Annotated in this window: 59 protein-coding genes; 36 read left to right on the forward strand and 23 right to left on the reverse strand. The window is 74.3% G+C overall.

What is annotated here, in order from left to right; genetic code table 11:
• The 12 genes from VKZ81_RS12455 to secA form a co-directional block, all read left to right on the forward strand.
• Positions 1 to 141: adenosylhomocysteinase (locus VKZ81_RS12455; protein ID WP_324241720.1), on the forward strand; the 141-nt coding region annotated here is incomplete at its 5' end.
• Positions 142 to 191: 50 nt separating this feature from the next.
• The gene (locus VKZ81_RS12460) at positions 192 to 644 is read left to right on the forward strand and encodes an NUDIX domain-containing protein (protein WP_324241667.1); all 453 of its coding nucleotides are present in this window, start codon (positions 192 to 194) and stop codon (positions 642 to 644) included.
• A 95-nt stretch (positions 645 to 739) separates the two neighbouring features.
• Complete coding sequence (locus VKZ81_RS12465; protein WP_324241668.1) at positions 740 to 1579, forward strand: ABC transporter ATP-binding protein; 840 nt, start codon at positions 740 to 742, stop codon at positions 1577 to 1579.
• A complete protein-coding gene (locus VKZ81_RS12470) occupies positions 1576 to 2565 on the forward strand; it encodes an iron-siderophore ABC transporter substrate-binding protein (protein WP_324241669.1) in 990 nt (329 codons plus the stop codon). The genes VKZ81_RS12465 and VKZ81_RS12470 overlap by 4 nt, the downstream gene beginning before the upstream one ends.
• Before the next feature lie 6 nt (positions 2566 to 2571).
• Complete coding sequence (locus VKZ81_RS12475) at positions 2572 to 4641, forward strand: iron ABC transporter permease (protein ID WP_324241670.1); 2070 nt, start codon at positions 2572 to 2574, stop codon at positions 4639 to 4641.
• 34 nt (positions 4642 to 4675) lie between these two features.
• Positions 4676 to 5317, forward strand: coding sequence for a dTMP kinase (locus tag VKZ81_RS12480; protein ID WP_324241671.1), 642 nt, complete (start codon positions 4676 to 4678; stop codon positions 5315 to 5317).
• A gap of 59 nt (positions 5318 to 5376) precedes the next feature.
• A complete protein-coding gene (gene mtrA / locus VKZ81_RS12485; RefSeq protein WP_324241672.1) occupies positions 5377 to 6054 on the forward strand; it encodes an MtrAB system response regulator MtrA in 678 nt (225 codons plus the stop codon).
• A 22-nt stretch (positions 6055 to 6076) separates the two neighbouring features.
• Positions 6077 to 7753, forward strand: a complete 1677-nt coding sequence (gene mtrB, locus VKZ81_RS12490; protein WP_324241673.1) for an MtrAB system histidine kinase MtrB — start codon at positions 6077 to 6079, stop codon at positions 7751 to 7753.
• Positions 7750 to 9483 (forward strand): LpqB family beta-propeller domain-containing protein, encoded by a 1734-nt coding sequence (locus VKZ81_RS12495; protein ID WP_324241674.1) that lies wholly within the window; start codon positions 7750 to 7752, stop codon positions 9481 to 9483. Before mtrB ends, VKZ81_RS12495 begins: the two co-directional genes overlap by 4 nt.
• A gap of 245 nt (positions 9484 to 9728) precedes the next feature.
• A complete protein-coding gene (locus VKZ81_RS12500) occupies positions 9729 to 10391 on the forward strand; it encodes a ComF family protein (protein WP_324241675.1) in 663 nt (220 codons plus the stop codon).
• Between the two features lie 236 nt (positions 10392 to 10627).
• Positions 10628 to 11281, forward strand: coding sequence for a ribosome hibernation-promoting factor, HPF/YfiA family (gene hpf / locus VKZ81_RS12505; RefSeq protein WP_324241676.1), 654 nt, complete (start codon positions 10628 to 10630; stop codon positions 11279 to 11281).
• Between the two features lie 177 nt (positions 11282 to 11458).
• Positions 11459 to 14425 (forward strand): preprotein translocase subunit SecA, encoded by a 2967-nt coding sequence (gene secA, locus VKZ81_RS12510; protein ID WP_414709365.1) that lies wholly within the window; start codon positions 11459 to 11461, stop codon positions 14423 to 14425.
• Positions 14426 to 14642: 217 nt separating this feature from the next.
• Here secA and VKZ81_RS12515 read toward each other — a convergent pair whose 3' ends face one another.
• A complete protein-coding gene (locus tag VKZ81_RS12515; protein ID WP_324241677.1) occupies positions 14643 to 15146 on the reverse strand; it encodes an Rv3235 family protein in 504 nt (167 codons plus the stop codon).
• 525 nt (positions 15147 to 15671) lie between these two features.
• Here VKZ81_RS12515 and VKZ81_RS12520 point away from each other — a divergent pair.
• On the forward strand, positions 15672 to 16106 hold the full coding sequence (locus VKZ81_RS12520; protein WP_324241678.1) for a MarR family winged helix-turn-helix transcriptional regulator: 435 nt from the start codon (positions 15672 to 15674) through the stop codon (positions 16104 to 16106).
• 19 nt (positions 16107 to 16125) lie between these two features.
• On the forward strand, positions 16126 to 16497 hold the full coding sequence (locus VKZ81_RS12525; RefSeq protein WP_324241679.1) for an HAD-IA family hydrolase: 372 nt from the start codon (positions 16126 to 16128) through the stop codon (positions 16495 to 16497).
• A 65-nt stretch (positions 16498 to 16562) separates the two neighbouring features.
• Here VKZ81_RS12525 and VKZ81_RS12530 read toward each other — a convergent pair whose 3' ends face one another.
• Genes VKZ81_RS12530 through VKZ81_RS12540 form a run of 3 tightly spaced genes read right to left on the reverse strand, consistent with a single transcriptional unit; the run spans position 16563 to position 18829 of the window.
• Positions 16563 to 16790, reverse strand: coding sequence for an antitoxin (locus tag VKZ81_RS12530; RefSeq protein ID WP_324241680.1), 228 nt, complete (start codon positions 16788 to 16790; stop codon positions 16563 to 16565).
• Between the two features lie 41 nt (positions 16791 to 16831).
• Positions 16832 to 18052, reverse strand: coding sequence for an alpha-hydroxy acid oxidase (locus VKZ81_RS12535; protein WP_324241681.1), 1221 nt, complete (start codon positions 18050 to 18052; stop codon positions 16832 to 16834).
• A gap of 9 nt (positions 18053 to 18061) precedes the next feature.
• Positions 18062 to 18829, reverse strand: coding sequence for a TrmH family RNA methyltransferase (locus VKZ81_RS12540; RefSeq protein WP_324241682.1), 768 nt, complete (start codon positions 18827 to 18829; stop codon positions 18062 to 18064).
• A gap of 95 nt (positions 18830 to 18924) precedes the next feature.
• On the opposite strand from VKZ81_RS12540, the gene VKZ81_RS12545 reads away from it, so the two are divergent.
• Entirely contained in the window at positions 18925 to 20334 is a 1410-nt protein-coding gene (locus VKZ81_RS12545; protein ID WP_324241683.1) for a WS/DGAT/MGAT family O-acyltransferase, read from the forward strand.
• Between the two features lie 4 nt (positions 20335 to 20338).
• Positions 20339 to 20848 (forward strand): DUF6912 family protein, encoded by a 510-nt coding sequence (locus VKZ81_RS12550; RefSeq protein WP_324241684.1) that lies wholly within the window; start codon positions 20339 to 20341, stop codon positions 20846 to 20848.
• Between the two features lie 25 nt (positions 20849 to 20873).
• On the opposite strand, the gene VKZ81_RS12555 is transcribed toward VKZ81_RS12550, so the two are convergent.
• The 3 genes from VKZ81_RS12555 to aroA are packed head-to-tail and all read right to left on the reverse strand — an operon-like array spanning position 20874 to position 23595.
• Positions 20874 to 21251, reverse strand: a complete 378-nt coding sequence (locus VKZ81_RS12555) for a DUF1707 SHOCT-like domain-containing protein (RefSeq protein WP_324241685.1) — start codon at positions 21249 to 21251, stop codon at positions 20874 to 20876.
• A 59-nt stretch (positions 21252 to 21310) separates the two neighbouring features.
• Positions 21311 to 22306 (reverse strand): ribosome small subunit-dependent GTPase A, encoded by a 996-nt coding sequence (gene rsgA, locus VKZ81_RS12560; RefSeq protein ID WP_324241686.1) that lies wholly within the window; start codon positions 22304 to 22306, stop codon positions 21311 to 21313.
• Positions 22303 to 23595: a 3-phosphoshikimate 1-carboxyvinyltransferase gene (gene aroA / locus VKZ81_RS12565; protein WP_324241687.1), complete on the reverse strand. Its 1293-nt coding sequence runs from the start codon at positions 23593 to 23595 to the stop codon at positions 22303 to 22305. Before aroA ends, rsgA begins: the two co-directional genes overlap by 4 nt.
• Positions 23596 to 23799: 204 nt before the next feature.
• Between aroA and VKZ81_RS12570 the strand changes: the two genes are divergently transcribed.
• A complete protein-coding gene (locus tag VKZ81_RS12570) occupies positions 23800 to 24390 on the forward strand; it encodes an LLM class flavin-dependent oxidoreductase (RefSeq protein WP_324241688.1) in 591 nt (196 codons plus the stop codon).
• Positions 24391 to 24440: 50 nt separating this feature from the next.
• Entirely contained in the window at positions 24441 to 25235 is a 795-nt protein-coding gene (locus VKZ81_RS12575) for an SOS response-associated peptidase (RefSeq protein WP_324241689.1), read from the forward strand.
• Positions 25236 to 25242: 7 nt separating this feature from the next.
• On the opposite strand, the gene VKZ81_RS12580 is transcribed toward VKZ81_RS12575, so the two are convergent.
• Complete coding sequence (locus VKZ81_RS12580) at positions 25243 to 25380, reverse strand: hypothetical protein (protein WP_324241690.1); 138 nt, start codon at positions 25378 to 25380, stop codon at positions 25243 to 25245.
• Positions 25381 to 25793: 413 nt separating this feature from the next.
• On the opposite strand from VKZ81_RS12580, the gene VKZ81_RS12585 reads away from it, so the two are divergent.
• Positions 25794 to 26414 (forward strand): alpha/beta hydrolase family protein, encoded by a 621-nt coding sequence (locus VKZ81_RS12585; protein WP_324241691.1) that lies wholly within the window; start codon positions 25794 to 25796, stop codon positions 26412 to 26414.
• Between the two features lie 120 nt (positions 26415 to 26534).
• Here the strand turns inward: VKZ81_RS12585 and ybaK are convergent, their stop codons facing one another.
• Positions 26535 to 27011: a Cys-tRNA(Pro) deacylase gene (gene ybaK, locus VKZ81_RS12590; protein WP_324241692.1), complete on the reverse strand. Its 477-nt coding sequence runs from the start codon at positions 27009 to 27011 to the stop codon at positions 26535 to 26537.
• Between the two features lie 221 nt (positions 27012 to 27232).
• Between ybaK and VKZ81_RS12595 the strand changes: the two genes are divergently transcribed.
• The gene (locus tag VKZ81_RS12595; RefSeq protein ID WP_414709366.1) at positions 27233 to 27919 is read left to right on the forward strand and encodes a sigma-70 family RNA polymerase sigma factor; all 687 of its coding nucleotides are present in this window, start codon (positions 27233 to 27235) and stop codon (positions 27917 to 27919) included.
• A complete protein-coding gene (gene rsrA, locus VKZ81_RS12600) occupies positions 27916 to 28251 on the forward strand; it encodes a mycothiol system anti-sigma-R factor (protein ID WP_324241693.1) in 336 nt (111 codons plus the stop codon). The genes VKZ81_RS12595 and rsrA overlap by 4 nt, the downstream gene beginning before the upstream one ends.
• Before the next feature lie 50 nt (positions 28252 to 28301).
• Here the strand turns inward: rsrA and VKZ81_RS35135 are convergent, their stop codons facing one another.
• A complete protein-coding gene (locus tag VKZ81_RS35135) occupies positions 28302 to 28376 on the reverse strand; it encodes a 50S ribosomal protein bL37 (RefSeq protein WP_414709367.1) in 75 nt (24 codons plus the stop codon).
• Between the two features lie 83 nt (positions 28377 to 28459).
• On the opposite strand from VKZ81_RS35135, the gene VKZ81_RS12605 reads away from it, so the two are divergent.
• A complete protein-coding gene (locus tag VKZ81_RS12605) occupies positions 28460 to 29935 on the forward strand; it encodes a sensor histidine kinase (protein ID WP_324241694.1) in 1476 nt (491 codons plus the stop codon).
• Positions 29936 to 30096: 161 nt separating this feature from the next.
• Here VKZ81_RS12605 and VKZ81_RS12610 read toward each other — a convergent pair whose 3' ends face one another.
• Positions 30097 to 30348, reverse strand: coding sequence for a WhiB family transcriptional regulator (locus VKZ81_RS12610; RefSeq protein ID WP_324241695.1), 252 nt, complete (start codon positions 30346 to 30348; stop codon positions 30097 to 30099).
• A gap of 520 nt (positions 30349 to 30868) precedes the next feature.
• Here VKZ81_RS12610 and VKZ81_RS12615 point away from each other — a divergent pair.
• On the forward strand, positions 30869 to 31285 hold the full coding sequence (locus tag VKZ81_RS12615; protein ID WP_324241696.1) for a hypothetical protein: 417 nt from the start codon (positions 30869 to 30871) through the stop codon (positions 31283 to 31285).
• A gap of 4 nt (positions 31286 to 31289) precedes the next feature.
• Here the strand turns inward: VKZ81_RS12615 and VKZ81_RS12620 are convergent, their stop codons facing one another.
• On the reverse strand, positions 31290 to 31769 hold the full coding sequence (locus VKZ81_RS12620; RefSeq protein ID WP_324241697.1) for a GNAT family N-acetyltransferase: 480 nt from the start codon (positions 31767 to 31769) through the stop codon (positions 31290 to 31292).
• Positions 31766 to 32362 carry an acid phosphatase gene (locus VKZ81_RS12625; protein WP_324241698.1) on the reverse strand — a complete coding sequence of 199 codons (597 nt, stop codon included), beginning with the start codon at positions 32360 to 32362 and terminating at the stop codon, positions 31766 to 31768. Before VKZ81_RS12625 ends, VKZ81_RS12620 begins: the two co-directional genes overlap by 4 nt.
• 190 nt (positions 32363 to 32552) lie before the next feature.
• Here VKZ81_RS12625 and VKZ81_RS12630 point away from each other — a divergent pair, with 190 nt between their 5' ends.
• Positions 32553 to 33089 (forward strand): PH domain-containing protein, encoded by a 537-nt coding sequence (locus VKZ81_RS12630; RefSeq protein ID WP_324241699.1) that lies wholly within the window; start codon positions 32553 to 32555, stop codon positions 33087 to 33089.
• A 96-nt stretch (positions 33090 to 33185) separates the two neighbouring features.
• Here the strand turns inward: VKZ81_RS12630 and sodN are convergent, their stop codons facing one another.
• On the reverse strand, positions 33186 to 33602 hold the full coding sequence (sodN, locus tag VKZ81_RS12635; RefSeq protein ID WP_324241700.1) for a superoxide dismutase, Ni: 417 nt from the start codon (positions 33600 to 33602) through the stop codon (positions 33186 to 33188).
• 99 nt (positions 33603 to 33701) lie between these two features.
• Between sodN and VKZ81_RS12640 the strand changes: the two genes are divergently transcribed.
• The 8 genes from VKZ81_RS12640 to VKZ81_RS12675 all read left to right on the forward strand — a co-directional run bounded on the left by VKZ81_RS12640 (position 33702) and on the right by VKZ81_RS12675 (position 42613).
• Positions 33702 to 33992 (forward strand): S26 family signal peptidase, encoded by a 291-nt coding sequence (locus tag VKZ81_RS12640; protein ID WP_324241701.1) that lies wholly within the window; start codon positions 33702 to 33704, stop codon positions 33990 to 33992.
• 229 nt (positions 33993 to 34221) lie between these two features.
• Positions 34222 to 35394: an NAD(P)-dependent malic enzyme gene (locus VKZ81_RS12645; RefSeq protein ID WP_324241702.1), complete on the forward strand. Its 1173-nt coding sequence runs from the start codon at positions 34222 to 34224 to the stop codon at positions 35392 to 35394.
• A gap of 175 nt (positions 35395 to 35569) precedes the next feature.
• On the forward strand, positions 35570 to 38140 hold the full coding sequence (locus VKZ81_RS12650; protein ID WP_324241703.1) for a putative bifunctional diguanylate cyclase/phosphodiesterase: 2571 nt from the start codon (positions 35570 to 35572) through the stop codon (positions 38138 to 38140).
• Positions 38141 to 38243: 103 nt separating this feature from the next.
• Complete coding sequence (locus tag VKZ81_RS12655) at positions 38244 to 39341, forward strand: ABC transporter ATP-binding protein (RefSeq protein ID WP_324241704.1); 1098 nt, start codon at positions 38244 to 38246, stop codon at positions 39339 to 39341.
• 79 nt (positions 39342 to 39420) lie between these two features.
• A complete protein-coding gene (locus tag VKZ81_RS12660) occupies positions 39421 to 40023 on the forward strand; it encodes an ABC transporter permease (protein ID WP_324241723.1) in 603 nt (200 codons plus the stop codon).
• Positions 40020 to 40781 (forward strand): ABC transporter permease, encoded by a 762-nt coding sequence (locus VKZ81_RS12665; protein WP_324241705.1) that lies wholly within the window; start codon positions 40020 to 40022, stop codon positions 40779 to 40781. The genes VKZ81_RS12660 and VKZ81_RS12665 overlap by 4 nt, the downstream gene beginning before the upstream one ends.
• Entirely contained in the window at positions 40778 to 41695 is a 918-nt protein-coding gene (locus VKZ81_RS12670; RefSeq protein ID WP_324241706.1) for an ABC transporter substrate-binding protein, read from the forward strand. The genes VKZ81_RS12665 and VKZ81_RS12670 overlap by 4 nt, the downstream gene beginning before the upstream one ends.
• A gap of 537 nt (positions 41696 to 42232) precedes the next feature.
• The gene (locus VKZ81_RS12675; RefSeq protein ID WP_324241707.1) at positions 42233 to 42613 is read left to right on the forward strand and encodes a hypothetical protein; all 381 of its coding nucleotides are present in this window, start codon (positions 42233 to 42235) and stop codon (positions 42611 to 42613) included.
• On the opposite strand, the gene VKZ81_RS12680 is transcribed toward VKZ81_RS12675, so the two are convergent.
• The 3 genes from VKZ81_RS12680 to VKZ81_RS12690 are packed head-to-tail and all read right to left on the reverse strand — an operon-like array spanning position 42604 to position 44573.
• A complete protein-coding gene (locus VKZ81_RS12680) occupies positions 42604 to 43527 on the reverse strand; it encodes an SDR family oxidoreductase (protein ID WP_324241708.1) in 924 nt (307 codons plus the stop codon). The two genes, VKZ81_RS12675 and VKZ81_RS12680, sit on opposite strands and share 10 nt — an antisense overlap.
• 48 nt (positions 43528 to 43575) lie before the next feature.
• A complete protein-coding gene (locus VKZ81_RS12685) occupies positions 43576 to 44244 on the reverse strand; it encodes a permease prefix domain 1-containing protein (protein ID WP_324241709.1) in 669 nt (222 codons plus the stop codon).
• Complete coding sequence (locus VKZ81_RS12690; RefSeq protein ID WP_324241710.1) at positions 44241 to 44573, reverse strand: PadR family transcriptional regulator; 333 nt, start codon at positions 44571 to 44573, stop codon at positions 44241 to 44243. Before VKZ81_RS12690 ends, VKZ81_RS12685 begins: the two co-directional genes overlap by 4 nt.
• Positions 44574 to 44672: 99 nt before the next feature.
• On the opposite strand from VKZ81_RS12690, the gene VKZ81_RS12695 reads away from it, so the two are divergent.
• Complete coding sequence (locus VKZ81_RS12695; protein ID WP_324241711.1) at positions 44673 to 45098, forward strand: hypothetical protein; 426 nt, start codon at positions 44673 to 44675, stop codon at positions 45096 to 45098.
• A complete protein-coding gene (locus VKZ81_RS12700) occupies positions 45095 to 46663 on the forward strand; it encodes a multicopper oxidase family protein (RefSeq protein ID WP_324241712.1) in 1569 nt (522 codons plus the stop codon). The genes VKZ81_RS12695 and VKZ81_RS12700 overlap by 4 nt, the downstream gene beginning before the upstream one ends.
• Here VKZ81_RS12700 and VKZ81_RS12705 read toward each other — a convergent pair.
• Positions 46650 to 47399 (reverse strand): methyltransferase domain-containing protein, encoded by a 750-nt coding sequence (locus tag VKZ81_RS12705; protein WP_324241713.1) that lies wholly within the window; start codon positions 47397 to 47399, stop codon positions 46650 to 46652. The genes VKZ81_RS12700 and VKZ81_RS12705 overlap by 14 nt on opposite strands.
• A 27-nt stretch (positions 47400 to 47426) precedes the next feature.
• On the opposite strand from VKZ81_RS12705, the gene VKZ81_RS12710 reads away from it, so the two are divergent.
• Both VKZ81_RS12710 and pdxR read left to right on the forward strand, forming a co-directional pair.
• On the forward strand, positions 47427 to 47837 hold the full coding sequence (locus VKZ81_RS12710) for a MerR family transcriptional regulator (RefSeq protein ID WP_324241714.1): 411 nt from the start codon (positions 47427 to 47429) through the stop codon (positions 47835 to 47837).
• The gene (pdxR, locus tag VKZ81_RS12715) at positions 47834 to 49231 is read left to right on the forward strand and encodes a MocR-like pyridoxine biosynthesis transcription factor PdxR (RefSeq protein WP_324241715.1); all 1398 of its coding nucleotides are present in this window, start codon (positions 47834 to 47836) and stop codon (positions 49229 to 49231) included. The genes VKZ81_RS12710 and pdxR overlap by 4 nt, the downstream gene beginning before the upstream one ends.
• Positions 49232 to 49241: 10 nt before the next feature.
• Here the strand turns inward: pdxR and VKZ81_RS12720 are convergent, their stop codons facing one another.
• The 5 genes from VKZ81_RS12720 to VKZ81_RS12740 all read right to left on the reverse strand — a co-directional run.
• Positions 49242 to 49541 (reverse strand): DUF1330 domain-containing protein, encoded by a 300-nt coding sequence (locus VKZ81_RS12720; RefSeq protein ID WP_324241716.1) that lies wholly within the window; start codon positions 49539 to 49541, stop codon positions 49242 to 49244.
• A gap of 22 nt (positions 49542 to 49563) precedes the next feature.
• Entirely contained in the window at positions 49564 to 50565 is a 1002-nt protein-coding gene (locus tag VKZ81_RS12725) for a TIGR03842 family LLM class F420-dependent oxidoreductase (protein ID WP_324241724.1), read from the reverse strand.
• A gap of 2 nt (positions 50566 to 50567) precedes the next feature.
• Positions 50568 to 51962, reverse strand: coding sequence for a dihydropyrimidinase (gene hydA, locus VKZ81_RS12730; RefSeq protein WP_324241717.1), 1395 nt, complete (start codon positions 51960 to 51962; stop codon positions 50568 to 50570).
• Positions 51959 to 53260: an aspartate aminotransferase family protein gene (locus VKZ81_RS12735; RefSeq protein ID WP_324241718.1), complete on the reverse strand. Its 1302-nt coding sequence runs from the start codon at positions 53258 to 53260 to the stop codon at positions 51959 to 51961. Before VKZ81_RS12735 ends, hydA begins: the two co-directional genes overlap by 4 nt.
• Positions 53257 to 53511, reverse strand: a 255-nt coding sequence (locus tag VKZ81_RS12740; protein WP_324241719.1) for a nitrilase-related carbon-nitrogen hydrolase, incomplete at its 5' end; no start/stop codon positions are given. The genes VKZ81_RS12740 and VKZ81_RS12735, both read right to left, overlap by 4 nt.

Consider the following 53511-nt stretch of genomic DNA (forward strand, 5'->3'; position numbering starts at 1 on the left):
CCCAAGGTGCTCGACGAGAAGGTCGCCCGCATCCACGTCGAGGCCCTGGGCGGGGAGCTGACCAAGCTCACCAAGGACCAGGCCGAGTACATCGGCGTGGACGTCGAGGGCCCGTTCAAGCCCGAGCACTACCGCTACTGACGCCTGCTCGAACCCTCGCCCGGGGGAGCGCCACGACCTAATCTGGTCGCGTGGCGCTCCCCCGCGGTGATGGTGACGGCTGGACGCGGTGCGCCCTCGGTCACGAGCACTGGGGGATCTTCGGCGCCGCGGGGCTGCTGCTGTGGCACGGCGAGTGCGTCCTGCTGCAGCACCGCGCCCTGTGGAGCCACCACGGCGGCACGTGGGGCCTGCTCGGCGGGGCCCGCAACCGCGCCGAGACGGCCGAGCAGGCCGCCCGGCGCGAGGCCGCCGAGGAGGCCGGGCTCAGCGCCGACGCCTACGAGATCACCGGCACCTACGTCGACGACCACGGCGGCTGGTCCTACACCACGGTGGTGGGCCAGGCCCGCAGCCTCGTCGTGCCCACCGCGCTGACGGCGGAGACCCTCGAGGTGCGCTGGGTGCGCGCGGCCGCCGTCAACGAGCTCCCCCTGCACCCCGGCTTCGCCGCCACCTGGGAGACCGTCCGCGCCATCGCCTGAGCGCGGGCCCCGTTCCCCGTCGGATCGTCCGCCCCGTGGCGAGGGCCATAGATCTGCCCCACCTCGGTCGAAGGCAGGTGTGGCTATCCTAAGCCGTGCTCTCGAGCGGGCGGACCACCAACGCGTTGCGCGGCGCCGGCCTCGATCTCGGCTACCACGGCGTCCGGGTCGTCCACGGTGCCGGGGCCCAGGTCCGGGCGGGGCAGGTCACCGCGCTCGTCGGCCCCAACGGCAGCGGCAAGTCCACGTTGCTGCGGGCGCTCGCGCGCCTGCACCGGCCCGACCGCGGTGAGATCCACCTCGACGGCGACGCGCCCGCGGACGCCCTCGCGCTCACGCGGCGCGAGTTCGCCCGGCGGGTCACCCTCCTCACCCAGAGCCGCCCGGTGCCCACCGGGCTCTCCGTGCTCGACGTCGTCGGCTTCGGCAGGCATCCCCACCGCGGGCGGTTCCGCGGCGACGACCCGGGCGGCCCCGCTGCCGTCGAGCGGGCGATGGCGCTCACCCGCGTGTCCGACCTGGCGCACCGCCCGGTCGACGAGCTCTCCGGGGGGCAGCTGCAGCGGGTCTGGCTCGCCTGCTGCCTCGCCCAGGACACGGGCGTGCTGCTGCTCGACGAGCCCACCAACCACCTCGACCTGCGCTACCAGGTGGAGATCCTCGATCTGCTGCGCGACCTGGCCGACGACTCCGGCATCGCGGTCGGCGTGGTGCTGCACGACCTCGAGCAGGCCGCGGCGGTGGCCGACGAGGTCGTCGTGCTCGCCGACGGCCGGGTGCGCGCCGTCGGCCCGCCCGCCGCGGTCCTGACCCCCGACCTGCTCACCGAGGCCTACGGGATCGAGGTCGCGGTGGACCGCGACCCGGTCACCGGGCTCCTGCGCATCCGGCCGGTCGGCCGGCACACCACCAGGCACAAGAAGGAGTCAGCATGATCGGACGGCGGATCGGCTTCGCCATCGGCGCGGCCGTGACCGCGCTGGTGCTCGCCGCCTGCGGCACGACCGAGGCCCCCGCGGACGAACCGGCGTCCCCCGCCGAGGGCGGCGGTGCCCAGATCACCGTCACCGACGCGCGGGGCAAGCAGATCACGTTCGACCGGCCGGCCACCCGCGCCGTCGGGCTGGAGTGGGCGCTGGTGGAGTACCTCGTCACGCTCGGCGTGATGCCGGTGGGCGTGGCCGACGTGCCGGGCTACACGGCGTGGGTGCAGGGCGCCCCGCTCGCCGAGGGCGTCGCCGACGTCGGGGTGCGCGGCGAGCCGAGCGTCGAGGCGATCGCCGCGCTGCGCCCGGACCTCGTCCTCGCCACGCCCAACGTCAACGAGGGCGCGCTGACGCAGCTCGAGGCGGTCGCGCCCGTCGTGGTCGTGCGCCCCGCGGACGCCGCCGACCCGATCGGGCAGATGCGCCGCAACGTCGAGCTCGTCGCGCAGATCACCGGCAAGCAGGCGGAGGCGGAGCGGCTGCTCGCCGACTTCGACGCCGCCCTCGCCGACGGCAAGCGGCGGATCGAGGCGGCCGGCCTCACCGGAAAGCGGATCGCGTTCGCCGACGGCTGGCTCGACGGCGGCCGCCTGTCGATCCGCCCCTTCACCGGCGGATCGCTGATCGGGGCGGTGTCGGCCGAGCTCGGGCTGGTCAACGCCTGGCCGATGGAGGGCGACGAGGACTACGGCCTCGCCAGCACCGACGTCGAGGGTCTCACGCAGCTCGGCGACGTCGAGTTCGTCTACTGGACCAACGACGTGGAGGGCCCCGACCCGTTCGTCGAGGGCCTCGCGGGCAACGCGGTGTGGGAGTCGTTGCCGTTCGTGCAGGCCGGCGACGTCACCCGCCTGCCCGACGGCATCTGGATGTTCGGCGGACCGGTGTCGATGCGCCAGTACGTCGACGCCGTCACCGCGGCGCTCGGCGCCTGACGCGAGGTGCAGGACGCGCTCGTCGCCCCGCGGCCGGCGTCGCGAGCGACCGTCGCGGTGGTCGCCGCGGTCGGCGTCGCGATCGTCGCGGTGCTCTCGGCGGTGCACCTGACCCAGGGCACGTCGAGCGTCGCCGTCGCGGACCTGCTCGCGCTGCTCACCGGCGCGGGCACGGACCAGACCGCAGCGGTGCTCGTCGCCTCCCGGGTGCCGCGGCTGCTGGCCGGGGTCGTGGTCGGCGCCGCGCTCGGGGCGGCGGGCGCCGCGCTCCAGTCGATCACGCGCAACGCCCTCGCCGCGCCGGACACCCTGGCCGTCAACGCGGGCGCGCACCTGGTGGTCGTCGCGTGCGCGGCGTTCGGGATCGCGGTGCCGGTCGAGGCGTCGGCCCTGCTGGCCTTCGCCGGCGGCCTCGGGGCGGCGGCGCTGGTGTTCGCCATCTCCGGCGGCGGGACCGGGCCGACCCGGCTCGTGCTCGCCGGGTCGGCGGTGTCGCTCGCCCTCTTCGCGCTGGTCAGCGTGTTGATCCTGCTGTTCACCGAGGAGACCTCCGGCCTGTACGCCTGGGGCAGCGGACAGCTCGCGCAGATCGGGCTCGGTTCGATCGCCCGGATGGGTCCGGTGGTGCTGCTGGGCGTCGGCGCGCTGGTCGTGCTCGGCAGGCGGCTGGACGTGCTCGGCCTCGGCGACGACACGGCGGTCGTGCTGGGCGTGCCGGTGCGTCGCACGCGCGTCCTCGGCGCGGTGCTCGCCGTGCTGCTGGCGTCGGCCGCCGTGACGGTCGCGGGGCCGGTCGGCTTCGTCGGCCTGTGCGCCCCCGCCGCGGTGCGGCTGGTCGCCCCGCTGGTGCCCGGGCTGTACCGGCACCGGGTGCTGGTGCCGATGTCCGCGCTCGCCGGGATCGGGGTGGTGCTCGCCGCCGACGTGCTGGTGCGGCTCGTGCTCGGCGCCCAGGGCGGGATCGAGGTCCCCACGGGCGTGGTGACCACCGTGTTCGGGGCGGTCGTGCTGATCGCCGTCGCCCGCAGGTTCCGCGACTCGGGGCCGGTGCGGCAGGCACCCGCGGCCCGGTCCGGACGGCTGCGGGGGCGCGGCACGTTCCTGCTCGTCACGGCCGTGACGCTGGCGGCCACCGCGGCCGTCGCGGCCGGGAGCCTCCTGCTCGGCGACGCGTTGCTGCTCATGGGTGACGTCGCGAACTGGGTCGCGGGTCGCGCGGGGCCGATCACCACGTTCGTGCTCGACGCCCGGGTGCCGCGCGTGGTCGCCGCCCTGCTCGCCGGCGCGGCGCTCGCCGTCGCGGGCGCGGTGGTGCAGGCGGTGTGCCGCAACCCGCTCGCCGAGCCCGCGCTGCTCGGCGTGAGCGGCGGCGCGGGCGTCACCGCGGTCGCGCTGATCACGATCGTGCCGACGGTCGGCATGTGGACCCTCGCCGGCGGGGCCGCGCTCGGCGCGCTGGCCGCGTCCGCGCTGGTGTTCGGGCTGGCCGCGCGGGGCGGGCTCGCGACCGACCGGCTGGTGCTCGTCGGGGTCGGCATGTCGTACGGGTCGATGGCCATGATCACGCTGCTGGTCGTGCTCACCGACCCGTGGAACGAGGCCAAGGCCCTCACCTGGCTCGCCGGGTCGACGTACGGGCGGACGTTCCCGCAGGTGATCCCGGTCGCGGTGGTGCTGCTGGTCGCCGTGGCCTGGTTCGTGCACGCCCGCGACGAGCTGGACCTGCTCGCCCTCGACGACGACACCCCGCGCGTGCTGGGGGTGCGGCTCGGCTCCGCCCGGATCGGGCTGCTCGCCGTCGCGGCCCTGCTGACCGCCACCGCGGTGTCGGCGATCGGGCTGCTGTCCTTCGTCGGGCTCGTCGCCCCGCACGCGGCCCGGGCGCTGGTCGGCTCCCGCCACGCGCGGGTCCTGCCGGTCGCCGCGCTGCTCGGGGCGCTGCTCGTGTGCCTCGCCGACGTGCTCGGCCGCACGGTCATCGCCCCCGCCCAGCTGCCCGCGGGCGCGCTGACCTCGCTGATCGGCACGCCGTACTTCGCCTGGCTGCTGTGGCGCTCGCGCCTGTCGACCGGGTGATGGGGCCCCCGGCCGCGCCGGGCATGATGCGCGCATGGGGCGGCTGATCGCGGTGGAGGGCCTGGACGGGGCCGGCAAGCGGACCCTGTCGGACGCGCTGGGCGCCGCGTTCGCCGCGAAGGGGGTGCGGGTCGCCCGGTTCGCGTTCCCCCGCTACGACGCCGACGTGCACGCCGAGCTCGCCCGGGAGGCGTTGTACGGCAAGCACGGCGACCTCGCGGCGTCCGTCCACGGGATGGCGCTGCTGTTCGCGCTGGACCGCCGTGCCGCAGCGCCGGACCTGCGCGCCGCGCTGGAGGCGCACGACGTGGTGCTCGTCGACCGCTACATCGCCTCCAACGCGGCCTACCACATGGCGCGGCTGGGCGAGGGCGTCGACGGCGACTTCGCGCGGTGGGTGCGCGAGCTGGAGGTGGAGCGGTTCGGGGTGCCGGTGCCGGACCACCAGCTGCTGCTCGCCGTGCCCCGCGAGGTGGCCGCGGAGCGCGCCGCGCACCGGGAGCGCACCGAGGCCGACCGGAGGCGCGACTCCTACGAGTCCGACGCGGGCCTGCAGGATCGGACGGCCGCGGCGTACGCCCAGCTCGCGGCCGCCTCCTGGCTGTCGCCGTGGACCGTGCTGGACGGCAGCACCCGGGTCGACGCCGACGCGCTCGCCGCCGCCCTCCTGGGGTAGACCGCGCACACCAGCGGGCCCGCGGCGGGGGTACGACGGGAGGTGGGATGCTCTAGACCATGAAGTCGCGCGTTCTGGTGGTCGACGACGACCCGGCGCTTGCCGAGATGTTGACGATCGTGCTGCGGGGCGAGGGGTTCGACACCGCCGTGGTCGCCGACGGCACGCGGGCCCTGCCGGCCGTCCGCGAGCTGCGACCCGACGTCGTGCTGCTCGACCTCATGCTCCCCGGCATGAACGGCATCGACGTGTGCCGCGCCATCCGGTCCGAGTCCGGGGTGCCGATCGTGATGCTGACCGCCAAGAGCGACACCGTCGACATCGTCCTCGGCCTCGAGTCGGGCGCCGACGACTACGTGGTGAAGCCGTTCAAGCCGAAGGAGCTCGTGGCGCGCATCCGGGCCCGGATCCGGCGCACCGAGGCCGAGCCCGCCGAGCAGCTGTCCATCGGCGACGTGATGATCGACGTCCCGGCCCACCAGGTGACGCGGGACGGCAAGCAGATCGCGCTCACGCCGCTGGAGTTCGACCTGCTCGTCGCGCTGGCGCGCAAGCCGCGGCAGGTGTTCACCCGCGAGGTCCTGCTCGAGCAGGTGTGGGGCTACCGGCACGCGGCCGACACCCGGCTGGTGAACGTCCACGTGCAGCGCCTCCGGTCGAAGGTGGAACGCGATCCGGAGCACCCGGAGGTCGTGCTCACCGTGCGCGGTGTCGGGTACAAGGCGGGACCGCCGTGATCACCCGGGCCCGCCGCTCGCCATGACCGCGGCGCTGGGCCTGCGCGTCCGCCGCGGCCTCGCCCCCGCCCGGCAGCTGTTCGCGGAGCTGTCCGAGGCGTGGAACCTCGCGTGGCGCCGCTCGATGCAGATGCGGGTCGTCATCAGCACGCTGGCGCTGTCGGCGGCCGTCGTGCTCGTGCTCGGCCTCGTGCTGCAGACGCAGATCGCGCAGCGGCTCATGCAGGCCAAGGAGATCGACGCCCGGGTGCGCACCGAGACCGGCGCCGTGCTGCTCGAACGCGACCTCGCGGGCGTCGACCCGGACCGCGAGGGCGCGCAGGGCGAGCTCAACAACGCGCTCGACCGGTTGACCAACACGAGCTCGGTGGAGGGCCAGCCCGCCACCGCAGGCGAGTTCCGCGCGGTGCTCACCACGAGCGAGGGGGACCCGGGTGCCCAGGTCGCGGCCGGCCCCGTCGAGGACGTCCCGCGGACGCTGCGCGATGCGGTCGCCGCGGGCACGCTCTCCAGCCAGTACACGACCACCCTCACCGAGCAGGGGGTCGAGGTCCCGACGCTGGTCGTGGGCCAGCCGGTGCGCACGGCCGTCGGAGATCTCGAGTTCTACCTGCTGTTCCCGCTGGTCTCGGAACAGCGGACGCTGGGAACGGTGCAGAGCACGCTCATCGTCGGTGGGCTGGTGCTCCTGCTGCTGCTCGCCGGGATCGCAGGCATCGTCACGCGGCAGGTCGTGCGGCCGGTCCGGCAGGCGGCGGAGATCGCGGAGCGGTTCGCCGACGGCCACCTCGACGAGCGGATGCCCGTGCAGGGCGAGGACGAGGTGGCGCGCCTCGCCGAGTCCTACAACGAGATGGCGAGCAGCATCCAGAACCAGATCCGCCAGCTCGAGGAGTTCGGCGCGCTGCAGCGGCGGTTCACCTCGGACGTGAGCCACGAGCTGCGCACGCCGCTCACCACGGTCCGCATGGCCGCCGACGTGCTCTACGCCTCGCGGGACGAGCTGCTCCCCGCGCTGCGCCGCAGCTCGGAACTCCTGGTCGCCGAGCTGGACCGGTTCGAGGCGCTGCTGAACGACCTGCTGGAGATCAGCCGGCTGGACGCGGGCGTCGCCGAGCTGGGCGCGGAGAACGTCGACATGCACGGGGTCGTCGTGCGCGCCGTCGAGGCGGTCCGCGGGCTCGCCGACGAGACCGGCACGCCGCTCGAGCTGGACCTGCCCGCCGGGGTGGTCGCCGAGGTCGACCCGCGCCGGGTCGAGCGCATCGTGCGCAACCTCGTCGCCAACGCGATCGACCACGGCGAGGGCAAGCCGGTCCGGGTCGTGCTGCGCGCCGACGAGCGGACGGTGGCCGTGCTCGTGCGCGACCACGGCGTCGGCCTGCGCCCCGGGGAGGCCGCGCTGGTGTTCAACCGGTTCTGGCGCGCGGAGGAGTCGCGAGCCCGCCGCAGCGGCGGGAGCGGCCTGGGGCTCTCGATCGCCATCGAGGACGCCCGCCTGCACGGCGGGTGGCTGCAGGCGTGGGGCGAGCCCGGACAGGGCGCCGCGTTCCGCCTCACGCTGCCCCGCCGGGTCGGCGACGCCGTCGAGTCGAGCCCGCTTCCGCTCGGGCCGGAGGAACCGGCCGCCCCGGTCGCCGAGCCCGCCTCGGTGCCCACCCCGCCCCGTCCCCGCCCGACCACGGTCCACGAGCCATGAACTTCCGCCCCGGACGGCTGGTCTGCGCCCTCCTGCTCGCGCTCGCCGCGCTGGCCGGGTGCGCGAGCGTGCCGGAGAGCTCCCCGGTCCAGGTGCTGCGCCAGATCGGCACCGGCGAGGACGGGGTCCTCCCGCCCGGCCCCGCCGCCGGCAGCAACCCGCTCGACCTCGTGCGCGACTTCGTGTTCGCCTCCGGCAGCACCACCGAGCGGCACGGCGCGGCCCGCCGCTTCCTCGCACCCGAGGCGGCGGAGTGGGACGACGCCGCGGGCATCACCGTGCTCGACGGGCAGTTCGACACCGTGCCCGCCCCGGGGGCGGGCGGCCCGGGTTCGGACACCACCACGATCCGCATCCGCGGCACGGCGATCGGCCGGCTCACCTCGACCGGCTCGTTCGAGCCAGCGCAGACGATGTTCCAGCAGGACGTCACCGTCGTGCGCCGCGACGGGCAGTGGCGGATCTCGGAGCTGCCGCCGGGCGTCGTCGTGCCGCTGTCGGTGTTCCGCGACAACTACAAGCCCGTGCGCGTCTGGTTCGTCGACCCGGTACGCAGGCTCGCCGTCGCCGACGTGCGGCACGTGCCGAGCACCCCGGCGCGGGCCCAGCCGGCGCGGGTGATGGAGCTGCTGCTCACCGGGCCGTCCGGGGCGCTGACCGACGCGGCGGTCTCGCTGCTCCCACCCGGCGCGCAGCTGCGGGCGAACGTGACCAGGAGCGACGACGGGGCCGTCGTCGTCGACCTCACCAGGCTCGGCGACCTCGACGAGTCGTCCCGGCAGCTGCTCGCCGCGCAGGTGGTGCTGTCGCTGGCCGAGGTGAACGTCGGACGCGTCCGGCTGCTCGCCGACGGCGAGCCGCTCCTGCCCGACCGGCCGGACCTCACCCGCGAGGACGTCGCCGCGCTGTCGGCGGAGGTGGAGCCGGCCGCCGACGTGCCGGGCCTCGTCGTGGCCGGCGGGCGGGTGCGCCAGCTGACCGGGCCGGAGCCCAGCGCGCCGCTGCCCGGCCCGCTCGGCGACGGTTCCTACGACGTGGAGTCCGCGGCGTCCGCCGTCGACGGCAGGCGGATCGCCGCGGTGGCCGAGGTCGGCGGGTCCCGCACGCTGCTGGTCGGCCGCACGGACGGGGACATGGCGGCGGTTCCGCTGACCGCGCGCACCATGACCAGGCCCACCTGGACGCCCACCGGCGGCGAGGTGTGGACCGTGCTCGACTCGTCCGTGGTCGCCCGCGTGAGCGTCGACGACACCGCACCGCCGCGCACCGGGCGGGTCAACGCCGACGAGCTCGCCGCCTTCGGGCCGATCCAGGACCTGCGCCTGTCCCGCGACGGCATCCGGGTGGCCGCGGTCGTCGGCGAGGGCCTCTACACGGGTGCCGTCGCGCGCACCATCGACGGCGAGGTCGCCATCCGTGACGTCCGCAGGCTGCGCCCGGACGACCTCGGCGCGGTCGTCGGGGCCGACTGGCGGTCCACGGAGTCGATCGTCGCGATCACCCGCAACCCGGAGATGCTGGTCGCCCAGGTCACCGTCGACGGCCTGGTCGTGCAGCGGATCGTGAGCAACAACCTCACCGCCCCGCTGACCGCGGTCGCCGCCGCGGCCAACCGCCCCCTCTGGGTCACCGACCAGACCGGGGTGTGGAGCTTCGGGGGCGGGGACCAGGTGGCGTGGCGGCAGGTGCTCGCCGGCGCCCCCGACGCCATCCCCCTCTACCCCGGCTGACCCCCGCCCCGCGAGTCGCGCCCTGGGTGTGGGCGAGTCGCGCTCTCGATGTGGGCGAGTCGCGGTCTGCTCCTCCGCGAGTCGCGGCCTCGGTGTGGGCGAGTCGCGGTGTGGGTGTCGGCGGGTCGCGCCTGGGTGGGGGCGGGTCGTGCGCTGGGTGCGGCCGTGACGCGGTCCCGGGGCCGTTGTGGACAACTCGCGATCACCCGCGGCCCGGTGGAGGACGGGCGCGCGATGCTGGGTCGGTGGACGTGCGGGTCCTCGCGGCGGCACTTCTCGACCTCGTCCTGCCGGGCGACTGCGCGGCGTGCGGCGCCCCCGAGCCGCCGTGGTGCGCGCGCTGCCGCACCGAGCTCGGGCCGCCGGTGCGCCCGTACCTGCCGGGCGGGCCCGCGGTGTTCGCCGCGGGCCGCTACACGGGCCCGCTGCGTTCGGCGCTGCTGCGCTACAAGGAGCGGGGGCGGCGCGACCTCGCCGGGCCGCTCGGTGCGCTGCTCACGGCGCTCGTCGACGACGTGGCGGGCCCCGCGCCCCTGTGGCTCGTCCCCGCGCCCTCGCGCCCCGCGGCCGCCCGGGTGCGGGGCGGCGACCACGTCGCCCGCCTGTGCCGCGAGGTCGTGGCGAGCCGGCCGGGCACGCGGCTCGCGCGTCCGCTGCGGCTCTCCCGCGGCGTGCGCGACTCGGTGGGGCTCGACCCCGAGCAGCGCGCCGCCAACCTCGCCGGGCGCGTGCGGGTCGGTCCGGGCGCCCTGCCCGGGGACGGTGCCGTGCTGCTGGTCGACGACGTCGTCACGACCGGCGCGACGCTTCGCGCCTGCCGGGACGCGCTCGTCGCAGCGGGAAAACAGGTGGTGGGAGCGGTGGTGCTCTGCGACGCCAGCGTCCCGATGATCAAGACGAAGGCGTAATCATACCGTCGCTGCGGGTGCAACGGAACAGTTCGGCGGGCGCTTCTACCCGGGTGTGGCCCAGTCGGGCCGGAGGACTGTTGCCGAACCGTGATGCACGTTACGGTGCTCGGCATCCCACACCACAGGCACCCGTCAGGAGGAGCACCGATCGAGCGCCGGGGAGTGGGTACTCCCGGCGACCCCCAGCAAGGTCAACCCGACGCCCAGAGAAGCTGAGAGCGAGGGAAGTCTGCGTGGAGATCGTTGTCACCGGCCGGAACGTCGAGGTCCCAGACCATTTCCGAGTCCATGTGGCCGAGAAGCTCGGTCGACTTGAGCGGTACGACCACAAGATCGTGGGCATGGAGGTCGAGCTCTTCCACGAGCGCAACCGCCGCCAGCTCAAGAGCTGCCAGCGTGTCGAGATCACGGGCAGGGGGTGTGGGCCCATCGCGAGAGCATCGGCCTGTGCGCAGGACTTCTACGCAGCTCTCGACGCCGCGATCGCCAAGCTCGAGGAGCGGCTGCGCCGCTCGCACGACCGCCGTCGCGTCACCCCGAAGCGCGCCCGGGTGATGGCGGGCCGCGGCGCGGGCACGGCCGTGCTCGAGGCCCCGCCGGCCCTCAACGAGCGCACCGACGACGGAGAGGCCGACCTCAGGGCGGACGACACGATCGACATCCCGGTCCCGCGCACGCACGACGAGGACCTGCCCGACGCGCTGCCGGGGCGGATCGTCCGGCAGGAGGTGCACTCGGCCAAGCCGATGACGGTCGACGAGGCGCTCTCGCAGATGGAGCTGGAGGGAGAGGACTTCTACCTCTTCTCCGACGTCGACAGCGGCCAGCCGTGCGTCGTCTACCGGCGCAAGGGCTACGACTACGGGATGATCCGCCTCGAGCAGTAGGCGGCACACCCGCTCCGCGTGAAGGGGGGCGGCCCGCGTCCGGTCGGAACGCGGGCCGCCCCTTCGGCGTTGTGTGGGGTAGCGGTCCGCCGCTTCGCTACCCTGGTCGGGGCAGCGCGTGCGCGAGCGGGCTGCGAGGAACGCGAACTGGTCCGCGAAGGCGAGTGAGGTCGATCCGTGCCGCTGTTGAACCGTCTGCTCCGCGCCGGCGAGACCAAGCTGGTGAAACGCCTCGCCAAGTACGCCCGGGTGATCGAGGACCTCGAGCCCGAGATGCAGGCGCTGAGCGACGCGGAGCTGCGGGCGAAGACCGACGAGTTCCGCGCGCGGCTGCGCGACGGCGAGTCGCTGGACGACCTGATGTTCGAGGCGTTCGCGGTCGTCCGCGAGGCGGCGGTGCGCACGCTCGGGCAGCGGGCGTTCCCCGTGCAGCTCATGGGTGGCGGGGCGCTGCACTTCGGCAACATCGCGGAGATGAAGACCGGTGAGGGCAAGACCCTCACCTCGGCCTTCCCCGTCTACCTCAACGCGCTGACCGGCGAGGGCGTCCACGTCGTCACCACCAACGACTACCTCGCCAAGCGCGACTCCGAGAACATGGGCCGGATCCACCGGTTCCTCGGGCTCACCGTCGGCGTGATCCTGTCGGAGATGCCGCCCGCCGTGCGGCGCGAGCAGTACGCCGCCGACATCACCTACGGCACCAACAACGAGTTCGGCTTCGACTACCTGCGCGACAACATGGCCTGGAAGAAGGCCGACATGGTGCAGCGCGGGCACAACTTCGCCATCGTCGACGAGGCCGACTCGATCCTGATCGACGAGGCGCGCACGCCGCTGATCATCTCGGGTCCCGCCGAGGCGAGCTCGCGCTGGTACCAGGCGTTCGCCGACATGGTCAACGGCCGCGGCACCGCGCGGGAGCCCATGCGCGGTTTCGACGTCACCGGGATGTCGCCGCAGGAGCTCAACCGCCGCAGCGCCGAGATCCAGCAGTACCACTACGAGTACGACCTGAAGAAGCGCACCGTCGGCATCACCGACAAGGGCGTGCGCTACGTCGAGGACCAGCTCGGCATCGACAACCTCTACGAGGCGGCCAACACCCCGCTCATCGGGTACCTGAACAACGCGCTCAAGGCCAAGGAGCTGTTCAAGAAGGACCGGGACTACATCGTCCGCGACGGCCAGGTCCTGATCGTCGACGAGTTCACCGGCCGCGTCCTGCCGGGTCGGCGCTACAGCGAGGGCATGCACCAGGCCATCGAGGCCAAGGAGCAGGTGCCGATCCAGAACGAGAACCAGACGCTGGCCACCATCACGCTCCAGAACTACTTCCGCCTCTACAAGAAGCTGTCGGGCATGACCGGTACCGCCCAGACCGAGGCGGCCGAGCTGCACCAGATCTACAAGCTGGGCGTGGTGCCGATCCCGACGAACCGGCCGATGATCCGCAAGGACCAGCCGGACCTGATCTACAAGACGGAGGAGGCGAAGTTCGCCGCCGTCGCCGCCGACATCGCCGAGCGGCACCGCAAGGGCCAGCCGGTGCTGGTCGGCACCACGAGCGTCGAGAAGTCCGAGTACCTGTCGAAGCTGCTGCGGCAGCTGGGCGTGCCGCACAACGTCCTGAACGCCAAGCACCACGAGAAGGAAGCGGCGATCATCGCCCAGGCCGGCCAGGCGGGCGCCGTCACGGTCGCCACCAACATGGCGGGCCGCGGCACCGACATCATGCTCGGCGGGAACCCGGAGTTCCTCGCCGACCAGGAGCTGCGCAGGCGTGGCCTCGACCCCGTGGAGACCCGCGAGGAGTACGAGGCGGCCTGGGACGAGACGCTGCAGAAGATGCGCGAGCAGGTCGCCGAGGAGGCCGAGGAGGTCAGGGCGGCCGGCGGGCTCTACGTGATCGGCACCGAGCGGCACGAGTCGCGCCGCATCGACAACCAGCTGCGCGGTCGCTCCGGCCGCCAGGGCGACCCGGGTGAGTCGCGGTTCTACCTGTCGCTCGGCGACGACCTGATGCGCCGGTTCAACGGCCAGCTGGTCGAGTCGATCATGAACCGCTTCAACCTGCCCGACGACGTCCCGATCGAGGCGGGCATGGTCACCAAGGCCATCCGCAGCGCGCAGACGCAGGTCGAGCAGCAGAACTTCGAGATCCGCAAGAACGTCCTCAAGTACGACGAGGTGCTCAACAAGCAGCGCGCCGTCATCTACGCGGAGCGCAGGCGGGTCCTCGACGGGGAGAACATCAAGTCGCAGATCGAGCACATGCTCGAGGACGTCATCAAGGCCTACGTCGACGGCGCCACCGCCGAGGGCTACGCCGAGGACTGGGACCTCGAGAAGCTCTGGACGGGACTGCGCGCGATCTACCCGATCGGCATCCGCTGGCAGGACCTCGCGGGCGAGGACGGCGAGGGGGACATCGAGGACCTCACCAAGGAGCGCCTGTACGAGGCCATCCTCGCCGACGCGAAGGCCGCGTACGCCCGCCGCGAGGCCGAGATCGACGAGCTCATCGGCCCGCTCGGTGGGATGCGCGAGCTGGAGCGGCACGTGCTGCTCACGGTGATCGACCGCAAGTGGCGCGAGCACCTCTACGAGATGGATTACCTCAAGGAAGGTATCCAGCTGCGCGCCATGGCCCAGCGCGACCCGGTCATCGAGTACCAGCGCGAGGGCTACGACATGTTCAAGGCCATGTCGGAGGGCATCAAGGAGGAGACGGTCACCTACCTCTTCAACGCGACCCTCCAGCCCGCCCAGCCCGCGGGTGCGGCCCAGCAGCAGCCCGCCGCCGGCCAGGCGCCCGCGCAGGAGGCGCCCCCGGCGCGCCAGGCCCCGGCGCGTGCCTCGGGCGGCCGCCACGCGGCTCCGGCCGCGGCCGAGCCCGCCGACGCGAGCAGCGTGCTGCCCGCCGCGTTCCGCGGCAGCAGGCCCACCAACCTGAGCTACAGCGGCCCGGCGGAGGACGGCGGCACCGTTCGCAGCCGGTCCGGCAGCGGCGGGCGCAACGGCAGCCGGGGCGAGGCCACGGTGACCGGCACCGCGCAGCCGTCGCGCAACCGGCCGTGCCCGTGCGGCTCGGGGCGCAAGTACAAGCAGTGCCACGGCTCGCCCACGGCCGCCCGGCCCTGATCCCCACCTGACACCCCGCCCGCCCGCGACGTGGTCGCGCGGCGGGCGGGTCTGTCGTGTGCGCCGTCCCATCCGTCGGCTGAGCGAGACGGCGCCCGCCTCGGGGAGGGGGCACGAGGCGGGCGCCTGCTCGGCGGCGGGCCGCTCGTCGAGCAGCCCTACGAACTCCCGTTCACGGCCGGGATCTCCATTCGGGGCGGCCGATCGTTACGGGTGCTCACCGGGTCTGCTGCCGGGTGCTCGTCCGCCGCGCCCGGCGCGGCGCGGGCGCGCCGAGCAGCCGCACGACCGTGCAGCACCAACGGGTGTCGACGCGCTCGAACCGGGCGGCGAGGGCGCGCACCACACCATCGATCTGGCACGGCACGGCGACCTCGGCCACGCCGGGGCGGGGTAGGCACAGGCGCATCCGGCCGCGCCGGACCGGCGCCCGCGGGCGCAGGGCGGCTCGCCAGTAGCGCAGCGGCTCGGGCGCGAAGTGCGCCTCGAGCTGCAGGTGCGAGCGCCTGCCGTCGAGCACCTCCAGTGCGAGGCGCAGGATGCGGGTGACGGCGTGGTGCGCGTCGACGAGCTCGCGCGCGGTGCTCGCCGCCGGCTCGGGTGCGGGCGGGGTGGCCGGGACCGCCGTCCGCACGGGTGCCTCGCGCGGGCCGGGCTCGTACCGGACGGGGCGGAGGCGGGGACGGGCGGGGGCGGTCGGCGAGGGCGGGGCGATGGTCACCGCTCGATCGTCGGCGAGCGGGTGCCGCCGCGGGGTCCGAACGAGCCGCTTCGGGGCCGTACGGTACGTGGGCGCAGTGTTGCGGCTGTTGGGTTCGGACGGGATGGTTCGGGGCCGTACGGTACGTGCGGAAAGCGGTGCCGCCGGTCGGGCCGGATCGGATGGTTGTGCGTCGTACGGTACGTGCGCGTAGCGGTGCGGCAGTTGGGTTCGGACGAGCCGCTTCGGGGCCGTACGGTACGTGCGGGTAGCGGTGCCGCCGGTCGGGCCGGACCGGATGGTTCGGGGCCGTACGGTACGGGCACACAGCTCCGTTGCGGTTCGGGCCGCCCGGGCCGGCCCGGGTCCGTGCCGGCAGCGTCGCCGCTGCTGGATCCGAACGGATCGTCGCCGTCGTGCCGGTCCGGCCGGATCGCTTCAGGGCCGTACGGTACGGGCGCGAAGCGTTGCCGCGGGCGGGTCCGAACGAGTTGTTCCGGGTCCGAACGGACCGTGCGCACAGCGTCGCCGTCGTACGGTCGCGCCGTGGATCAAGCCGCGACCGAGCCGCTCGTCCGGCTGCTCGTGCGCGCGGGCGCGGCCCTGCAGCGCTACACCCGCAGCGCGGCCGCGGCACACGGGTTGAGCGCCACGGCGCTGGAGGTGCTCGGCGCGCTCGTCGAGCTCGGCGAGGTGTCGCAGCGGGACCTCGCCGGCCACCTCCGGCTCGCCCCGGCCACGCTCACGCCGGTCCTCGACGGCCTCGAGCGGGCCGGCTCGGTCACCCGGGTCCGCGACGGCGTCGACCGCCGGGTCGTCCGGGCCGCGATCACCCCGCGGGGCCGGGAGCGGTGGTCCACGGCGGTCACGGGGGTCGCGGCGGCCGTCGCGGCGCTCCCCGCGCCGGCCCCGGCCCAGGCCGAGCTCATCCGGGCGCACCTGCTCGACCTGCTGGACGCGCTGGACCGCCTCTCGATGTGAGTGTGCGACGGTCGGGCACGTGCAGGCGCTGGTGATGGACTACGCGGGCGTGCTGACCGACGGCCCGCAGCTCCTCGAGCTGGTCGGCAGGGTGCGGTCGACGGGGGCGCGGACGGCGCTGGTCACCGACGCGGACGAGGTGCCCGACGCGTGCGCCGACGCGTTCGACCTCGTAGTTCTCGGTGCGGCGCTCGGCGTGCGCAAGCCCGACCCCGAGCTGTACCGGCGGGTGGCCGCCCGGCTGGGCGTGCCGGTCACCGGGTGCGTCGTGGTCGACGACCAGCTGGGCAACGTACGCGGCGCGCGTGCGGCCGGCGCGGTGGTGGTGCACCACCACGACGAGGACGCGACGATCGCCGAGCTGGAGGCCGTGTTCGACCTCCCCGCTTGACCCGCTGGACAGGGGTCGGGGCCGGGCCGAGACGGCCCGGCCCCGGGATCCGGATCAGCGGTCGGTCACTGCGGCGGAGGCGGAGGCGGCTCCTCGGGCGGAGGCGGCGCCTGCGTGCGCTCGGTGGTATCGCCTTCGCCGGTCATGCGTTGCAGGTGGTCGACGCCCTTGTCGATGTGCTCCTCGTGGCCGGCGAAGCGCTCCTTCGCCTTCTCGCCCCCTTGGTCGAGGGCCTGGTCGACCTTGTCGTCGTGCTTGCCCAGCAGGTCTTTTGCCTTGTCCATGAAACCCATCCCTGCACCATGGACCCGTCGCCGCGACCCTGCAGGGTCTCTCACTCGTTCGGGCGAAGGCGTACGTGCGAGGGGCGGAGCTCGTCGACGCTCGTGACCCCGATGAGCTGCAGGGTTCGCACGATCTCGGCCGCCAGGAGCGAGACGGACTTGGCGACGCCGCGCCGCCCGCCCGCCATCAGCCCGTACAGGTACGCGCGCCCGACGAGGGCGCCCCTGGCCCCGAGCGCCACGGCGGCCAGGACGTCGGCGCCGTGGGTGATGCCGGTGTCGACGAGCACCTCGGCGCGGTCGCCGAGCGCCTGGACGGTGGGCTCGACCAGCTCCAACGGCACCGGGGCGCGGTCGAGCTGGCGGCCGCCGTGGTTGGACAGCAGCACCGCGTCGGCCCCGGCGTCCACCACCCGCACGGCGTCGTCGACGCTCTGGATGCCCTTGACGACGAGCTTGCCCGGCCAGTTCTCCCGCAGCCAGGTCACGTCGTCGATGGTGAGCGCGGGGTCGAAGACCCGGTTGATCATCTCCTCGACCGAGCCGTAGGTCGCGTCGAGGCTGGCGAAGTTGAGCGGCTCGGTGGTCAGCATGTTGAACCACCAGTGCGGGTGCCGCGCCCCGTCGAGGAACGTGCGCAGCGACAGCGCGGGCGGGATCGTGAGGCCGTTGCGGATGTCGCGCAGCCGCGCGCCGCCGACCGGGGTGTCGACGGTGAGCATCAGCGTGTCGTAGCCGGCCGCGTCGGCGCGCTGCACGAGGTCCTTGGCGGGGGCGCGGTCGCGCCAGAGGTAGAGCTGGAACCACTTGCGGGCCCGCGGCGCGGCGGCAGCGACGTCCTCGATGGTGGTGGTGCCCATCGTGGACAGCGCGTACGGGATGTCGAACTCCTCCGCCACGGACGCGACGGCGGCCTCGCCCTCGTGGTGCATCATCCGCGTGAAGCCGGTGGGCGCGAACGCCAACGGCAGGGCGGCCCGCTTGCCGAGGATCTCCCGGCTGGTGTCGACCGTGGAGACGTCGTGCAGGACGGACGGCGTGAACTCGACGCGCGCGTAGGCGCGGCGCGCCCGCGCCAGGGACAGCTCGCCGTCGGCGGCGCCGTCGACGTAGTCGAACACGGCGCGCGGGGTGCGCCTGCGCGCGATCGCCCGCAGGTCCGCGATGCTCGCCGCACGCCGCAGCCGCCGCTCGTCGGCGTCCCGGACGAACGGGGCGGGCCGCAGCAGCGATCGCAGTTCGGACGGGCGGGGGAGGCGGCGCTGGACCATGCGGCCAGCCTAGGCAGGCCGGTGACGGGCGCGGGAGAGCTCGAACGCGGCGACCGCGCCCGCGCTCGCCACCCCGAGCGACTCGACGCCGCCGTGCATGGGGATCGCAAGCAGCCCGTCGAGCAGCGGGCGGACGGTGCTCGACAGCCCGTCGGTCTCGTTGCCCAGCACGAGTGCCACCCGGTCGGGCAGCTTCGCGTCGAGCAGGGAGCCGCCGCGGGCGTCCAGGCCGTACAGCGCGAACCCGGCATCGGCGAGCGCGGCGCAGCCCTCCTCGACGGTGGCCGAGCGCAGCACCGGCGCCCGGAACGCGATTCCCGCCGACGCCTTCACCACCAGCGGGTCGATGGCCGGCAGCCCGCGCCGGGCCAACAGCACACCGTCCAGCCCCGCGGCGGTGGCGCTGCGCAGGATCATCCCGACGTTCGCGGGGTTGGTGAGCCGGTCGAGCACCAGCACGGCGGCGGGGGCGCCGGGGCGCAGCGCGGCCGTGAACTCGGCGACGGGCGCCATCCGCGGCGCGACGACGTCGGCGAGCACGCCCTGGTCGTGCCGCCCGTTCCCGGCGAGCACCTTCACCCGGTGTGCCGACGCCCGCTGCACCGGTACCCCGCGCTCGCGGGCGGCGTCGAGGATGGCCCGGACGGGCTCGCCGCGCGCCCCCTCGGCGAGGACGACCTTGTCGACGCGCAACGAGCGGTCCCCCAGCGCCTCGAGCACCGGCTTGCGGCCGTACACCGTGATGAAGGTGTCCTTCGGGGACCGCTCGCGTGCCATGCGGCGAGCGTATGCCGTGGCAGGACGGGCCCTGCCCGCCGGCCGTCGCCTCGCCGACGACCGGCGGGCCCCGGCGCACGGCATACGATCGGACCATGCCGCCACGGCTCTCGGCCCTCGACGCCTCCTTCCTGTACCTGGAGTCGCCCTCGACTCCGATGCACGTGGGAGCGGTGTCGATCTTCCGGCGGCCCCGCGGGGGGTTCGACTACGACCGGCTGGTGGACCTGGTCGAGCAGCGGATCGCGCTCGTGCCGCGGTACCGGCAGAAGGTCCGCTACGTCCCGGGCAACCTGGCGCGGCCGGTGTGGATCGACGACCCCGACTTCGACATCGCCTACCACGTGCGCCGGTCCGCTCTGCCCAAGCCCGGCTCGGAGGAGCAGCTCACCGAGCTCGTCGCCCGGCTGATGTCGCGCCAGCTGGACCACACGCGCCCGCTCTGGGAGATGTACCTGGTGGAGGGGCTGGCGCAGGGTCGCATCGCCATCGTCACCAAGACCCACCAGGCGATGGTCGACGGGATCAGCGCGATCGACATCGGCCAGGTGATCCTCGACGTCTCGCCCGAGCCGCGGGAGATGCCCGAAGAGCTGTGGATGCCCCGGCCGGAGCCGTCCAACGCGGAGCTGCTGCTCGGGGCCGTGGCGGACGCCGTCGCCCAGCCCGGCGAGATCATCGACAACGTGCGCGTCGCCGCGGGCGACGCGCTGGCCACCGTCAACAAGATCGCGGGGGCGGCGGGCAAGCTGTTCTCGATCGCTTGGACCGCGAGCAGGCCCGCCCCGGGCACCCCGCTCAACGTGGAGATCTCCACCCAGCGCAGGTTCGCCGTCGCCCGCGCCGAGCTGGAGGACTACCGCCGGGTCCGCGCGGCGCACGGGTGCAGCGTGAACGACGTCGTGCTCAGCGTCATCGCGGGCGCGCTGCGCAACTGGCTGCTGTCCCGCGGTGAGCCGGTGACCCCCTCGTCCACGGTGCGGGCGATGGTGCCGCTGTCGGTGCGGGGCGAGGCCGATGTGCCGAGCTCGGCCACGGCTGGGACGCTCGGCAACCGCGTCTCGTCGTTCCTGGTCGACCTGCCGGTGGGGGAGCCGAGCCCGGTGGTGCGGCTGCACCACGTCACGCACGCCATGCGCGAGCACACCTCGAGCGGCCAGTCGGTCGGCGCCGACACCCTGGTCCGCATCGGCGGGTTCGCGCCGCCTACGCTGCACGCCCTGGGGGCGCGCGCCGCGAGCGGGTTCTCGAAACGGATCTTCAACTTGGTGGTGACGAACGTGCCGGGACCGCAGTTCCCGCTCTACGCCGCCGGTGCCCGTATGCTCGAGATGTTCCCCGTCGTGCCGCTCGCGAAGGGCCAGGCCCTCGCGATCGGTCTCACCTCCTACGACGGCGGGGTCTACTACGGGTTCAACGGGGACCGGGATGCCATGCACGACCTCGACGTGCTCGCCGGGCTCGTGCACGAGTCCCTCGACGAGCTCCTGACCACGGTGGCGTGAACTCATGCGTGTCTACGTGCCGGCCACGTGGCCGATGTTGCAGTCGCTCGTCAAGACGGGCGTGCTCGAACCGATCGGCGGTACCGCGTTCGCCCTGACACCCGGCCTGCGCGAGGCCTACACCGGCGGCGACGACGAGGAGCTGGAGTACGCGGCGATGAGCCACGCGGCTCGCGCGTCGCTGCGGCTGCTGTCGGTGGAGATCGGGCTCGGCGAGAACGGCACGCCGGCCCGGCGGGTGGTGGTGGCGGCCGACCTCGACGACGTCGCGTTGCGCCCCGACCTCGACGACGGGGCCGTGCGCATCTCGGGCGGGGTGCCGTTCGAGGCGATCGCCGCCGTCCACGTCGACCTGGAGGACGCCGAGTACGCGGTGCGCGAGGCCGCGGGCGCGGTCGACGCCGCCGACCTCGGCGACCTCGACGCCGAGTTCCTCGTCGGCGAGGCGGAGGACCACGAGCTGGCCTGGTACGACCCGTCCGAGGTGGCGTTCCTCGTCGAGGGCCAGGCGTAGGGCCGGCGCCTCCACCGGCCCTCGATCAGCACTGCCGCCGGGAGGCCCAGAGGATCACGGCGGCGATCGGGATCAGCATGAAGCTCGCGGGGTGCCGCGTGAGCAGCGCCAGCCCGACTGCGACGAGCACGGCGATCCCGACCACGCCGGCGTTCAGGCCGCCACCCGACGAGGCGGTCGTCGCGGGCGGCGTGGCGGTGGGCAGCTCGGGGTGCGGTTCCGGCAGGTCGGTGAACAGGGCCGCGAGATCGGAGGCGACCACGGCGTTCGCCGCCGCGGCCGTGCGGTCGGCGTACTCCTCGACGCCCAGCCTGCCCGCCGCGAGGTGCTCGTCGAGCGCCCGCTGCGCCGCCGTGCGCTCGGCGTGGCCGATGCGCACCTCGGGGAGCTTCTCGTCGTCCACCGCGCCCTCCACTTCCCGGCCCGGTCGGGGTGGCCGTACCGCCGAGCCTGCCATCCGGTTCAGCGCAAGGCGACCAGCACGCGGCGCAGGGCCGTCAGCCGGCCCGGGCGCAGCTTGCCCTTCTCGACGAGCACGTCGAGGGCGCACTCGGGGTCGGCGGGCGGCCCGAGGTGGCCGCAGCCGCGCGGGCAGTCCTCGATCGCCTCGGCGAGGTCGTCGAACGCGGCCGGCACGTCGTCCGGGGTGACGTGGGCGAGCCCGAACGACCGGACGCCAGGCGTGTCGACCACCCAGCCGCCGCCCAGCTCCGGGGGCAGGGGGAGGGCGACCGCCGCCGTGGTGGTGTGGCGGCCCTTGCCCACGGCCGACACCTCCCCGACGGCCCGGTCCGCCTCCGGGACGAGCACGTTGACCAGCGTCGACTTGCCCACGCCCGAGTGCCCGATGAGCGCCGAGACCCTCCCGCCGAGCACCTCGGCGAGCGCGGTGGGCGGCCGGTCGTGCCGGGTGACGACCACGGGGAGGTCCAGCTCCCGGTACTGCTCGGCGAAAGGTTCCGGGTCGGCGAGGTCGGCCTTGGTCAGGCACAGCACGGGCGCGAGCCCGCCGGCGTAGGCGGCGACCAGGCAGCGGTCGACGAACCCGGTGCGCGGCGGCGGCTCCGCCAGCGACGTGACGATCACCAGCTGCTCGGCGTTGGCCACGACGACCCGCTCGAACGGGTCGGTGTCGTCGGCCGTGCGGCGGAGCACCGTGCGGCGCTCCTCCACGCGCACGATCCGGGCGAGGGTGTCCGGCCGGCCCGACAGGTCGCCGACCAGCCTGACCCAGTCGCCGACGACGATGGGGGTACGACCCAGCTCGCGGGCGCGCATGGCCACGACTCGCGGCCGGTCGGCGTCGCCGTCGAGGGCGCACGTCCAGCGGCCGCGGTCCACCGCGACCACCATCGCCCGCACCGCGTCCGGGTAGGCGGGCCGGCGTTTGGAGCGCGGCCGCGAGCCCCGCCCGGGCCGGACCCGGACGTCGGACTCGTCGTACTCCCGCGCCCTCACGCCAGCAGCGCCTCCCAACGCGCCGGGAAGTCGGGGATGGTCTTGTCCGTACAGCCGATGTCGTCGACGGCGACGCCCGCCACGACCAGGCCCACGAGCGCACCCGCCGTGGCCATCCGGTGGTCGGCGTAGGCGTGCCACGGACGCTCGCCCGCGGTGAGCGGGGCGGGCCGGATCTCCAGGCCGTCCGGGGTCTCGGTGACGTCGGCGCCGAGCGCGGTGAGCTCGGTGGCGAGGGCGGCCAGCCGGTCGGTCTCGTGGCCGCGGATGTGGGCGACGCCGCGGATGCGCGACGGCCCGTCCGCCAGCGCGGCCACGGCGGCGACGGTGGGCGTGAGCTCGCTGGCGTCGTGCAGGTCGACGTCGACGCCCGCGAGCCGGTCGGGGCCGTGCACGGTCATCCCGTCCGCGCCCGCCGTGACCGTGCAGCCGGCCTGCTCCAGCACCGAGAGGATCTCCACACCGGGCTGGGTGGACGCCGCGGGCCAGCCGGCCACGGTGACCTCGCCACCGGTGACGGCCGCGGCGGCGAGGAAGACCGCGGCGTTGGACAGGTCCGGCTCGACCACCCAGTCGCGCGCCGCGATCGGTCCGGGCGCGACCCGCCAGGTGTTCGGCTCGGCGTCGTCGACCTCCACCCCTGCCTCGCGCAGCATCGCGACGGTCATCTCGATGTGCGGCAGCGACGGCACCGGCTTGCCGTCGTGGTGGACGGTGAGGCCCTTGTCGTAGCGGGCCCCGGACAGCAGCAGCCCCGAGACGAACTGCGACGACGCGGACGCGTCGATCACCACGTCGCCGCCGGGCAGCCCGCCGGTGCCGTGCAGCACGAACGGCAGCGACTGCACGACCTCGTCGGCCGAGCCGGGGAGGCCCTCGATGCGGGCGCCGAGGGCGCGCAGCGCGTCCAGCACGGTGCCCATGGGGCGTTCCCGGGCGCGCGGGTCGCCGTCGAAGGTGACCGGGCCGTCGGCCAGGGCCGCCGCGGGCGGCACGAAGCGCATCACGGTGCCCGCGAGCCCGCAGTCGACGCTCCCGCCGCCGCGCAGCCCGTCGTGGCCCGCGAACCCGATCCGCTCGCCGTCCACCTCGATCGGCACGCCGAGCGCCCGCAGCGCCCCGACCATCAACGCGGTGTCCCGAGAGGCGGGCGCCCCGGACACGGTGGCCCGCCCGCCGGAGAGGGCGGCGAGCAGCAGCGCGCGGTTGGTGACGGACTTGGAGCCGGGCACGCTCACCCGGCCGCGGACGGGTGCGGCTGCGTGCGGGGCGGGCCAGGGTGCGCTCACACATCCATGATTCCGCATGCCGTCCGGGCACCTCCGCGCGCCGGTGCGGGTCGGGCACGTGCCCCTGCGGGGTTGCTCCCCTCCGAAAGGGGACGGAGGTGCGCCCGACACCCCGATGGATCCGAAGGACCCGATCCTCGACCCGTTCGTCCACCTCGCGTACGTGGCGGCGTTGACCCGCCGCCTCGAGCTGGCACCGGGGTCGTGGTCCTCCCGCAGCGCAACCCGGTCGTCCTGGCCGAGCAGGCCGCGAGCCTCGACGTGCTGAGCGGCGGGCGGCTGGTCCTCGGCGTCGGCGCCGGTTACCGGGAACCGGAGATGACGGCCGTGGGGGTGCCGTTCGCGCAGCGCGGGCGCCGCACCGGCGAGTACATCGACGCGATGGTCCGGCTGTGGGGCGCCGAGCGGCCGCGCATGGACGGCCGGTACGTGCGGTTCGCCGACGTCGACGCCCACCCGCGGCCGGTGCGCGGGGCGGCCCGATCGTGGTGGGCGGCGCCGGCGAGGCGGCGTTCCGCCGGGCGCTCACCCGGGCCAACGGCTGGTCCGGCGTGGGCGCCCCCGACGAGGTGGGCGCGAACCCCACCCGCCGAGCTGGTGGCCGCCGACGTCGGGCGACCCGCCCGGCTGGGCCGGCTGGAGATCACGGCGATGCAGCTGGGGAGCGTCGACCGGGCCACCGCCGACCGGTTCGCCGAACCGGGCGTGGACCGGCTGCCGGTCTGCCCGCTGCCGCTGGAGGACCCCGACGACATCGCCCGGTTCCTCGAGCAGCACGCCGCGTTGACGCGCTGACCCCGCGGCCGGTGTGGGCCGGTGTCAGGGGATGCGGGCACGATGGAGGTATGTGCGGCCGATACGCCTCCATCAAGGCCCCCGCGGACCTCGCCGACGAGTTCCGCGCCGTCGACGCCACCGACGGGGCGGCGCGGGCGGACTACAACGTCGCTCCGACCAAGCAGATCATCACGGTCGTCGAGCGGCACCCCCGTGACGAGGAGGGAACCCCCGACCCGGACCGCACCGAGCGCACGCTGCGGATGGTGCGGTGGGGCCTCGTGCCGTCGTGGGCGAAGGACCCGAAGGGCGGCGCCCGCATGATCAACGCGCGGTCGGAGTCGGTCGCCACCAAGCCCGCGTTCCGCCGCGCCTTCAACTCCCGGCGCTGCCTCATCCCGGCCGACGGCTGGTTCGAGTGGCAGCGCGGGCCGGAGCACAAGCAGCCGTACTACACGCACTACGCCGACGGCAGCTCGCTCGCCATGGCCGGGCTGTGGGAGTACTGGAAGCCGAAGGACGACCCGAACAACGAGTACCCGGGCGGGCTGGTCACGGCCACCGTGCTGACCACGCAGGCGGTGGGCCCGCTCACCCAGATCCACGACCGCATGCCCCTGGTGCTGCCCCCGGAGGCGTGGGACGCCTGGCTCGACCCGGACCGGCCCGGCGACGACGCCGCGATCACGTCACTGATCGCGCCGCCGTCGCTCGACCTGATCGCGCGGATGGAGCTGCGCCCGGTCTCGCCGTTGGTCAACAGCATCCGCAACAACGGGCCCGAGCTGCTCGAGCCGCTGCCGCCGGAGGAGGTCCGCGAGCCGATCCAGCTCGACCTGCTGGCGGGCCCGAACCCGAAGTGAGGGCGGGTCAGGTCGACGGGTGGTAGTGGGGGCCCGGCGGCGCCGTGGGGTCGGCCGAGGACGGCACGAACAGCCGGCCGAGCGGCTCGTCGCCGCCCCACAGCCGCGGTGCCCCGCCCGCGATCCGGCGGAGGATCCGCAGCACGCCCGCCTGCCCCGCCGGTCCCCGTCGTGGCTCCCGCGCCCGCCGTCGGCGACGACGAGCAGGTCCGTGGGGTGCTCGTCGAGCGCGTCCCGGTTCAACCCGTAGCAGCCCGGGAACTCCGGCGCGGCGCCGGCGTCGGTGGGAGGCCCGCGCTGGTCGAGCGGCGCGTGCCCGGCACGACGACGTGGTGGAGGGCGCGGCCGTGCCGGTCCGGGGGTGCGGCCCAGCGTCCTCGACCTCCGGGCCGGGTTCCACCCGGCGCAGCCGGGCCGCGTCGGCGGGCCGCACCGGGTCGGGCGTGCAGCGCCCCTCCGACCGGGCCGCGCGCTCCGCCTCCACCTCCACCGACAGCCGGCACCTCGTGGCTCCTGCTCGGTGGTCGGCGGCGGACGCGCGCGCCCTACAGTGTTGCGATGCCGACTCCGGGCGTCGAAGGGGAGATCTCCGAGGTCCCCACCCCGCACGGTCCCGCCCGCATCACCCGCCGCGACGCCGAGGGGCCCGCGCGGGGGAGGTTGCTGCTCGGGCACGGCGCGGGCGGCGGTGTGGGCGCCCCCGACCTCGTCACCGCCGCGGGCGCCGCGCTCGCCCTCGGTGTGCACGTCGTGCTCGTCGAGCAGCCGTACCGGGTCGCGGGCAGGCGCGCTCCCGCGCCCGCCGCGCAGCTCGACGCGGCCTGGCTCGCGGTGGTGGAGCACGTCCGCGACGACCTGCCGCTCGTGGTGGGCGGGCGCAGCTCCGGTGCGCGGGTGGCGTGCCGCACGGCCGCCGCCGCGGGCGCGGCGGGCGTGTTGTGCCTCGCGTTCCCGGTGCACCCGCCGGGCAGGCCGGAGAAGGACCGGCTGCCGGAGCTCGCCCAGCCGACCGTGCCGATCCTCGTGGTGCAGGGCCGCAACGACCCCTTCGGCCGTCCGGAGCCCGCGCCGGGCCGGGACGTGGTGCTCCTGCGCGGGGACCACAGCCTCAAGTCCGACGCCCCCGGCCTGCGGGCGGCGGTCACGTCGTGGCTGGACGCGCTGCTGCCGCGCCCGTAGCCATCGCCGACTCCACACCCCGGGTGCGCTGCGCACAGCGCCGGCGGTGTGAAGCACACCCACGGCGGGTGAGGTCGCCCTGGGGCGGGGCCCGCCGGCAGGCCACCGGAGCAGGACGAGCTACCGCGTGGCGATGGGCGCCACCGTCGCCCCGCAGAGCCGGACCAGGTCGCCCGGCGCCAGCTCGATCTCCAGCCCGCGCCGCCCGCCGCTGCAGAAGACCGTCTCCCACCGCTGCGCCGACTCGTCGATCACGGTGGGGAGGCGCTTGCGCTGGCCGAGCGGGGAGATGCCGCCCGCCACGTACCCGGTGGCCCGCTCGGCCGCCGCGACGTCGGCCATCCGCGCCCGCTTGCCCCCGACGGCGCCGGCCAGCTTCTTGAGGTCCAGCGTGGCCGAGACCGGGACGACGCCGACGGTGAGGGCGCCGTCGACCTCGGCGACCAGGGTCTTGAACACCCGGTCCGGGTCGAGCCCCAGCCGTTCGGCGGCCTCGGGGCCGTACGCCTGGCCGTCGCCGTGCTCGTAGGTGTGCACCGTGTGGGGGACCCGCTGTTTGGTGAGCAGTGCCGTCGCCGGGGTCCCCTTTCCTGCCACGGTGCGGAGACTAGAACACCGCTCGCGCGGGGAATCAGGGGCTGCCGGCGGGTGTTGAGCGGACCGTGACACAGGCACTGATGGACGGTCCGCGCACCAGCCGGGTGCGCCGGGCGGGCCGGGTCGGGCCGGACGGCGTACCCTCGAAGGGGCATGCGGTCGCCACCGAGGTGGCCGCTCCCGAGGTCGCCGCGTGGGTGGCCCGGCGCGAGAGGAGCGCGGTGCCCGGCACCGAGCAAACGGCAGACGCCGTCGAGCCCCAGCTCGACGGCGACGGCACGGTCGACGAGAGCACGAACGGCGGTCCGCTCCCCGACGAGACCGCCGAGGAGCGCGCTGCGCGCTTCGAGCGCGACGCCATGCCGCTCATCGACCAGCTGTACGGCGCGGCGCTGCGCATGACGCGCAACCCGGCCGACGCCGAGGACCTCGTCCAGGAGACCTACCTCAAGGCGTACTCCGCCTTCCGCACCTTCCGCGCGGGCACGAACCTCAAGGCCTGGCTGTACCGGATCCTGACCAACACCTACATCAACGGTTACCGGCGGCGGCAGCGCCAACCGGTTCAGGCACCCACCGAGGAGATCACCGACTGGCAGATCGCCCAGGCGGGCGAGCACACCTCGCAGGGGCTGCCGTCGGCCGAGATGGAGGCGCTGGACCGGCTGCCGGACGACGACGTCAAGGCCGCGTTGCAGCAGCTCCCCGACGATTTCCGGATGGCGGTGTACCTCGCCGACGTCGAGGGCTTCGCCTACAAGGAGATCGCTGACATCATGGGCACGCCGATCGGCACCGTGATGTCCCGGCTGCACCGCGGCAGGCGGCAGCTGAGGGACTTGCTCACCGGTACCGCCCGTGACCGCGGGTTCCTGCGGGGACGGCAGGAGGAGGGGGTCTCGTCATGAGCTGTGGCAACCACCACGAGACCGACTGCTCCGAGGTCCTCGCCGAGGTGTGGCTCTTCCTCGACCACGAGTGCGACGAGGCGCGCCGACGGCTGCTCGCCAAGCACCTCGACGAGTGCGAGCCGTGCCTGTCGGAGTACGGGATCGACGAGAAGCTCAAGCGGCTGCTCGCGGCGAAGTGCGGTGGCGAGCACGCCCCGCCCGGGCTGAAGGACCGGCTGCGCCAGCAGATCCGCGTCGCGGTGCTGGAGCAGGCCGACGTGACGGTGGAGCAGACCCCTCAGGGCACCACCGTCGAGGTGCGCAGCACGCGGATCGAACAGCGCGGCTAGCCGCCCCGCGGGGACGACGGAGGCCGCCCCCGCGGCGCGGGCCGCGACCTCTAGGTGTTGGGCTTCTTGCCGTGGTTCGCGGCCTTCTTGCCGCGGTCGCGGCGCTTGCGTGCACGCTTCGACATGCGCTCCTCCTTCCATCCGGGATCTGCACCGATCCTCCCACGTGGTTTCATGGGACCGAGTACGGACCGGGAGGCGGCGTCGGGTGTCGACCCTTTCTGAGCTGCTCGCCGAGCACACGGATCTCCGCGGCGACGCGGTCGAGCACCTGCAGCGAGTGGTGGCGGAGTGGCAGCTGCTCGCGGACATGTCGTTCGCGGACTTCCTGCTGTGGATCCCGCTTGCCGACGCCACCGAGTTCCTGTGCGTCGCGCAGGCGAGGCCCACCACCGCGCCCACCGCGCACCCCGAGGACATCGTCGCGGCCCGGGTGCGCGCGGCCGACAGCCCCCAGCTGCGCCGGGCGGTCGTCGAGGGCCGCATCTGCCGCGAGGAGAACCCGCGCTGGCACCTGGAGGTGCCGGTGCGGCGCGAGACGATCCCGGTGCGCCACGGCAAGTCGGTGATCGCCGTGCTGTCGCGCGACACCAACCTCGCGATGCCCCGCGTCCCCAGCCCGCTGGAGATCGCCTACCTGGGCAGCGCGTCGGACCTGTGCCAGATGGTCGCCGACGGTACGTTCCCGCCCTCTGCCGAGGCCGTGGGGGCCGTCAGCAGCCCGCGGGCGGGTGACGGGCTCATCCGCCTCGACGCGCACGGCCTCGTGGCCTACGCCAGCCCCAACGCGCTGTCGGCCTACCACCGGATGGGCCACGCGAGCGACCTCGTCGGGGTCGTGCTCGCCGACACCATGCGCGAGCTCGTCGACGACCCGTTCGACGCCGCGGAGGTCGCCGACCGCATCGAGGGCGCGCTCGACGGCAAGCACTCGCTGCGGATGGAGGTGCGGGCCCGCGGGGCGGTGATGCTGGTCCGCGCGATCCCGCTGCGCCCGCGGGGCGACGCGGCCGGCGCGCTGGTGCTCGTGCGCGACGTCACCGACCTGCGCCGCCGCGACATGGCCCTGCTGTCGAAGGACGCGACGATCCGGGAGATCCACCACCGGGTCAAGAACAACCTGCAGACGGTCGCGGCCTTGCTGCGCCTGCAGGCGCGCCGCACGGCCATCCCGGAGGCCCGGGTGGCGCTCGTCGAGAGCGTCCGCCGGGTGAACTCGATCGCCCTGGTGCACGAGGCCCTGTCGGTCTCGGTCGCCGAGCGCGTGGACCTCGACGAGCTCGTCGACAAGGTCCTCCCGGCGATCGGGGACGGCGCCACCGCCGACTCGCGGGCCAAGGTGCGCCGGGAGGGGAGCTTCGGCACGCTGCCCGCCGCGCTGGCGACGCCGCTCGTGCTGGTGCTCACCGAGCTCGTGCACAACGCCCTCGCCCACGCCTTCGACCCGGGTCAGCACGGGGAGGTCGTGGTCTCGGCCAACCGCACGGGCGGGGAGCTCGAGGTGATCGTGGGCGACGACGGGCGGGGGCTCCCCGAGGGCATGGACCTGGAGCGGTCCACCGGCCTGGGGCTGCAGATCGTGCGCACCCTCGTCGACTCGGAGCTCGGGTCCACGCTCCAGGTTCGGCCCCGCCCGGGCGGCGGAACGGAGGCCGTCATCAAGCTCTCGTTGCGGGGACGCTAGCCTTCAGGTCGAGGTCGCTGGTCCCACCAGGGCGAGGTCGCGCCGCCCGGGGCCGGTGGACCCCCTCCGGAGCAGCCCCCGCGTGCGCCCGGTGGAACGACCGTGGGCCCCGGAGCCGGGTGCAGTCCGGCTTCGGGGCCCACGGTGGAAAGGAGGGTGCTTCAGGCAGTACGTGCCCGCGGGCGCGCGTTGCGGCGCTTCAGCGCCCGGCGCTCGTCCTCGCTCATGCCGCCCCAGACGCCTGCATCCTGGCCGCTCTCGAGGGCCCAGGTGAGGCACTCGGTGACCACGGGGCAGCGCCGGCAGACGGTCTTGGCCTCGGCGATCTGCAGCAACGCAGGACCGCTCGTCCCCACGGGGAAGAACAGCTCCGGGTCCTCGTCGCGGCAGATTGCGCGGTGACGCCAATCCATTGGTCTTCGGCTCCTTGTGGCTTGCGCGATCGGGGTCGCGCCGATCGTCTATTCACGGTCTTGTGGACGCGCTTGTGAAGGATTTCACGAGCGCGCTCGATCTTCAAGGGTCAAGGTCCACCCGGGTGAGCACTCTCACCCACTCAACGCAACGAGCCTGGGCACCGACGGTTACTGCGCCTGTACCGTCCGCCCCGGCCGCCGCCTTGAGCGATCAACCCTGAACCGCCCACCGGACCCGGTTACCCGGATCCGGCCAGACCATGCGAGAAGTCCACTCGCGATCACTCGCTTGTCCGTGACTACCATGGAGCAACGTTTCCCCAGGTGCGAGCCCTTATCGGCTCGACGGTCCGCGAGCATCGGTGAATGGCCCGTGGACGTCACCCTGGCGGGTGAAGAGCAACTTCCGCTGCGACGAACTGCACCCCTCGCACGACGACCCGTAGTCCGCCGGACACGGCTGGGAGTCGGCGTACCGGGCCCGCTCGTCAGCCTCCCACGGCCTATCCTCGGACCCGTGACCGCCCACCCGGCCCCCCGTCAGATCCGGCTGGCGGGCGTGCTCGTCGGGCTGCAGGGCCTGCTCGCGCTGGGTTTCGCCGTCGCGCTCGCCGTCCGCGCGTTCACCGTGGAGGGCAGCGAGCTCCTGGTGCGCGACATCGTGGGGGAGGCGGGCTACTTCGGCGTCGTGGGGGTCGCCCTCGGTGCCGTCGGGCTCGGCCTGCTCGCCGGTCGGCGCTGGGCGCGCACCCCGGCCATCGTCACGCAGTTGCTGCTCCTCCCCGTCGTCTACACGCTCATCGGGCCGTCCCGCCAGCTGCTGGCGGGCATCGTGGCCGGTGTGTACGTGGCGGGGACGTTCCTGCTGCTCATCAGCGAGCCCGCCAAGGAGTGGGCGGTGGCGCTGGACGAGGCGGCGCGGGGCGAGGGCTAGGGCGTCAGCCCCGGCGCTCGAGCGCGAACGCGGCGAGGGCGTCGCCGTCGAGCCGGAAGGTCGTCCACTCGTCCATCGGCACGGCACCGAGCGACTTGTAGAACCCGATGGACGGCTCGTTCCAGTCCAGCACCTGCCACTCCAGCCGCCCGTACCCCCGCTCGGCGCAGATGGCGGCCAGCGCGGCCAGCAGGGCCTTGCCGAGCCCGCGGCCGCGGTGGGACGGGCGGACGAACAGGTCCTCCAGGTAGATGCCCGGCACGCCGCGCCACGTCGAGAAGTTGCGGAACCAGATCGCGCAGCCGACGACCTCGCCGTCGGCCTCGGCCACGTGGCAGCCGGCGACGGCGTCCGGGCCGAACACGGCCGCGTGCAGCTGCTCCTCGGTCAGCGTGCACAGCTCGGGGCTGCGCTCGTACTCGGCGAGCTCGTGGACGAGCCGGACGACGGTCGGAACGTCCGCCGGGCGGGCTGGCCTGATCACTGGCGTCCCTTCGGGGTGAGGTTGACGTGGTCGAGGCGGCGGACCCCGCGTTCGTGGCCCAGCACGGCCCAGGACGGCGCCTCCATCGCGAACCGGACACCCTCGGTGGCCGGCAGCCCGATCCAGCGGGCCAGCAGGACCCGGCTGAAGTGGCCGTGGCCGACGAGCACGACGTCGCCGCGCTCGAGGGTCTCGGCGGTGTCCGCGAGCACCTCGTCGGCGCGCCTGGCGACCTCCTCGGCGGTCTCCCCGCCGGGGCAGGGGTGGGTCCAGACCGTCCAGCCCGGCACCGTCTCGCGGATCTGGGCGGTGGTGCGGCCCTCGTACTCGCCGTAGTCCCACTCGGCGAGGCGGGCGTCGACGTCGTCCACCCGCAGCCCGGCGAGCCGCGCCGTGTCGCGGGCGCGGCTGCGCGGGCTGCTCAGGACCAGCGCGGGCGGTTCGGGCATGAGGCCCGCGACGAGGCGCCCGGCCGTGGCCGCGAGCTCGCGGCCGTGCTCGGTGAGCGGGACGTCGGTGCGCCCGGTGTGCCTACCCGACAACGACCACTCCGTCTCGCCGTGGCGCAGCAGGAAAACACGACCGGCGGGCATGACGGCGAGCGTAGCCGGACGGCGGCCCGTGCCGGTGCCCGCGCGCACCGGCCACCCGGCCGATGCCCGGTCGGCGGATGCCGCGGGATCGGGGCCACCTGCCGGATACCCGCGGCGCGCCGCCCGCGGTAGACATCGTTCGAGCGCCGGCGCAGGAGGGCGGTGGCGCGGTTCGGGTGAGGGGCATGCCGTGTTGGCCCCACGTGACATCGACGAGTACCTGCTCCCGACCGAGCGTCGGGTCATCCGCGTGCGCCAGCACTTCGCCGCCCTGCTGGACGACTTCCTCGCCACCGGGCTGGTCCTGGCCCTCGTGGTGGTGGCGCAGCGCCACCTCCCGCCGAGCGTGCTGGTGGACCACCTCGGCTTCTACCTCGGCCTGGCCGCCGTCCTGCGCTTCACGGTGGTGGTGCTGCTGTGGTGGGTGGAGCGCATCGTCGTCACCGACAAGCGCGTGATGCTCGCCACCGGCCTGCTCACGCACCGGGTCGCCATGATCCCGCTGACCAAGGTCACCGACCTGACGTTCCGCCGCGACCTCCTCGGGCGCGTGCTCGGCTACGGCACGCTCGTCGTCGAGTCCGCGGGCCAGGACCAGGCGCTCAGCCACATCGACCACATCCCGCGGCCGGAGGAGGTCTACGAGGCCCTCTCCGAGCTGGTGTTCGGCGAGCGGGGCACCACCCGATCCGCCGGGCGCCTGTTGCGTCCGCGGTGGCGGCGCTGACGGCACCGGCTCGCCGAACGAGAAGCGGCGCCGACCGCGGGAGGTCCTCCCGCCGGTCGGCGCCGCTCGTCGAACGCCTGGAGCAGAACGCCCGGATCAGGCGGCCTGCTTGGTCTCCCAGAAGATCTTGTCGATCTGGGCGATGTAGTCCAGCAGCTCCTGCCCGGTGGCCGGGTCGGTGGAGGCCTTGACCCCGCCGGGACCGCCGCCCGCCTTCTTGGTGGCCTTGTTGAACAGCTCGTGCAGCTCCGGGTACTTCTCGAAGTGCGGCGGCTTGAAGTAGTCGGTCCAGAGCACCCAGAGGTGGTGCTTCACCAGGTCCGCCCGCTGCTCCTTGATCTTGAGCGCGCGGGTGCGGAACTCCGGGTCCTCGTTGCCCTGGTACTTCTCCTGGATCGCCTTCACCGACTCGGCCTCGATGCGGGCCTGCGCCGGGTCGTACACGCCGCAGGGGAGGTCGCAGTGCGCGGTGGCCTCCAGCCGCGGGCGGAGAATGCGGGCGAAAAGCCGCATGGGTCCTCCCTGGATGGTGATCGTTCTGGCGTGTTCGACACTACTCCCGGCGTCGGGGCGCAGCAGTGTGATGAGGGGGTGGACGTGCGCTGGCGGAGGGTGGCCGTCCGTGGACCGTCGATGTCGCCGACGCTGCGGGACGGCGACGTGGTGCTCGTGCGGTTCGGCGCGAAGGTGCAGGCCGGGGACGTCGTGCTGGTCCGGTGGCCGGACCGGCCGGGCCAGCTGTCGGTGAAGCGGGCCGCCCGGCCCGCCGAGGACGGCTGGTGGGTCCTCGGTGACAACGACCACGGTTCGACCGACTCCCGCACGCTCGGGCCGGCCACCGTGCTCGCGGTGGTCAGGGCGAGGCTGTGGCCCCGCCCGCGGCGGTTCCGCAGCAAGGCCTGACCGGGTGGTCGGGGCGGGCGGGTGCCGTTCGTCGCCTGCGGCGCCGGGGCCCGGCCCCGGGTGCGTAAGATCGGTCGACACCCGACTGCCCACTCGCCGGGCCCGCCGCGTCATCCTGCGGCCGCTCGGCGCTCGGCCGTCCGGCAGCGGTCGCGGACCCGCGACCCCCGGTGCACGGCGAGCGCGCGCCCTGTCGGCGCCCCCCTTCGCACCACGAGGAAGTGGACCCGTGACGATCGCAGGAGACCGGACCATCCCCACCCGCGAGGAGATCTTCGCCGCGCACGGCGGAGGCAAGCTGGGCACCGCGCTCACCGCCCCGCTGGCGGACGCGCGCGACCTCGCGGTGGCCTACACGCCCGGCGTCGCCGAGGTCAGCCGCGCCATCGCCGCCGACCCCGGCCTCGCCGCCCGCTACACCTGGACCAACCGCCTCGTCGCCGTGGTGAGCGACGGCACCGCCGTCCTCGGCCTCGGCGACGTCGGCCCCCGCGCCGCGCTGCCCGTCATGGAGGGCAAGTCGGCGCTGTTCAAGGCGTTCGCCGGCCTGGACTCGATCCCGCTCGTGCTCGACACCACCGACGTCGACGAGATCGTCGACACGCTCGTGCGGCTGCGCCCGAGCTTCGGCGCGGTGAACCTCGAGGACGTCGCGGCGCCGCGGTGCTTCGAGTTGGAGCGGCGGCTGGTCGAGGCGCTCGACTGCCCCGTCATGCACGACGACCAGCACGGCACCGCGATCGTCGTGCTGGCCGCGCTGCGCGGCGCGTGCGCGGTGCAGGACCGCGGCCTCGACGGGCTGCGCGTCGTCGTCTCCGGGGCGGGGGCGGCGGGCGTCGCCTGCGCCCGGATCCTGCTCGCCGCGGGCGTGCGCGACGTGGTCGTCCTCGACTCCCGCGGCGTGCTCGACGCCGGCCGCGGCGGGGAGAAGGCCGCGCTCGCCGCCGTCACGAACCCGCGCGGGGTGACCGGTGGTCTCGCCGAGGCCGTCGAGGGCGCCGACGTGTTCATCGGCCTGTCCAGCGCGAAGCTGCCCGAGGAGCTGCTCGCCCGGATGGCGCCCGAGGCGATCGTCTTCGCGCTGTCGAACCCCGACCCCGAGATCCACCCGGAGGTCGCGCGGCGGCACGCGGCCATCGTGGCCACCGGCCGCAGCGACTTCCCGAACCAGATCAACAACGTGCTCGCGTTCCCCGGCGTGTTCCGCGGGGCCCTCGACGCGGGGGCGCGGCGCATCACGGAGGAGATGAAGCTCGCGGCCGCCGACGCCATCTTCTCGGTGGCCCGCGACGAGATCTCGGCCGACGCGATCGTGCCCAGCCCGTTCGACCCCCGGGTCGCCCTAGCCGTTTCGTCAGCTGTCGCCGCGGCGGCGCCCGAGGCGGTGGCGGGCACGCCCTGAGCGGCCCCGGCCTGCGCGTTTGCTCCGTCCGTGATCAACTTGGTCACGCAGCGTGGCAGTGTGGCCGTTCACTCACTCGGGGCGGTGTAGGTCGATCGAGCAGTTCGGCCAGATCGTGTGGCCGTCGGCGTCGTTGTAACGATGGGTATCGACGCCGCAACGCTGGGAGATGCACGTGAGAGAGCTCGGACACCGCCTCGGCGACGGCCCGGTGGTCGAGCCACCGACCCAGCCGCACGGTGCCTCCGACGCCGTCCTGCGGGCCGATCTGCACCGCGAGCGCCACGCCGCGCTCGGCGCCGAGGTGCACCCGGAGGCGGCGCTGTTCGCCTCCACGCTGGCCCGGGCGGTCTCGGAGGCGCCGGAGCGGGGCCGCGGCGGCCCGGTCCCGCTCCCGGCGGAGCCCGCGCTCGTCCACGACCGCGCCTGCCGTGTCGTGCGCGCCAACGCGGCTCTCGCCGCGCTCGCCGGCGCACCGGACGCGGGCGCGCTCGTCGGCGCGCGGATGCACCGGCTCCTCGTCGGCCCGGAGGACGACACGCTGCTCGTGCGCGCGGACGGCAGCACCGTGCCGGTCCGCGTGGTGCGCTGGCCGCTGCCGGGCGTCGACCTGGTCGCCGTCGTGGTCCTGGAGCGGGAGACCGCGCCGCTCGTCCCGGTGGTCGACCCGGCCTGGGTCACCGAGCTCGAGCGCCTCGCCCGCATCGGGACGTGGTCGTTCGATCTCGCGACCTCCCGGCTCGAGCGCAGCGGCACGCTCGAGGAGCTCTACGGCTCGGTCGGGATCGATCCCGACGGTGACGGCGCGGACGCAGCGGGGCCCGTCGAGGGGCAGCAGGTGGCGGCGCTGTGCGCGGCGCTGCGCGCCGGGAACCCGACCGCCGACCACCACGTCGAGCTGCGCCTGCCCGGCGACGGGATGCTGAGCTGCCGCGCCCAGGTGGAGCTCGGCCCGGACGGCGTTCCGCGTCGGCTGATCGGCGTCGTGCACGACGTGAGCGCGGACCGGATCGCGCGGGCGCGGGTGGAGCGCTCGGTCCGCCGTTTCGCCGACCTGATGGCCCTCGTGCCCGGCGGTGTCGCGCTGCTGGACCCCGCCGGCCGCGTCGTGGACGCCAACGAGGGCATGTGCGAGCTGCTCGACCTCCCGCTCGAGCGGCTGCGCGGCACCGCGGCCACCGAGCTGTCCGCCGACGAGGCGTCGGCGGGCGGGGCGGCGCTGCCCGACTGGCTGCGCCCGGTGCCGCCCGGGGCGCGGCACGGGTACCGGGTCGACAGCGCCCCGCTGCGGCGCGCCGACGGCACGACCGTGTGGTGCGAGCTCGGGGTCTCCGGCACGACCGCCGACGACGGCGGCTTCCTGTGGGTCGTGACGTGCGCCGACGTCTCCGACCGCCGCCGGGCCGCCGAGCTGCTCCGCAGCGCGGGCATGGTGGACGAGCTCACCCGCCTGCCCAACCGGGCCGCCGGGCTCGAGCTCGTCGACCGGTTGCTCGCCGGACCCGGCCGGGACCGGGTCGCGGTCGTGTGCGGCGACCTCGACGACTTCGCGCGGGTGAACTCCTCGCTCGGCCACGACGCGGGCGACGACCTGCTCGTGCTGCTCGCCGGCCGCCTGCAGCGGGAGCTGCCGTTCGGCTGCACCGCCGCGCGGCTGGGCGCCGACGAGTTCGTCGTGATCTGCGCCGACCACGCCGAGGTCGGCGGCCCCGACCTGCTCGCGCGCACGGTTGCCGACCTGCTGCGCACGACGATCACCGTGTGCGGGCGCCCCGTCCAGATGACCGCGACGGTGGGGCTCGCCACCCCGGTGCCGACCGGGGAGGTCCGGGCCGCCGATCTGCTGCGCTTCGCCGAGGCCGCGATGCACGACGCCAAGCGGCGCCAGGCGAGGGGCGGCATCGGCATCGCCACCGACGGCGTCGTCAGCTCCGCCACCAAGGCCCTCGAGCTGGAGGCCGAGCTGCGGGCCGCGATCGCCGCGGACGGGCTCGTGCTCGACTACCAGCCCGTCGTGGGCCCGGACGGCACCGTGGTCTCGGCCGAGGCGCTCGTGCGCTGGCCGCACCCCGAGCGCGGGCTCATCCCGCCGTCGGACTTCCTGCCGGTGGCCCAGCGCTGCGGCCTGCTGCGCGAGCTGGACACGTGGGTGCTACGGGCGGCCACCCGGGAGGCGGCCGCGTGGCCGGAGCACCGCGGGCGCCGGTGCGCGGTCGCGGTGAACCTCGCCGGGCTGCTGCCCGGCGACGCCGGGTTCCTCGCGACGGTCAGCGAGGCCGTCGACGACGCCGGGCTGGACTGGGACCGGCTCGTCCTCGAGCTCGTCGAGACCAGCCTCGTCGCCCTCCCGCCGCCCGCGCGCGCCGCGATGGCGCAGCTGACCGAGCGGGGCGTCCGGTTCGCCGTCGACGACTTCGGCACCGGCTACTCGTCGCTCGCCCGGCTCAAGGAGCTGCCCGCGCAGACGGTGAAGGTCGACCGTGCGTTCGTCCGGGGCATCGCCGACGACCCGGCCGACTTCGCCGTCGCACGCGCCGTGGTCGACATGGCGCGCGCGATGGGCCGCACCACGGTCGCCGAGGGCGTGGAGACCGCGGAGCAGTTCCACGTGCTGCGCGGCATCGGGGTGGACGCCTACCAGGGCTGGCTGTTCTCGCGGCCGCTGCGGTCGGCCGCGGTGCGCGACGCGCTGGGCCGCGGGCGGCTGGCCACCCCGGCTTCCGCCATCCGTTCGCGGGCCGTCTGATCGCGGACCGATCACATCGGTCGCGGGCTGTCGGTCGGTCGGGATAGCCTCGCTGGAAGCGGCGACCGGCAAGGGGTCGTCGGCGAACACGGAGGTCTCCCGGATGATCGAGTTCCGGGGCGTGACCAAGCGCTTCCCCGACGGAACCGTTGCGGTCGACCACCTCGACCTCACCGTCGAGGCGGGCGGCATCACCGTCTTCGTCGGGCCGTCGGGCTGCGGCAAGACCACGTCCCTGCGCATGATCAACCGCATGATCGAGCCCACCGAGGGCACGGTCCTCGTCGACGGGCGCGACGTCGCCTCCGTCGACGCGGCCGAGCTGCGCCGCGGCATCGGCTACGTCATCCAGCAGGCGGGCCTGTTCCCGCACCGCACCATCCTCGACAACATCGCCACGGTTCCCCTGCTGCTCGGCTGGAGCAAGGGGAAGGCCCGTTCCCGCGCCAGGGAGCTGATGGAGATCGTCGGCCTCGCCCCGGAGCTGGCGGGCCGCTACCCGGCGCAGCTGTCCGGCGGGCAGCAGCAGCGCGTCGGCGTGGCGCGGGCGCTCGCGGCCGACCCGCCGATCCTGCTGATGGACGAGCCGTTCAGCGCCGTCGACCCGGTGGTGCGCGAGAGCCTGCAGGACGAGCTGCTGCGCCTGCAGGCCGAGCTGGGCAAGACGATCGTGTTCGTCACCCACGACATCGACGAGGCCATCAAGCTGGGCGACAAGGTCGCGGTGCTGCGCGTCGGCGGCGTGCTCGCCCAGTACGACGAGCCCGGCCAGCTGCTCGCCCGCCCGGTGGACGACTTCGTCGACAACTTCGTCGGTCGCGACCGCGGCTACCGCGGCCTGGGCTTCCTGTCCTCGGATGCCATCCCGATCGGCGAGCTGCGCACCGTCACGCTGGGCGAGCCGATGCCCGACGGCGACGACTGGGTGCTGGTCGTCGACGCCGAGCGGCACCCGCAGGGGTGGCTGAACGGCGCCGAGCGCAACGGCGCCCGGACCGTCGCGGCCGAGCACCTGGTGCCCGGTGGTTCCCTCTACGACGTCGGCAGCGGCTCGCTGCGCAGCGCGCTCGACGCGGCGCTGTCGTCGCCCGCCGGGATCGGGGTCGCCGTGGACGGCGAGGGCCGCGTGGCAGGTTCCATCACCGCCGACGACGTGCTGCGCGCGCTGGACGACGTCCGGCGGGACGTGGCCGCGGCCTGAGAGGGCGGGGTCGCCGGTGGTCTGGGAGTGGATCCCGCGCAACGTCGGGCTGATCGCCGAGCTGCTCGGCGAGCACCTGATGCTGTCGCTGGTCCCGGTGGTGATCGGGGTAGTGGTCGCTGTGCCGCTGGGTTGGCTGGCCAACCGCAGCCCCGGGGCGCGAGCGGTGCTCGTCCCGGCGTCGGGGCTGCTGTACACGATCCCGTCGCTCGCGCTGTTCGTCGTGCTCCCGGGCATCCTCGGCACGCAGGTCAGGAGCCCGATCAACGTCATCGTCGCGCTGGCGATCTACACGGTCGCGCTGCTCGTGCGCACCATCGCCGACGCGCTCGCCGCGGTCCCGGCAGTGGTCGTCGCCGCGGCCACCGCCATGGGGTTCAAGCCGGCGCGGCGGTTCGTCTCCGTGGAACTGCCGCTCGCGGTCCCGGTCCTCGTCGCGGGCCTGCGGGTCGCGACGGTGGCGAACATCAGCCTCGTCAGCGTCGGTGCGCTCATCGGCATCGGCGGGCTCGGCGGCCTGTTCACCGACGGCTACCAGCGCAACATCCCCAGCGAGATCATCACGGGCATCGCGCTCATCGTGCTGCTGGCGCTGATCTGCGACGCGCTCCTGCTCGCCCTCGGGCGCATCGCCACGCCGTGGGAACGGGCCACCCGCGAGGCGGCGAGGAGCAGCGCATGAACCTCTTCGCCGAGATGATCACGTGGTTCACCACGTCCGCGAACTGGACTGGCCCCGGCGGCGTGCCGGTGCGGCTGGTGGAGCACCTGTACTACACCGGGCTCGCGATGCTGCTCGGACTGGTCGTGGCGCTCCCGGTCGGCGTCGCGGTCGGCCACACCGGTCGGGGGAGCTTCCTCGTCGTGGGCATCGCCAACGGGTTGCGAGCGCTGCCCGAGCTGGGGCTGTTGATCCTCCTCGTGCTGATGATGGGCATCGGCCTGCTGCCGGTCGTGCTCGCCCTCACGGTGCTCGCGATCCCGCCGCTGCTGGCCGGCACGTACGCCGGGGTGCGCAACGTCGACCGGGCCGTCGTGGACGCCGCACGCGGCATGGGCATGCGCGAACCCCAGGTGCTGCTCAAGGTCGAGCTGCCCAACGCGCTCCCGCTCGTCCTGGGCGGCGCCCGCTCCGCGGCCCTGCAGGTGATCGCCACGGCGGCGATCGCCGCGTACGTGAGCTACGGCGGCCTCGGCCGGTACCTCATCGACGGGCTCCGGCAGCAGGACTACGCCCAGATGGTCGCGGGCGCGGTCCTGATCGCCGCGCTCGCGCTCGTCGTGGAGGGCGTGCTGGCCCTCCTGCAGCGGCTGATCGTGTCACCCGGTCTGCGCGGCGGGTCCCGGCGCTCGCCCACGGTCGACGTCGCCCGCCCGGAACCCGACACCCCCGCCGCCCCCCGAACCCCTGCTCCCGAACTCGCTGGAGTCGAACGATGAAGCGCACGTCCACCCTCCTCGCAGGCGCCTTCGCAGGGCTTCTGCTGCTGTCGGCCTGCGGCGGCGGGAGCGACCCGCTCGGGCCCAGCGGCGGCGGGCAGGAGCCCGCGGCCACCGACACCATCCGCATCACCTCTGCCGACTTCCCGGAGAACCGGCTGCTGGCCGAGATCTACGCCCAGGCGCTGGAGAAGGCGGGCGTCAGCGTCGAACGGGACTTCGGGATCGGGGCCCGCGAGGTCTACTTCCCCGGCCTGCGCGACGGCTCGTGGGACCTCGTCCCGGACTACACCGGGGTCCTCTTGCAGCACATCAACCCCGACGCCAGCGAGACGGCGCCGGACGAGGTCTACGCGGCGCTGAAGGAGCAGGTGCCCGCCCCGCTGACCGTGCTCGAGCGTTCGACCGCCGAGAACAAGGACGCGGTCGTCGTCACGGCCGAGACCGCCCAGCGGTACGGGCGCTCGCTCGCCGACTACGGCCCGGCCTGCTCGGAGCTGGTGTTCGGCGGGCCTCCGGAGTTCCAGACCCGGCCCGACGGACTGCCCGGCATCGAGCAGACCTACGGCTGCACGTTCAAGGAGTTCCGCGCCCTCGACACGGGTGGGCCGATCACCGTCGCCGCCCTCGCCGACGGCACGGTCCAGGCCGCGAACCTGTTCACGACCGACCCCACCATCGAGGAGCGCGGGTTCGTGGTGCTCGAGGACCCGCTCAACAACTTCGCCGCCCAGAACGTCGTCCCGCTGATCAACTCGGCCAAGGCGACCCCGCAGGTCACCGAGGCCCTCAACGCGGTGTCGGCGAAGCTCACCACCGAGGGTCTCGTCGAGCTGAACCGGCAGCTCAACGCGCCGGAGAAGCCGGAGGTGAACACGGTCGCGGAGGCCTGGCTCGCCGAGAACGGGCTGTAACGGCGGCAGGCCGTCACCCGCGGGGATCGCCCGGGGGTTCATCCCGAATACGTAGGTGTCGTCGCGTGTGCCGGCCTCGACGAACCAGCTGTGGCCCTTCGGCTCCGCCGGTATGTCGAACTCGTGACCGGCGGCGTACGACACCTCCCTCGGTCACGTCGAACCCCGGCGCGGCCGACAACACCGACGGCGGCACCTGCACCGACACCTCACGTTCGTCACCTCGTCGGTGGGCACCGCTTCGTTCAGCGGCGCGCCGGGTCGGGTACCACCTGCGCGCCGCGACCCCCGCGGTGGTGCGGAGCGTGCGGACGGCGCCGACGAACCCGACGCCGCCGCGCACCGAACGCCTTCTGAACGTCTCGTCCCCCTGGTCGACGCGGCGATCGGGGACGACGGTCGCCGCGATCGCCACGTCGGGGGGAGGAGGAGTTCTCCCACCCCGCCGCCACGGATCGGCGCCGGCGCGCCGAATTCCGTGGCGCGGACCCGTGGTGGACTGCCACGGTGGCGGGCGCAGCGCTGGGAGGAGCACCCGTGGCGAGCGGTTCCGAGGGAGACCTGGTCGACGCCGTCGTCGAGCACCTGCGCCGGGACGGGTTCGTCCTGGAGCCCGGGCTCGCGCGCGACGCGTTCGTCGTGGCGTCCCACCGGGGCACGCCGATGCCGCACGCCCCCGAGCTCACGATCCCGCCCGCCCTGTTCGCGGAGTACCTGCACGGCATGGCCAGGGGGATGGACGACCACCCGGACCCGTTCACCGAGGCGCTCTCGCTCACCCGCATCCACCTCGTCGAGGCGCTCGACACCGATCACGGCGACGGGCTCAACCACGTGAGCGCCCTCGGGTACCGGCGCCGGCGCGGGAGGGTCGAGTTCTTCGTCGAGACGGAACCGCCTCCAGACACTCAGCGGTAACCGGTCACATCCGCCGGCTTGCCCGCGTCCTGCAACTCCACCAGGTAGCGCCACGCGTCCGGCTGCGAGCCGTCGAGGTCGGTGAAGCCGTACTCCTTCGCCAGCCCGCCGCTGGAGAGGCTCTGGCCCTGCCAGCGGTTCCGGTCGGGGTCGGCGGCCAGCGCGGCCACGGCGCGGCCGACGAAGCGCGGGGTCTCGGAGATCGCGAAGTGGGGCTGTTTCGCGCAGGCGTCGCGCCAGTTCTCCTCGGTGACGCCGAACTCGTGCAGCATGATCTCCGAGCGCAGCCAGCCGGGCGTGATCACGACGGCGGTGGCGCCGCGCGGCCCGAGCTCGTGCGCCCAGCTGCGCGCGAGCCGGATCGGCGCGACCTTCGCGAGGTCGTAGAAGGCGTTGAGCCGGTAGTTCTCGGCGTTGTAGTCGGCCGTGCCGTCGGTGACCTCGACGACCAGCCCGCCCGGCCGCTCGATGAGCAGCGGGAACGCGTGATGCGCGGTGACGAGGTGGGTGTCGATCGCCAGGCGCAGGATCCGCAGGCCGTCGGTGAGCGAGTGCTCCCACACCGGCTTGTCCCACCCCGTGAGGTACTCGCCGCCCCAGATGTCGTTGACCAGGACGTCCAGCCGGCCGTGCTCGGCGCGGATGCGGTCCACCAGCCGCTCGACCTGCTCGGGCACGAGGTGGTCGGTGGGGACCGCGATGCCGGTGCCGCCCGCGGCCGTCACGAGGTCGGCGGTGTCCTCGATGGTCTCCGGCCTGCCGTACTCGCTCTGCCGCGTGCGCGTGGTGCGCCCGGTGACGTACACGGTGGCGCCGGCCGCGCCGAGCTCCACCGCGATGCCCCGGCCCGCCCCGCGCGTCGCACCTGCGACCAGCGCCACCTTGCCGGTGAGGGGTCGATCGGTCTGAGTCATGCGACCGATGGTCGACCCCAACCCTGACAGGTGTTGTCGGTGTAGCCGCTACCCGATCGCGAGCTCGTCCGGCGGGCATACCTCGCGCGCGATGCGCAGCGACCGGATCGCCGACCGGGTGATCAGCCCGGCCACGATGGCCGTGATGCCGAGGACGACGGCGGTGGCCGGCTCCGGGGCCGGGCCCTTGAGGTTCATGATCAGCGACATGCCGCCGCAGCCCGCCACGCCCGCGGCGGCGACGAGCCCGGCCAGCCCGGTGACCCAGCGGGGCAGCGGGCGTTGCCGGAACGTGGCCACGAGCAGCACGAACGCGGCCGCGGTGACCACCACCGTGAGCACGTCGACCGCGCGGGCCAGCACGGGCGCCTCGGGCGACGGGGGCGCCGTCCAGCCGAGTCCGCTCATCCACAGCGCGTCCCAGACGAACAGCAGCGTGGGGAACGCGACGACCACCAGCGCTGCCGTGCGCCGCCCCTGCCGGGCGGTGAGCTCCTCCTGCATCAGCGGGGCGACCTCGCGCACGGGGCCGAAGTCGCGGACGGCCGCCGCGGCCGCGCGCTGCGGGTCGAGCCCGCGCCGCCGGTGGTCGGCGATCGCATCGGCCAGGCCGTCCCGCACCTCGGCGATCATGCTCCGCTTGACGGTGTCCAGCCCGTGCAGCGCGCGTTCGAGCGCGGCGACGTGCGCGTCGACGGGGTCGGTCGTGACGGTCATGGCGTCCCCTCCGCGGGCCGCAGGAAGGCGTCGACCACCGCGCTGAACTCGTTCCAGTCCGCGCGCTGGCCGGCCAGGGCGTGCTTGCCCGCCCTCGTGAGCGTGTAGGTGCGCCGTTCGCGCCCGCCCACCGTGGTCCAGGTGCCCGACAGCAACCCCGCCCGCTCCAGGCGGCGCAGCGCCGGGTAGACGGTGCCGGTGGGCAGGTCGAGCCGGCCACCGCTGCGGGCCGCGAGCGCCTCGATGATCGCGTACCCGTGGCGGGGGCCGTCCTCGAGGACCGCGAGGATCAGCCCGTCGAGGTGGCCGCGGACGGCGTCGGGCTTCATGTACAGGGATGCTACGTATCCACGGCGCCGGCGAATCCGGTATTCCATCAGGGATGTCCCTGATTCATAGGTAGGCCGCCTACATATAGCTTCGGTGGCGTGGAAACCCTCGTGCCCCAGAAGGTCGCCCCGCGCAGGGCGCCACGGGCGTCGCTGTGGACGATGCGGGTGCTGCTCACCGGGCACCTCGCGGCCGTGCTCGCCCAGCCGGTGCTCGCCGGTCGCTACCTCACCGGCGACGTCGACGCGATCGAGGTGCACGGCCTGATCGGGTCGCTGCTCGCGCTCGTGGCGATGGCCCTCATCGCGGGCGCGCTGCTGTACGTCGTCGCCGGCCGCGGCCGGCTGTGGATCCTCCCGGTCGCCGTGGCGCTGTTCTTCGCCGAAGGCATCCAGATCGGGATGGGCCACGCCGGGCAGCTGGAGCTGCACGTCCCGCTCGGCGTCGCCATCGTCGTCACCGCCGTCCTGCTCGCCGCGTGGGCCTGGAGCCCGGCGGCCCGTCGCCCGAGGGGGAGGCGATGAGCGTGAGGATGTCCCGGCGGACGTTCCTCGGGCTGCTCGGCGGGGCCGCCGCGCTCGCCGCGCTGCCCGGGTGCGGCCCGGGCGCGACGGCTGGCTCCACGGGGGAGGTGTTGGCGAGCAGGCTGCCGTTGCCGGAGCCGTTCCGGGTGCCGCTGCCGGTGCCGCCGGTGGCCCGGCCGGTCGACCTCGCCCCGGACGGGGCCGAGGTCTACGAGGTGACCCAGCGCGTGGCCGAGGCCGAGATCCTGCCCGGGGTGCGCACCCCGATCCTCGGCTACGACGGGATCTTCCCCGGGCCGACGTTCGAGACCCGCCGCGGCCGGCCGGTGGTGGTGCGCCACCGCAACGAGCTGCCGGTGCCGACGGTGGTGCACCTGCACGGCGGGCACACCCCCGCCGAGCACGACGGCTGGCCGCTGGACCTGGTGCTGCCGGTGGGCGAGGCCGGCGACCGGACCGGCATCCACGGCATCCACGCCGGCATGGTGGGCGACTACGCCGCGGGGACCCGCGAGCACCGGTACCCGAACGACCAGCGCGCCGCCACGCTCTGGTACCACGACCACCGGATGGACTTCACCGGCCCGGCCGTCTACCGCGGGCTGGCCGGGTTCCACATCGTGCGCGACGAGGTCGAGGACGCCCTCCCGCTGCCCCGCGGCGACCGCGAGCTGCCGCTGATGATCTGCGACCGCGCGTTCGCCGAGGACGGCTCGTTCGCCTACCCGGCGCTCGACCAGAGCATGCGGTCGCTGCCCGGGGTGGAGGACGACTGGATGGAGGGGGTGCTCGGCGACGTCGTGCTGGTCAACGGGGCGCCGTGGCCGGTGCACGAGGTCGACGCCGCCCGCTACCGGCTGCGGCTGCTCAACGCCTCCAACGCCCGCCGCTACCGCCTCGTGCTCACCGTGCCCGACGGCCCCGACCTGCCGTTCGTGCAGATCGGCTCCGACGGCGGGCTGCTGCCGGCCCCGATCGAGCACACCGCCATCGAGATGGCGCCCGGCGAGCGGTTCGACGTGGTCGTCGACTTCTCCGCGGTGCCGGTCGGCACCGAGGTCACCATGGTCAACGCCCTCGACGGCGGCACGGCGGGTCGCGTGATGCGCTTCCGCGTGGTGCGCGCCGCGGCCGACGACAGCCGGGTGCCGGCCAGGCTGGCCGAGGTCGAGCCGCTCGTGCCGGCGTCGGACGCCCCGACGCGCACGTTCCGGTTCAACCGCGGCATCGCCCGCGACCACACCGGCTGGACGATCAACGGCACGACGTTCGACCCGGACACCTCGCTCGCCGACATCCCGCTCGGCGAGACCGAGGTGTGGCGGTTCGTCACCGACGTCCACCACCCCGTCCACGTCCACCTCGACGCGTTCCAGGTGCTGCGCCGCGGCGCCTCCGGGCCGTCGCCGTACGACGCGGGCTGGAAGGACACCGTCGACGTGCGCCCCGCCGAGGTGGTCGACGTCGCCGTCCGCTTCACCGACCACCGGGGCAAGTTCGTGTTCCACTGCCACAACCTCGAACACGAGGACATGGCGATGATGGCCACGATCAGGACGGTGTGACCGGTCGCCGGCCGGCGGCCAGGAACAGCGGCAGCGCGACGAACAGCCGGTCGCGCTCGGCCCGCCCGCGTTGCTCGGCGAGCCACCCGTCGGCCTCCGCCTGGCTCACCGCTCCCGTGCGCACCGCGCCGGTGGCCAGGCGGTTGACGACGAACATCGCCAGCGCCGGGTCGAGCACGGGCGTGTGCACCTCGCAGGAGACGTCGGTGAAGCCGGTGTCGAGCAGCAGGGCCCGGTAGTGGCGGGCGACCCGCCCGTGCGGCAGCTCGTCGGCGGCCGCGGTCATGATCGTCCGGGTCAGGGCGGGGTCGTCGGAGTCGATGACGAACAGGTCCCAGTCCTGGCCGAGGAGCACGATCCGCCCGCCCGGGGCGAGCACCCGGTGCGCCTCGGCGCAGGCCCCGCCGGGGTCGTCGAGCGCGTGGTAGAGCTTCTCCGCCCGGTAGCCGTCGAGGCTCTCGTCGGGGAACGGCAGCTTCGCCGCGTCGCCCAGCTCGAACCGCAGGCCCGGGTGGCGTTCGCGGGCGAAAGCGACCGCCTCCTCCGCGGCGTCGACGCCGACGGCGTCGGCACCGGCGGCGGCGAGCTCGGCGACGGCGGTGCCCGCACCGCACCCGACGTCGGCCACGCGGCGGCCCGGCCCGGCCTCGAGCAGCTCGAAGGACCGCTTGCGCAGCTGCACCGAGTCCGGGCGGGCGTCGAAGGCGAGCAGGTTCTCGAGAAAGGCCTTGTCCACGGCTCGAGCCTGCCTTTTCATGTTGACGTGAAGTCAAGGGGCGAGATGACGATCGGGGAGCTGGCCGACCGGTTCGGGCTCGCCACGCACGTCCTGCGGCACTGGGAGGCCGTCGGCCTGCTCGCCCCGGCCCGCCGGGTCAACGGCAGGCGCCGGTACGGGCCGGAGGCGCTCGCACGGGTGGCGATCATCCTGCAGTGCAAGGAGCTCGGCTTCGGGCTGGAGCAGGTGCGCGAGTTGCTGCACGCCGGCGACCCCGCCACCCGCAAGGAGGTGCTCGCCCGCCACGACGCCGACCTGGAGCGCCGCATCGCCATCGCGACCGCCGCGCGGGAGATGATCGCCCACGGCCTGAACTGCCCGGCGCCCGATCTCCTGGAGTGCCCCAACTTCCTGGCCGGGATCGAGGCGCGGATCCCGCCGGCCCGCGCCCGGTGAGCCACGTCCGCGGGCTCGACCTGCACCTCGAGCTCGGGGAGGGCAGGGGGCGCGGGCGTGCGTTGGAGGCGGCGCTGCGGGAGGCGGTGCGGTCGGGCCGGCTCGCCCCCGGCACCCGGCTCCCGGGCACGCGCAGCCTCGCGGCCGACCTCGGGCTGTCCCGCGGCACGGTCGTGCAGGCGTTCAGCCAGCTCGTGGCCGAGGGTTGGCTCGTCGGCGTCGCGGGCTCGGGGACGGTGGTCGCCGACGTCCCCGCCGTGGCCGCCCCGGCCGAGCCGGCCCGCCGGCCCGCCCCGGCCGGGCCGGCGGCGGGGATCGACCTGCGCCCCGGCCGGCCCGACATCGCCGCGTTCCCCCGCACGCCGTGGGCGAGCGCGGTGCGCCGGGCGCTCGCGGGCAGCGTGGCGCCGCTGGACTACACCGACCCGGCCGGCCTGCCCGCGCTCCGCGCCGCCCTCGCCGCGCACGTCGCCCGCACCCGCGGGGTCAGGGCCGACCCGGACGCCGTGGTCGTGACGGCGGGCTTCACGCAAGGGCTCGCGCTGCTCGCCCGGGTGGCGCACCGGCTGGGGATGCGGCGTTCCGCGGTGGAGGACCCGAGCTTCCCCGAGCACCGGGCTGTCCTCGCCGCAGGCGGGCTGCCGGCGGTGCCGCTGCCGGTCGACGACGGGGGCGCCGACCCGGCGGCGCTGCCCGACGGGCAGGCGCTCGCGCTCCTCACCCCGGCCCACCAGCACCCCTGTGGCGTGGTGCTCGCGCCCGCCCGTCGGGCGGCGGTGGTCGAGTGGGCCCGCCGCTGCGACGGCATCGTCGTCGAGGACGACTACGACGGCGAGTTCCGCTACGACCGCCAGCCGGTCGGGGCGCTGCAGCCGCTCGACCCCGACCGCGTCGTGTTCGCGGGGAGCGCGAGCAAGACGCTCGCGCCGGGGGTGCGCGTGGGGTGGCTGGTGGTCCCGCGGGCGCTGCGCGCGGAACTGGCGGCCGAGATGGAGGCGTTCGGCGCCTGGGTCCCCGCCGTCGACCAGCTCGCGCTCGCCGACCTCATCGCCCGCGGCGACTACGACCGGCACGTGCGGCGGATGCGGCTGGCCTACCGGGCCCGCAGGCAGGAGCTGGTCGCCCGGCTCGCCGCGGTCGGCGCACCGGCACCCGCCGGGGTGGCGGCGGGGTTGCACACGCTGGTCCCGATGGGTTCCGCCGAGCACGAGCGCCGGACCGTGGCCGCCGCCGAGCGCGCGGGCGTGCTGCTGTACGGGCTGCACGCGAGCGGCTTCTGGCACGAGGCGACCCCGGACCGGCCCGGCGCGCTCGTGATCGGCTACGCCACCCCGCCCGCGCACGGGTGGCGCCGGGCGCTCGACGCGCTCGGCGAGCTGCTGCGGGTGCGCTGAGCCCGCACGGTCACGGGCCGGGCGCCGGGAGCCCTTCCACGATGGCCACCGCGGACGTGCTGCAGCGCTTGCGGATCTCGGCGATCTCCTGGTATTCGGGCGAGTGGTAGAAGGCGAGGGCCGCCTCGTAGCTCGGGAACTCCACGATCACGAACCGCGGCAGCCACTCGCCCTCGAGCGGGGTGGCCGCACCACCGCGGGAGAGGTAGCGCGCGCCGTGCTCGGCGAGCAGCACCTGGGCCTTCGCCTTGTACTCCTCGTACCCCTCGGGGTCGGTCACCTCGCCGTGCAGGATCAGGTAGCCGGGCACCGGACGGACCTTTCGACTCGTCTCAGGACAGGGCAGGGATGACCGACGCGCCGTAGGCTTCGATCGTCGCCTCGCGGGCGTCGTGCATGGCGTAGATGGCGAACTGGTCCACGCCCAGCTCCGTGAGCTCGGCGAGCCGCTCCAGCTGCGCCGACGGCGGACCGAGCAGGCAGAACCGCTCCACGACCTCGTCGAGCACGAAGTCGGTGGATCGGTTGTCGGCGCGGCCGTGGTGGCGGTAGTCGTAGCCCTCCCTGCCCTTGATGTAGCCGGTGAGCGCCGCGGGGACGGCCGCGGAGGTCTCGCCGTAGCGGGTGACGAGGTCGGCGACGTGGTTGCCGACCATCCCGCCGAACCAGCGGCACTGGTCGCGGGCGTGCCCCAGGTCGTCGCCGACGTACGCGGGGGCCGCCACGCAGATCGTGATCGCCGCCGGGTCGCGGCCCGCCGCCTCCGCGGAGGAGCGGACCGTCTTGACCGTCCACTCCACGAGGTACGGGTCGGCGAGCTGGAGGATGAAACCGTCGGCGGCCCGGCCGACCAGGTCGAGCGCCTTCGGCCCGTAGCCGGCCATCCACACCGGGAGCTTCGTGCCCTCGGTGACCCACGGGATCTGCACCGTCGCGCCGTGCAGCTCGACCGAGCGGCCCTCGGCGAGCTCGCGGATCGCGTGGATCGACTGCTCGAGCCGGGCGAGCGTGGTGGGCGGGCGGCCCTGCACGCGCACCGCCGAGTCGCCGCGGCCGATGCCGCAGATCGTGCGGTTGCCGAACTGCTCGTTCAGCGCGGCGTGCATCGACGCGATGACCGTCCAGTCCCGGGTGGCCGGGTTGGTCACCATCGGCCCGACCACCAGCCGCTGCGTCCGTTCGAGGATCCGCGGGTAGATGACGTAGGGCTCCTGCCACAGCACGTGCGAGTCGAACGTCCAGCCGTGGCTGAAGCCCAGCTCCTCGGCCCGCACCATGAGCTCGACGACGGTCTGCGCGGGCGGGTCCGTCTGCAGGACCAACCCGACGTCGATGCTCATCGGAGGTATCCGCAGGTGTCGCGGCGCACGAACCGGCCGTGACCGGGGCTGCCGAGGTACTCGCCCTTGTCGACGATCACCCGACCGCGGGAGAGCACCGTCTCGGCCTTGCCGGTGACCGTGCGGCCCTCGTAGCAGGAGTAGTCGACGTTCATGTGGTGCGTCTGCGCCGACAGCACCTGTTGGGCGTTCGGGTCGTAAACGACGATGTCGGCGTCCGCGCCGGGCGCGATCGTGCCCTTGCGCGGGTACAGCCCGAACATCTTGGCCGGCGTGGCGCTGGCGATCTCGATCCAGCGCCGCCGCCCGATGTGGCCGTCCAGCACGGCCTGGTGCAGCAGGTCCATCCGGGTCTCCACGCCCGGCAGCCCGTTCGGGATCTTCGAGAAGTCGCCGATCCCCAGCTCCTTCTGGCCCTTGAAGCAGAACGGGCAGTGGTCGGTGGAGACCACCGACAGGTCGTCGGTGCGCAGCCCGCGCCACAGCGCCGCCTGGTGCTCGGCCGGGCGCAGCGGGGTGGAGCAGACGTACTTCGCGCCCTCGAAGCCGGGCCGCGCCAGCTCGTCCACGGTGAGGAACAGGTACTGCGGGCAGGTCTCGGCGAAGGCGTTGTAGCCCTCGTCGCGCGCCCGGCTCACCTCCGCGAGCGCCTCGGCGGCGGAGAGGTGGACGATGTAGATCGGCGCGCCCGCCACCTGCGCGAGCCGGATCGCCCGGTGCGTGGCCTCGGCCTCCAGCAGCGCGTGGCGGACCACCCCGTGGTACTTCGGGTCGGTGTTGCCGCGTTCGAGGGCCTGCGCCACGAGCACGTCGATCGCGATCCCGTTCTCGGCGTGCATCATGATCAGGCCGCCGGTCTCGGCGCCCTTCTGCAGCGCGCGCAGGATCTTGCCGTCGTCGGAGTAGAAGACGCCGGGGTAGGCCATGAACAGCTTGAAGCTGCTGATCCCCTCGCCGACGAGCGCTTCCATCTCCTTGAGGGTGCCGTCGTTCACGTCGGCGAGGATCATGTGGAACGAGTAGTCGATCGCGCAGTTGCCGTCGGCCTTGGCGTGCCAGGCGTCCAGGCCCTCGCGCAGCGACCCGCCCATCGACTGCACGGCGAAGTCGACGATCGTGGTGGTGCCGCCCCACGCCGCGGCGCGCGTGCCGGTCTCGAACGTGTCGGAGGCGAAGGTGCCGCCGAACGGCATCTCCATGTGCGTGTGCGCGTCGACCCCGCCCGGGATGACGTACTTGCCGGTGGCGTCGATGATCGTGTCGGCCGTCCAGCCTTGCGCGAACGCCGGGTCGGCCAGCGCGACGACCTTCTCGTCCTCGATCAGGACGTCGGCCGTGGTCTCGTCCGATGCGGTGATCACGAGTCCGCCCCGGATCAGCGTGCGGGTCATGGTGTGGCCTCCTCGATCGCGGCCGTCAGGATGGCGAGTCCTTCCGCCGCCTCCTCCGCGGTGAGGGTGAGCAGCGGGGCGATGCGCAGCGCGTTGCCGTGCAGGCCGCCCTTGCCGATGAGCAGCCCGCGACGCTTGCAGCCCTCCAGGACGGCGGTGGCGAGCTCGGGCGCGGGCTCGCCGGGGGTGCCGGTCCCGGGGCGGACCAGCTCGACGCCGATCATCAGGCCCTTGCCGCGCACGTCGCCGACGATCGGCGAGTCGAGCGCGCGCAGGCCGTCGAGCAGGGTCGGGCCGTGCCGGGCGGCGTTGGCCTGCAGGTCGTGCTCGAGCACGTAGCGCAGGTTGGCCAGCGCCCCGGCCGCGGTGAGCGGCGATCCGCCGAACGTCGAGATGGAGTTCGCCGACAGGCAGTCCATGATCTCGGCGCGGGCGATCACCCCGCCCATGGACAGCCCGTTGCCGATGCCCTTGGCGAACGTGACGATGTCGGGGGTCTCGCTGTATCGATCATTGCAGTGGGCCTGCCAGCCCCAGAAGTGCTCGCCGGTGCGGCCCCACCCGGTCTGCACCTCGTCGGAGATCCACAGGATCCCGCGCTCGCGCAGCACGCGGGCGAACGCGCCGAACAGCCCGTCCGGGCCGTGGGTGAACCCGCCGACGCCCTGGATCGGCTCGGCGATCAGCGCGGCGACGTCGCCGCCCGCCTGGTCGAGCACGTCCTCGAGGTCCGCGACGCACGCGGCGATGAACTCCTCGTCGGACAGGTGCGCGAACGGCGAGCGGTACCGCTGGCCGCCGTGCACGTAGTAGACCTGGAACGGCGAGAGCGACGTGGGCGACCACGACCGGTTCCCGGTGACCGCCACCGTGGAGAAGGACCGCCCGTGGTAGCTGTTGCGCATCGCCAGGATCTGGTTCGAGCGGCGCAGCGTGCTGGCGAGCAGCAGCGCGGTGTCGTTGGCCTCGGTGCCGGACGTGGTGAGGAAGACCTTGGCGTCCGGGATGCCGGAGACCGCGGCGATCTGCTCGGCCAGCTCCACCATCGGGCGGTTGAGGTACAGCGTGGAGCTGTGGATGATCCGGCCGGCCTGGTCGGCGACGGCCTTGGTCACCTCGGGCAGCGCGTGCGCCGTCATCGTGGTGAGGATGCCGCCGAAGAAGTCCAGGTAGCGGTTGCCGCGGGCGTCCCAGACGTAGCGGCCCTCGCCCCGTTCGATCTCGATCGGCTCCTCGTAGTACAGCGCGAGCCAGGACGGGAGGACGGCGCGGGTGCGCGCCAGGAGGTCGTCGCTCATGCCTGCACCAGCGGGCCGTAGGCGTCGGGGCGGCGGTCGCGGTAGAACGCCCAGTTCTGGCGCACCTCGTCGATCAGCCCGAGGTCCAGGTCGCGCACGAGGAGTTCCTCGTCGCGGTCGGAGGCGACCTCGCCGACGAACTGGCCGCGCGGGTCGACGAAGTAGCTGGTGCCGTAGAAGTCGTTGTCGCCGTACTCCTCGACGCCGACCCGGTTGATCGCCGCGATGAAGTACTCGTTGGCGACGGCGGC

The sequence above is a fragment of the Pseudonocardia sp. genome, from assembly GCF_035305885.1.
Taxonomy (GTDB): Bacteria; Actinomycetota; Actinomycetes; order Mycobacteriales; family Pseudonocardiaceae; genus Pseudonocardia.

Excerpts from the sequence above, each read along its gene's own strand:
- VKZ81_RS12470 (WP_324241669.1), top strand. The coding sequence starts at position 1,576 with ATGATCGGACGGCGGATCGGCTTCGCCATCGGCGCGGCCGTGACCGCG.
- VKZ81_RS12480 (WP_324241671.1), top strand. The coding sequence starts at position 4,676 with ATGGGGCGGCTGATCGCGGTGGAGGGCCTGGACGGGGCCGGCAAGCGG.
- mtrA (WP_324241672.1), top strand. The coding sequence starts at position 5,377 with ATGAAGTCGCGCGTTCTGGTGGTCGACGACGACCCGGCGCTTGCCGAG.
- mtrB (WP_324241673.1), top strand. The coding sequence starts at position 6,077 with ATGACCGCGGCGCTGGGCCTGCGCGTCCGCCGCGGCCTCGCCCCCGCC.
- VKZ81_RS12495 (WP_324241674.1), top strand. The coding sequence starts at position 7,750 with ATGAACTTCCGCCCCGGACGGCTGGTCTGCGCCCTCCTGCTCGCGCTC.
- VKZ81_RS12530 (WP_324241680.1), bottom strand. The coding sequence starts at position 16,790 with ATGGGTTTCATGGACAAGGCAAAAGACCTGCTGGGCAAGCACGACGAC.
- VKZ81_RS12535 (WP_324241681.1), bottom strand. The coding sequence starts at position 18,052 with ATGGTCCAGCGCCGCCTCCCCCGCCCGTCCGAACTGCGATCGCTGCTG.
- VKZ81_RS12540 (WP_324241682.1), bottom strand. The coding sequence starts at position 18,829 with ATGGCACGCGAGCGGTCCCCGAAGGACACCTTCATCACGGTGTACGGC.
- VKZ81_RS12545 (WP_324241683.1), top strand. The coding sequence starts at position 18,925 with ATGCCGCCACGGCTCTCGGCCCTCGACGCCTCCTTCCTGTACCTGGAG.
- VKZ81_RS12550 (WP_324241684.1), top strand. The coding sequence starts at position 20,339 with ATGCGTGTCTACGTGCCGGCCACGTGGCCGATGTTGCAGTCGCTCGTC.
- VKZ81_RS12575 (WP_324241689.1), top strand. The coding sequence starts at position 24,441 with ATGTGCGGCCGATACGCCTCCATCAAGGCCCCCGCGGACCTCGCCGAC.
- VKZ81_RS12585 (WP_324241691.1), top strand. The coding sequence starts at position 25,794 with ATGCCGACTCCGGGCGTCGAAGGGGAGATCTCCGAGGTCCCCACCCCG.
- rsrA (WP_324241693.1), top strand. The coding sequence starts at position 27,916 with ATGAGCTGTGGCAACCACCACGAGACCGACTGCTCCGAGGTCCTCGCC.
- VKZ81_RS12610 (WP_324241695.1), bottom strand. The coding sequence starts at position 30,348 with ATGGATTGGCGTCACCGCGCAATCTGCCGCGACGAGGACCCGGAGCTG.
- VKZ81_RS12625 (WP_324241698.1), bottom strand. The coding sequence starts at position 32,362 with ATGCCCGCCGGTCGTGTTTTCCTGCTGCGCCACGGCGAGACGGAGTGG.
- sodN (WP_324241700.1), bottom strand. The coding sequence starts at position 33,602 with ATGCGGCTTTTCGCCCGCATTCTCCGCCCGCGGCTGGAGGCCACCGCG.
- VKZ81_RS12655 (WP_324241704.1), top strand. The coding sequence starts at position 38,244 with ATGATCGAGTTCCGGGGCGTGACCAAGCGCTTCCCCGACGGAACCGTT.
- VKZ81_RS12660 (WP_324241723.1), top strand. The coding sequence starts at position 39,421 with ATGCTGTCGCTGGTCCCGGTGGTGATCGGGGTAGTGGTCGCTGTGCCG.
- VKZ81_RS12665 (WP_324241705.1), top strand. The coding sequence starts at position 40,020 with ATGAACCTCTTCGCCGAGATGATCACGTGGTTCACCACGTCCGCGAAC.
- VKZ81_RS12670 (WP_324241706.1), top strand. The coding sequence starts at position 40,778 with ATGAAGCGCACGTCCACCCTCCTCGCAGGCGCCTTCGCAGGGCTTCTG.
- VKZ81_RS12680 (WP_324241708.1), bottom strand. The coding sequence starts at position 43,527 with ATGACTCAGACCGATCGACCCCTCACCGGCAAGGTGGCGCTGGTCGCA.
- VKZ81_RS12685 (WP_324241709.1), bottom strand. The coding sequence starts at position 44,244 with ATGACCGTCACGACCGACCCCGTCGACGCGCACGTCGCCGCGCTCGAA.
- VKZ81_RS12690 (WP_324241710.1), bottom strand. The coding sequence starts at position 44,573 with ATGAAGCCCGACGCCGTCCGCGGCCACCTCGACGGGCTGATCCTCGCG.
- VKZ81_RS12700 (WP_324241712.1), top strand. The coding sequence starts at position 45,095 with ATGAGCGTGAGGATGTCCCGGCGGACGTTCCTCGGGCTGCTCGGCGGG.
- hydA (WP_324241717.1), bottom strand. The coding sequence starts at position 51,962 with ATGACCCGCACGCTGATCCGGGGCGGACTCGTGATCACCGCATCGGAC.
- VKZ81_RS12735 (WP_324241718.1), bottom strand. The coding sequence starts at position 53,260 with ATGAGCGACGACCTCCTGGCGCGCACCCGCGCCGTCCTCCCGTCCTGG.